This window comes from Microbulbifer maximicatervae (SeqCode) (genome assembly GCF_052467615.1).
This window is the reverse complement of record NZ_CP174319.1, coordinates 1,716,907-1,774,577: the sequence shown is the minus strand read 5'-3', so window position 1 is coordinate 1,774,577 and position 57,671 is coordinate 1,716,907. Positions and strand designations below refer to the sequence as shown.

Sequence of the window (57,671 nt, the reverse complement as noted above, 5' to 3'; positions counted from 1 at the left end):
CCCTTCTCCAAGCCCTTCTCTCGAACTTCAAGTGGAGCTGACCGCTTCAAAGGCGCAGGGATATCCAGATATTCAATATCCCGTCTTTGCATAGATTCTAAACAATCAACATCAGGACTAACGCTCTGCTCAATATCAGCAAAGGGATCACTCAGTGGCATTGCCGCAGGAACTGCCGGGCTAGCAAAGCTGATCTTCCTTTGCAGCATTTCAGCCTCTGACTGGATGGATGCTATCCGCTGCTCCATAATTGACTCAAATTGAGAAAACCTTTCTTTTTGATGGGTAATCTCTAACTGTAGGACTTTAATTTCCTTTTTGTGGATCAGATTGGAAATCATCCAGGATAACGCAACCCCGCCACTTAGTAACGCAAAATAAATACCTACAATATATTCCCAGTTATTAACAACACTCTTGCCTATAAATGTTATTAACTCTTCATCTGTCACGTATAGCACTCCATTTCTACACAACTCTTTATCAAGCAAATACAGCTAAGGGCCTTCAGCTCCACTCCCCCCTTGAGAGATTAAGTTTACAGCGGTAGTTGACTCAACCCTGCAGTTCGGCACCTAAATCCATTAGCCATTTACTCTTATCACCTTATCAATATGAGGCCTTGCCGATAAAATTTCTTTTACTAACTTGTATTGGCTCCGCCACTGATCTGATTCTTTAAAAAATACCACTCCCGGCATATGAGCCTCACTCTCGCAAAAATCGGAAGTGTCAACTGAGTCTTCACATTGATGAAGCTTACGAAGGTAGGCAAGAAGTCTCTCAGTTGAAAGCTGCTCAAGCTCCTCTAAGCTAAGCAGCTTAACATATCTAGGCATCATTCATCGCCCCCACACCACTCTATTGATCATTCCTTAATCGCTCATACAAATGATAGAAACAGCAAAGAGGCTCGTCTGACCACGACTTATCTGCTGCTTTTACCTATAGCGATGAAACGCCCTTCATAGGCATAATCTATAACTTCTAATGCTCCAAACTCGCCTGAAAGACTCTCACCCTTCAAGTTCCACCTCCAGCCCTCTTTCTGCCAATCATAAATATCTTTATCTTCACAAAAAATCATCTGCTCATCGACTTGAAGATTCTTACAGAAACCTGATGCATCCCAAAAATGATACTTCCAAGGCATTAAGTAGCTATTCTCTCGCGTAAGTAAGAGAAACACACTTAACTCGCCCTTATCTTTTAAGATCAAATACGAATGACCAAAAGCACCCTCAAAGTTACCCTTAATAATAGCATAGGGTTTTTCTTGCAGATTATCAGTGTCGAATCTAATCAATTTCTCACCAGCATTGGCTGGCATACTCCAAGAGTCCACCAATAGTTTAGAACTGAAACCAACGCCAATAAAAAGTAAGGATAAGACTGAAGTTGCTAAAATTCTTTTCCTAAGCACTAAAATGACCTTTCTAAAGAACTAACTATTTTACTTCCATAAAAAATGAGGATCATCCACCATCATCTAAAGCTGCCGTTTGAAAAGGTAGTTTCCTCAATAGCCTACTTAGAACCTAACCCTAACAAAACAAGCAAGAGTGCAAGAAACATAAAAGCTAAAACTCTCCTGATGTCCGTCGAAATCAATCGTACGCTTGATAGACCAACTGATCAACTGAGAACTCGTGGAGCCGGCTTGCAAAGCAATCAAAATGCTTCGATCATGCTACTACGAACACAATAAATAGAGGGGGCTTGGTGATATACTCATAATTCTGCCCCCAAAATCATTGAAATTTTCATGTGCAGACATAGTTTTGTAGGAAAGGTATTCAGCCGCAGGCTTACTTTATGAGTAAGGCATATCAATCGGATGCTTTAACATCCAAAGACTAACTTGTGCGACCAGCCTAGCGCGATAACAGCCTGCCTCTCAGAAGCATAAAATATAGTCTAGGCCCTATATGTAACGAATGAAATTTATCTCCTCATGATCTTTAAGCACCAACTCTAAACTTCCCAATCAATTACTAATGGCATAATCAATAGCAAGTATTGCCATTTAGCATATAAAACCATTTAACTTTATGCAATTTATCTGCTAGCCAATCTTTCAGTACATATTAGATAAGCCCGCCTATAGACCGCATAACCACCCCAAGCAGCACCTGTTGAAGTGATACAGAAAACCATATAAAAATCAGATAAGATTTGAAATCTTACAAGAAAGCCGACTGCAGCAAGCATACATAGAGCTACTAACGCAGCCCATTTCATTTTCCTAGTAATTACTGCATAACCTCTATAAACAGATGAATGATATAGCCCACTAATTACAGAAACGGCAATACAAAAAACCAACCCCTCAACATCGAAATTGGGGCTAGCCAAAATTATAAACGGAAAAAGGGATCCTAAAGCTGATGTAATTTTCTCTCCCTGAGAACCAGCCTCATCCCAAAAAATACTATAAATATGATTCGGATCTCCTTCTGACTCGGTTGACATCTTTACCCACAATGGAATCAAGAAAATGACTCCAAGCAGCCCCAAGATAAGAAGAACAAATAAAACCACCCCAAAAAAAATAGCAGTCATCACTTAATTCACTCACAACACCTCAACCACCCTTTACAGAGAAGTAGCACAATACGGCATAAACTATCAGACTACAAATGTAAAGTGTATTGATCTTCAAGAGGGTTCTATGTGAAGCCTCCACTCAGGTGAAAAATTGAGTAACTATAATCCTCTGAGTATTCACTAATATAGCTGTAACCTGGGCCACGCCCAGCTAGCTTGACCAGAAACCGCTGAAAGCTAGCAAGGATGCCAGCACTTCCGTACACCCTTAAAATATTCCGGCTATTCCAATCATCCATTGAAAAGTAATCGTTAGCTTTGTTCTGAAGAGCCGTGAAAAGCTCCTCTTTTGTCTCATCACAAATAATCTCGATTGATATTTCTGACTCAGATATCACTAGCACTGACTCATTTTCCCCAATGGCTTTTCAACAGCATCAGCGAACAGCAAGTAATCTTCTGACTTCGCACTTAAGACAAGATCATCAATCAATCCATTTGACCGAAACATTTGCCTTACTTCTATCTTCACTATTTTTTACCTAACTAGCCAACATACCCAATACTTTCACTTCAATGTCAGTTTTTTCTGTTAAAACTTAACGAATTACCACTTCAGCAGCCTAACTTTTATGCATCTTCAAAAACTCGTAGGGCCTTCTCACCCAGCCAAACTACGGTACCTACCATTAAGCAGCTCATGCCGCCACCCAGCACTGAGGTAACTAATGCACTAACACCCTGCACCTGCTCACCGTTTGCAGTGACAGTTCCAAAGCCAAAAAAACCAAGAACTCCGAGAACCAACCATAATAACCCAATACTGCAACAGCATGCTAAAAAGCAACGTTTAAACGTAAACTGATTTCGGCTTTCATCAATCGCTCCTTGCCGGGGAATTGATCCTGACAGCCCTGCAATCCTATTATTCAGCTCTTGGACTTCCATCTTTTTCTTAGAAAGTTCAGCTTTCAGATTATCATGCCTTTCTGGATATTTTCCCTGGTCTATTCCATCAATGGCTTCTTGTAACTCTTGAATAGTGTAAGTTTCAATTTTTCTCATACTAAATACGGTAGCAACCATAACACTCTATATAAGGGTGACTGGGGTTTTGAATATTTTACAATCGACCCGGAAGATACCCTCTAAATCATAAACATTGCACATCGACTCTCCAAATAGCTCTTTACAGTATTTCCAGCCCCCTACTTAACAACACATACATTCCTTGAAAAAAACTGGAAGCATAAATCTAGCTTCAGGAAAAACAGGATGCTCACACGAACTGCACATAAAACCGACCTCAGGCGCTGACAAAAAACCAACCGCCCCGACTATCTCAACGCAGCATCCCAAATTAATTTAAAGATCAGGCTCTCAAGATGTAACTTTTCTTAGCGAGTTCGCAACTGGTACATCGATAAATCATACTGCAACAATAAATATCCGTATAAATCTACGAAATAGCTACTCTTAAATAAAACAATTAGAGCAACACCCAAAACTGGCAACAAAGGCACCAAAATGGCACTTAGTCGACTGAACGGTGCCACCTCTAAATATGCAAGACCACTGACTTTTGGGTTAACCCGAACGTCAACAACATCTCCTGGCCGGTATTTTTTGGTAAGGTAAGATTCATATTCCAAACTCGGAAACAGATCATAACCTCGCAAAACTGGCGTTTCGGATTTATACTCTCTTCCTCTAAATTTATAATTGAAGGCAATTATTGCTTCAGTTACCTTTTTTCCATTGGAATCCAATTGATTCAGCAATCGGGAGTGAGTGATCTCTCCAACTACCACAGGCCAATTGCCGAATGTTTTTCGCATCCTCAGATACACAACCGTCTGGAAAAACCCAAATAAAATCATAACCGCAGGAATAAGTAATTGTATAGCTTTAAAGATCATTAATTTATGCTCCTAATATCGTGAGCAGCGGCGGTCTATTCTGGAAACTTTATGCGTGCCGATTGCAATGAATCTACAATGCAAAATACATATTTGGCATCCTACAACAAGGCTCACAACCGATACATTATCAATCACGGCCCTCCCAAATTGGGAAGCCGAATTACATTTGAGAAATTTTTGACTTTTGCGGAAGATAATCAACCACCAGCGATCAAACTCACGCTGCACCATTAGCCTGAGCACTCAAAATGCTCTACCCTGTTATAATCCGGACTTGTCTCTATCCTTCTTGCGGAGTTCTATTAACTCCTCCAATCTCATCAACTTCCTTTCATTCCTTTCCACGAAGTACTCTATTAACTTTAAATTATCTTTTTGCCACGCATCCATATGCAGCTGTGTTGCTTTCATCGTCACTTCATTTATACGATCTAGCTTTTTAAAAACTGGCCTTTGATTAATCTCCCTTAACTCCAGCAACTCTTCATAAGAGAGCATTGAAACAATATTATTAACTAGTAATTCCTCAAGCTCCTTGGGGTCGAACTTAAATACATTGGAAGACACCACATCCATGTACAACTGTTCTTCCATGGCAACAATTTCCGGCGACACTTCACTAACCCCATAGAGAGGCTCATATAACTTTATAAAGTCCTCTCTTTGTTCATCGAAGAGTTCTTTGAGGTCTGCAGATTCTTTTTTGGCGACATCATCGATAAATATTTCTCGAGCCAAATCTTCACTTGATTGAGAAAAACCTACCCCCGGTATACACAGGCAGAATAGAAATATATTCTTAATAACTTTATTCATTTGACATTTAACTTAAAACTTCGACCACATACTTTTCAATAACCGCACCCACCGATAAAATTATATGGGCACCCAAATCTCATCACGCCCTACATTTCATACCTGGTTAAGCCTCAGAAAATAGAGGCTTTAATAAATAGAAGATATTGACGATAGAGTCACAGGGCAGATAGATAACATCGGCTCGACACCTACCCACTTCCCCCACCTTAGAAAACCTGCAAACTTCATTGAAAATCAATGAGCTAGCCAATTTCAAAATAGTGCAAACCAATGAAGTTGGTTTTGGCTTTAGGTATCTTGAGCGGATTAGGCTAAAAACCTAGCTTGATGTCAACCTATAAAAATATGGAGATGTAGTCGATGCTGGCGTTTACAGCTGATGGCTGGTGAATTAATTGGAATATATTTTTATGAATTAGATATTTTATAAAAAAGCAATCTGGTTCCGGCAGCAGATTGATTAGGAGGGAATACTTCACCTGATTTCAACGAGCAGATTTCTGCTCGTTGAAACATACATAAATACTCAAGTCTAATGAGTCACTTTTCAGTTTCCAGAATCAAAAAGAACGCCCCAAAATCCGCTTGGCGGCATCCATCGCAAAATCCTTATAGTCCGCCTCTACTTGCGCCATCTCCAACTCATATTTGAACTGTTCTTTACGCGGCAGTTCTTTCCAGTCTTTGAGAATTGGGATATGACTGGTTTTCTCTGCGATGGTGTAGAAGGCCACAAACTCTTCACGGACTTTATCTTCCACCTGAAGCGCATCCAATAGAACGCGAATACGAATCGAAGCTTCGGTAAGCCCTACTCCATCATCCAACAGGGTGCGGGCAATAATCTGGATGCTGTCGTTTACTCTTTCGCGCTGATCTTCGGCAGCTTGCTCTAGCTCCGCCAGTTGTTCGGCCTGTTTCTTTTGCGCTACTGATAGTTTGCGCAGATAGTAGCCAGCCACAATAGCGAGAGCAAAAATGATTACTGCTGCAAGAATAAGCAACCAGGTTGGGAAAACGGTCATTAAAAGTACACCTTAAGCAATGCCAGCCCGATACTGGCAGTAACAACAGAAAGCAATGTGCTGAGCCCCACAATATTCGCCGTAAGCTGGCTATTCCCGCCCATCGCATGGGCCATTACAAAAGCCGAGATCGCACAGGGAGCACCCGTCATCAGGATCAAATATCCCAAGTACTCAGGGCTCATGCCCAATGCCAAACCAATCAACAGGCAGACAATCGGGGCAACAACCAGTTTAAGTAATGAGGCCGCCAGCGCCGTAGGGGAACTGCGCATCAGTGTTCGCATTTTCATGCTGGCACCAATACAAATAAGCCCCAATGGCAAGCCCACAGATGCAAGATACTGAATGGTATCGTGCAGCACCTCCGGCAACCTTACAGCCAACAAACGGCACACAATGGCTGCGATTACACCGAGGATAAGAGGGTTCTTGACCAGCTCCCACAGCATCACCCGCCAGCCAAATTTTCTGTCCTTATTGTAAAGCACGAAAAGAGCGACGGCGATAACATTAAACTGAATCGTAAGTGCCGCTACCAACCCTGCGGAATTAGAAACACCCTCACTTCCGTAGGCTTTTTCGATCCAGGCAAGGCCGACAATCGCCACATTTCCACGAAAGGCTCCCTGGATAAATGCACTGCGATCCATTGGCGCTACCGGCCGTGCCAGCAACCATGCCAACGGGAGCATTACAAAAGTGCCGAGAACCCCTGCTACCAGTAGGTCTATTTCTTGCGCGGGGCTGGTATCCGAGGAATAGATATTAATAAAAAGCAATGCAGGCAAGGCTACGTGGAAAACAAGCCTTGAAGCATCATCAATAAAGCTGTCCCGAACTATCCCTTTATACTTGAGCAGGTATCCGCCAATAATCATCAGGAAAATCGGCCCTGTGACTGATAGCGCGAATACAAGATTTTCCATAAAAAGTTATTCTTCCGCAGCAGTTTCCTCAGCCTGTGGCAATCCCTTTACCTCAGGCTGATCCGCTCGCTCCCTTAAGTCCGCAGAGATCTGTTTACGGGTTTTAGCACCCAACTTACGCAAGCTGTCGATACGCTTCACCGCATTACCACGCCCTGTCGCCAGTCGCTTGTAGGTCTGCTGGTAGGCGTCATCCGCTTGGCGCAGGCGGTCACCAAGAACATCCAGTGACTCCAGCACCATAGCAAACTGATCGTGCAGCTTGCCGGCTTCGTCAGCGATTTTTTCCGCGTTCTTGTTTTGTTTCTCGTAGCGCCAGATATTCTCGACGGTGCGCAGGGTCGCCATCAGGCTGGTGGGGCTCACCAGGACAATTTGCTTCTCATACGCGAAACGGAACAGGTCCGGGTCCGCTTGCATAGCCAACATATACGCAGCTTCAATGGGCACGAAAATAAAGACGAAATCCAGGGTGCGCACACCCTCCAGCTGCTCGTAGGCTTTCTTGTTAAGGCCGGTGATATGGGCGCGCAGGGAATTCACATGCTGTTTCAGGGCTTGGGTGCGCTCCTCATCGGTTTCCGCCGAGCTGTAGCGCTCGTAATCCACCAGGGAGACCTTCGAATCGATAATCAGGTCTTTGTTTTCCGGCAGGCGCACAATCACATCCGGCTGGCGCCTGCGGCCATCACTCGTCAGCGTTACTTGCGTTTCGTATTCGCGACCCTTCTGCAAGCCGGACTCCTCCAGCAAGCGCTCCAGCACTACTTCACCCCAGTTACCCTGAATCTTGCGGTCACCTTTTAGGGCTGAAGTCAGGTTCAGGGCCTCATCACTGATGCGCTGGGTTTGCTCGCGCAACGCTTTAATCTGCCCCAGCAGGCTGTTGCGCTCGGCATTTTCGCGATCGTAGACATGCTCTACTCGTTTGCGGAAATCCCCCAGCTGACGCTCCAACGGATCGAGACTTTTGCGCAAACTGTCCTCACTGCGGCGCACGAAGCTCTGCTGCTTCTCTTCAAAAATCCGGTTGGCCAAATTCTCGAACTGCTCACCCATGGCAATACGCATTTGCTCCATCAGCTTGCGCTGCTCCGCCAGGGCCGCCTCCCCTTTTTCTACCAACACTTGGCTTCTCGTGAGCTGTTGCAGCTTATCCGCCAGCTCGGTACGCAGGGATTCCACCTCAACCCCAAGTTGGGATTCCCGTTCGCGGCTGCTATCGATACGCGCCTGAGCCACCTGCAAAGCGGCTTGGCTCTGCAATAAAGCGCGGCGGCTACTGGCTCGCGCCAACCAAAACACCAAGCCCAACAGAAACAAGATGGCAACAGCCGCCATCACCGCGTGATCGGCATTCAATTGCAGCGGAAACGCTGGCATAGAGTGGTACTCCCAGACCTGGAAAGAGAAGGATAAATCAGGATTTTGCCAGGGGCCTCGCCCGCTGGCCTGCCCGGGAAATAGCCCAGGCGAAGGCGCCATTCTACCAGCTTGCCCCTGGAAAGTACCCCGCGCCAGCCCGGCCGATAACCTCAGTATCAAGGGATAGGTTTGCGCCCGAGAAGACCCAGCGGGAATTTTTACGGGGTTTTAGGTATTCTTGGAGGATTGGTTTCGATGTTGGTACTCCAGAACGCATGCACAAACACAGCGCCCACCCAGATAGCCCAGCCCCCAGCGCCCTGATCTTTGATTCCGGCGTGGGCGCCATCAGCATTGCGCGGGAAATCCGCCGCCTGATGCCGGGCCTGACCTTGCACCTGGGTGTGGACAACGGCTTTTACCCTTACGGCAACAAAAGCGAAGAGGAACTGCGCCCGCGGATCGTCCAGCAGGCTCAGGCCATGATGGAACACTGCGGGGCCGATATTTTAGTGGTGGGCTGCAACACCGCCAGCACCCTGGCCTTGCCCCAACTGCGCGAATCCCTGAAGAAACCCGTAGTGGGCGTTGTGCCCGCTGTGAAACCCGCCGCTGCCGCCAGCCGTTCCCGCACTATTGCCCTGATTGCCACCGAAGGCACCGTCAATCGCCGCTACACCCGCGAGCTGATCGAGCAATTTGCCAACGGCAACCGGGTAATTAATGTGCCCGCACCGGAGTTGGTGCATCTGGCGGAAAGCAAATTGCGCGGCGAAGCCATCACCGCAGAGGATTTGGAGCCGGTCTTGCACCGCGTATTCCACACCGCCGGCGGTGACCAAGTGGATATTGCCGTATTGGCCTGCACTCACTTTCCCCTGCTGCGAGAAGAACTGGACCAGTTCGCCCCCCGCTCAATCCAATGGCTGGATTCCGGCGAAGCCATCGCCCGACGCGTACGCTGGTGGCTGGAAGAACTTGAGCTGATGCTGCCGGATGCCCCAAACACTGGCCGCCTGATCACCAGCACGGTGGACCTAACCGGCAATATAGAACAGGCCTTCAGCGAGTTCGCCCCAGTTGCCGAACCCCTCGAACCCAACACCTAAGATCGCCAAAATAATGAGAACCGCGCAACAGAGTTGACAGCTCCGTCACAAACCGCGACCGTTTCCCGAATAACAAGCCCTAACCGGTACCCGAATTCATGCTGAAGCCGGCATTTCCCGCTCTCGAAATATTTGCGCAGCTGCCCCCCGGCGGACTGCTGCTCACCCCCAACAACCGTTTGCGCAACCGCTGCCAACAGGTGTTTGCCGCGCAGCAGTCGCCCGGTGCCTGCTGGATGCCGCCGCCGGTGGAATCCCTGCGCAGCTGGCTGGACAAGCTCTGGTTCCAACTGCAACAGCGCAACTGGCAGCCCGCCTTGCAACAGGTATTGAATCGCGAGCAACGGCAATTGCTCTGGCAGCGCGCCCTGGATGAATCCCTGGACCGGCAACTGCTCAACAGCCAGCAATTGTGCCGGGATGCCGATAGTGCCCTGGCGCAGCTACTCCAATGGCAGCTGATCTCCGATCTCTCGCAAATAGATGAAGCGCTAACTCCCCTACTGGAGCAGTTCGCTGTCTCTATGCGCAGCGACGAGCTGCCGCTGTGCGCCATGATCAAAGCCTTTGCCACTGAGCTTCAGGCCCACAGCGCCATCACCCCAGACCAGCGCGATCAATTGATCCTGCGTGCATTCCAGGAAGGCATTCTGGAACCCGTCGCGCAAATTGATACCGCCGGCTTCGCCCAGATTTCGCCCCTCGCCAATGCCCTAACTCACGCAGGTGCAACAGCCGTTAATGAAAGACCGGGACTTACCCAGCAAAGTGAATTATCCGTAGCCGCCTGCGCCGATTTGGATGAAGAACTCTACCAAGCAGCTCTTTGGGCCGGGCAAAAGCTCGCCGAAAACCCCGGCCACAGCGTAGGCATAGTGGTAAACAATCTGGGGCAGTGCCGCGCCCAGGTGGAAGCGGTATTTTCCCGCGTGCTCGAACCCCAATACCTGGACCCGCAGCAACCGCGCTACACACTACCGTTTAACTTCTCCGCCGGTACGCCCCTGGCGCAGACACCGGTCGGCAGCGCCGCCCTTCAATTGCTATCGCTACTGCAAGACGAATGGGACTATCCCCAATTGCAAAATATCCTGTTCAGCCCCTTCTGGGGTGACGACAGTAAAACCTGGCTGCGCAGCGCCCTGTTCCGCCGCCTACAAAAACTGGAACTTCGCCGTATCGACGGCGCCACCCTGCGCTACTGGGCCGAGCGCACCGCAGAAGCCCTCCACTTGGAATCACCGCAACTGCCCCGCCAATTGGAACAAATGGCCGAACGCGCCCGGCGCTGGCAGCGAGCCCCCGCAGAAATTTGGGCCGCGCGTTTTTCCGAAACACTTAGCGCATTAAATTGGCCCGGCAACCGCAACCCGGACAGCCAGGAATACCAGCAGCTGATGCAATGGGAATCCATCCTGGAAGAGTTCGCCGCACTCAGTGCCTGCGGTGGCAACCTTACTCTCACCCAGGCCCTGCAATTGCTGCGTCAGATTGCCAGCCGCACCCCCTTCCAGGCGGAAACCCGCGATGGCCCCCTGCAAATTCTCGGAGTACTGGAAGCCGGCGGCCTCGCCTTCGATCACCTGCGCCTGGTCGGCTTCGGCCAACAGCAATGGCCGCCGGCACCGGCACCCAATCCGCTGTTGCCGATTCAATGGCAAAAACACTGGAAGATGCCCCGCGCCAGCGCCGAGCGGGAATTGGAACTGGCCCGCGAACTCACCGCCGACCTGCAGAATGCCAGCGGCGATATCGTCGTGAGTTACACCTGCGAAGAAGATGGCGTGCAGCAAGGCCTGAGCAGCCTGTTTGAAAGCCCGCAACAAGCCCAGCACTTTGCCGAAGGCGCCCTGCACAATCACTACAGCCAACTGGCGCAAGCCTGTCAGCTGGAAAAAATCGAAGACAAAAAGCTACCGCCACTCACCCCCGCCGAATGCGAACGGGTGCGCGGCGGTGCCTCGGTGCTCAAGGCCCAAGCCCTGTCCCCATTAAATGCGCAGTTGCGCTTCCGCCTCGGCGCCAGCAATTTTACCCAACCGGATATCGGCCTCGGCCCCGCCGAGCGCGGTAATGTGGTGCACCAGGTGCTGGCGGAATTCTGGCAACAGTGCGGCACCCTCACACAACTGCAAGCCATGGACGACGAGCAACGCCAAGCGCAAATCGAGCGCGCGGTGGAACGGTCCCTCGGCAGTGTGCGCAAAAAATACAATCACCTGCCGATCGGATTTTGGGCCATGGAAAAGCAGCGCCTGGAGCGCCTGCTGCAACAATGGCTGTCCGTGGAACTGGACAGGCCCAATTTCTCCGTAGAAAAAGTGGAATGGGAACAGGCCGTGGAAATCGGCGGGCTGCACTTTAACCTGCGCCTGGACCGACTGGACCAACTCGCCAGTGGCGAACAACTAGTAATCGATTACAAAACCGGCGTCCCCAGTATTCGCGACTGGCTTACCCAGCGCATCCGCGAACCCCAGCTGCCGCTCTACGCCCTTTTCCAACCGGATGCCCACGCCATCGCCTTCGGCCAGGTGCGCAACGGCGACTGCAAATGGAATGGCTGCGGAGACCTGGAGCACCCCATCACCGGCATTAAAGCCGTGGGCGATACCGAAAAGGAATCCCCCTACGGTACCTGGAGCAATCTGGTGGAGCACTGGCGCTACAGCCTGGAATCCCTCGCCACCGAATATCGCAGTGGTGTAGCCACCCTCGCCTTTGATCGCCCCACCGACAACAACAGTGAACTCTGGCCCCTAAACCGCTGGCCGGAAAGGGAGCAAATAACCGAATGAACGAAGTCGTGACCACTCCCGCCCTGCGCCGCCCCATCGATGCCGACGCCCGCAGCCAAGCCCTGGATATCAGCCGCAGCTTTGCCGTATCTGCCCCGGCGGGCTCCGGTAAAACCGGCCTGCTCACCCAGCGCGTATTAAAGTTGCTCGCCGCCTGCCAGCAACCGGAAGAAGTGTTGGCCATTACCTTCACTCGCAAAGCCGCCGGTGAAATGCGCGAGCGCCTGATCGACGCCCTGCACAGCGCCCGCGACCAAGCCCGGCCAGACAACCCCCACGATGCCATCACCTGGGATTTGGCCCGCACCCTGCTGGAGCGGGATCGCGAACTGGAATGGGAGCTACTGCAAACACCCCAGCGCCTGCGTATTCAAACCATCGACGGCCTCTGCCGCAGCCTCGCCAGCCAACTGCCGATCGAAAGCGGCCTGGGCACACCGGGTGAACCCCTGGAGCGCACCCAAATCGCCTTCGAGCTAGCGGTGGTGAACCTGCTCAAACACCTCGATGGCGAAACCCCAGACACAGACCTACAGCAACTACTGCTCCACCTGGACAACGACCTGGGCCAACTCAATAAACTGCTGCGTATTTTGCTGGATAAGCGCGAGCAATGGCTCAGCCCACTCTTGAGTGTTAACTTCGACGGCGCCCAGGACTATTTCCATTTTGTCATCGACGAACTGGTAGCAGAAAAACTGCAAGGCCTCACCACAGCCCTCGGCAGTGTCGCCGGGGAACTGCTGGAGCTGGCCAGTTATGCCGGCAGCAATTTACAAAAGGAAAACCCCAGCCACAGCCTGTGCCTCTTCGCCGAACTGGACGATTTCCCCAGCACAGACAGCAGCGGCCTGCCCGCCTGGCTCGCTCTCGGCAGCCTCCTCCTCACCACCACCGGTGATTTGCGCAAAGGCGGCGGCATCAATAAAAAACTCGGCTTTGGCCTGCCGGATAAAAAAGATCCCGAGCGCCCCATCGCCGAAGAATACAAACAGCGCATGAAAGACCTGCTGGCAGAACTGGCCGGCAACGAACCACTGCTCTCCGCACTGCGGGAAGTGGGCAAGCTTCCCAGCGGACTGCAACAGAGCCAATGGCAACTGCTGCAAGGGCTCGCCCAGGTACTGCCCAAATTGGTCGCAGAATTAAAGCTGGTCTTCCAACAGCTGGGTGCCACCGACTATACCGAAGTGGCCCAAGCCGCACTGATCGCCCTGGGCGATAGCGATAACCCCACAGACCTGGCCCTGAAACTGGACCTGCAAACCCAGCATATTCTGGTGGACGAGTTCCAGGACACCTCCCACACCCAGCTACAACTGCTGGAAAAACTCACTGCCGGCTGGCAGCAGGGAGACGGCCGCACCTTATTTATTGTCGGCGACGGCATGCAATCCTGTTACGGCTTCCGCAATGCCAACGTGGGTATTTTCCTGGATGCGCGCGAACGCGGTATCGGTGAAGTGCCCCTGGAAGCCCTCGACCTCCAGGTAAATTTCCGTTCCGAAAGCGCAGTGGTGAACTGGGTCAACGAGACTTTCCAGAGAGCTTTTCCGCAAGCGGACAATATCGGTCGCGGCGCCGTGCGCTATCTGAAATCAGAAGCGTTTAAAGGCAGCAAATGGGCCGAGCCCTCGGTCAATTTCTATGGCTGCATTGATGACGAAGACCGCAACCGCGAAGCCACTCAAGCGGTTGAACTGGTGCAGCAATTACAAGCGCAAGATCCGGAGAGCCGCATCGCTATTCTGGTGCGCAAGAAAAAACATCTACAAAAGATTTTGCCGGCCCTAAGCGCCGCCAATATCGCCTTCCAGGCCCCAGAGCTGGCGCCACTCGCCAGTAAAATGGTGGTGTTAGATTTACTCAGCCTCACCCGCGCCCTGCTCGACCCCAGCGACCGAATCAGCTGGCTGGCCGTACTCCGCGCCCCCTGGTGCGGACTCCAACTGCCAGACCTTTACACCCTGGCCAACTGGGGCAATGGGGATATCACCGTAACCGATACCAGCGCACGCCCACTATTAATGGCCTTGCAGGAAGTAGACGATATCGCCCTGCTCAGCGATGAAGGGCGCACACGCTTGGCCCAAGTGGCTCCCAAACTGCTGCACGCCTGGCAACAGCGCGGCCGCAAACCCCTGCGCACCTGGATTGAAGGCCTCTGGCTGGAACTGGGCGGCCCCGCTACCGTTGCACAAAAATCTGACCTGAATAATGTGCAGGATTTTCTGCAATTATTAGAAGCCTTCGATACCGGCGGAGCCATTACCGAGTGGCAACAGTTCACCCTCGCCCTGGAACAGCTCTACGCCCGCCCCGCCCAGGATGCCAAAGTGCAGGTGATGACCATTCACAAATCCAAAGGGCTGGAGTTCGAACACGTACTGATCCCAGGCCTGGATCAAGGCGGCAAACCCGGCAGCGACCAACTGCTGCGCTGGAGCGAATGGCTTAGCCGCGAAGGCGAAAGCCGCTTCCTGCTCGCTCCCAAAAATGCACGCGGCGGCCAGGACCCGGTGTTTGAATACCTGAAGCACGACAACAGCGAACGTGAACGCCTGGAAGGCACGCGCCTGTTATATGTAGGCTGCACCCGCGCCATCCGCTCGCTGCATCTGTTGGCCTGTATCAACCGGGATGAAAAAAAGGGCCACCTAAAAGCCCCCGGCAGCGCCGCCCTACTCGCCGGCATCTGGCCCAGTGTTTTACATCACCAGGAAAGCGACTGGTGTCACTGGCTGGAAGCAGAAGAACCCCTGCTAAACCAGGACGAAGCCAGCAGAGATCACGACTACCTACTGCGCCTGCCCAACCAATGGCAACCCCAAGCCATGCCCCGGCAGGAATGGCTGGCCCAGTACCGCATGCCAGACTACCAACCCAAAACCGAGGAAGAAGACAATATTCCCGAGCTGGGCCAGGTAGCCCTGCGCTGGTTAAAACACGCCGGCACCGTAGCCCACGAAACCCTCGCCACCATTGCCGAGACCAATATCAACGACTGGACACCCAGCAAACTGGAAGCCCAACGCCCCCTATGGCAACTGCGCCTGAAACAATTGGGGCTATCCACCACCAGCCTGGACCGCGCCGCCGAGAAAGTGGAAATTGCCGTACGCAACAGCCTCAACTGCCCCACCGGCCGTTGGCTATTGGATGGCTCACTAAGGGAATCCGCCTGCGAACTGGAACTCCACAGCGGCGGCCGACAGCTAAGGCGCTCCATTGTGGACCGCACCTTTATCGATAACGAAGGAACCCGCTGGATTGTGGATTACAAAACCGCAGAGCCCAGTGGTGAGGAAAGCCAGGAAGAGTTTATTGCGGCTCAGCTGGAGCAGTATCGGAATCAGTTGGAGAATTACCGTAAGCTCTTCTATGCGCGGGGGGAGCGGAATATTCGGTGTGCTTTGTATTTTCCGTTGATGCAGAGGTTGGTGGAGTTGGATTAGGGGAAGATGGGTATAGCTCTGAGATTCATATCAATTATTTAAGAGAGCAGTACTAGGCATATAAAGGACAAGAGAAGTCCAATCTCCATATTTTAAAATAGCTCAATGTGACGCGATTAAGTAAACAAAATATAGTTACATCACATCGAGCCAGCTCTAGGGGCTAAGTAATACGGAAGAGGACCGATAATGCAGTCAAAAAGTGAAGGGAATCTCATCCAAGCATTATCCCAAAAGAGGTTTTGGGGTTCACTGGGTAAGCCCACAACAAATACAACTTGACCCAATATTGCTGACAGCACAAAGCATCTTAGACAGAGAGGCTAATTCCTACTTCGACCTGAGTCTACGGTCAACCACCTTATTGAGTTTAGTAAAATAAAAACACGGATCATTTAACAATTCATAATTACTGAACTTGTTTTTTGGCGCATCATCAAATCGCAATTCGGGCATTTTTTCACTGAAGTTCCGAAGACCAGATTTCGACAATGCTTTAATTTCTTCTGCAATCGAACCAGTTAATATAATCTCAACACTATTCAATATACAGTTTGTAATTTCTTTGAATAACCCGAAAGCGCCAGAATCATAATCATCAGTTGTAGCTCTAAAAGAAAAAACTAATTCATGCTCTGATGAAATTGCAGCACGAACGTAATACTTGATTAGGTCGCCTTCCTGGCAACTTAAATCTTGCACAGCATAGGCAACCCATTGAATATCATTCGTGTTAGGTAACTTAAAGGTTTGCCAGAACAGCGGAAAAAGATAAAGCCATTCCTGAAACACAGACCCAGTACCAGGGGAGTAATAGGCTCTAATATCACTATCAACCCAACACTCATAATCACTGGCTTTCAGCAAATTTAAGCCATTGCCTATCCTTTTAAGTGAGACGGAAAATTCCATCCCGCCTACATCAGGATTAATTAATGGTGGCCCATAATACTTATACCTCTCCTCTGCAAGCAGTATTCCCCATGCATTGTTACGAATTTCATTAAAATTATCTAAGGAGTAGATATTCTCACTGAAAGCCAATGGCAAACCAGCACTTGGCGCTTCACCACTAATTTTTGAGGCGTTGCTTAAGGGCTTTAAAAAAGTAAGCTTGATACCGGAAAGATTACATCTTACCGATACCGACTTTCTTAAATTAGGCCCTTTAGGGCTTTGTGTAATACCAAATAGCATCAATATTTACAAGCTGTTTTCAAATTAGCTATATAGGTTAGCACGAAATGCCTATATTGATCCAAAATGTCTGAACCAGCTTACCCTCCAGAGCGAAATATATGAGTGGAGAATCCACACGCCCCTCCATCCTTCTAGTCAGTTGCAGACTCTTTTCAGGCAGTACATGTTCAATTATTGAGTGAATACATCAAAACAAGAAACACAATAACTTGGCTTCTATTTCCCACAAATCTTAATCTGTCTTCTTTTACCAACTATTTCAATGTAGTCGTCATATTTTGGATACACAGAGTAGTCAGGCCCCTTATCTTCATACATCTGCTTAAGCTTTTTGCCCAAATTTTCAGCCTGAACTACAATTTCACCAGCATTGTTTCGAGTTTCTGCATCTTCAGACTCTAATTCTTTATATGTTTTTTGTAACTCGATTTCATTCAGGCGTATCAAGTTTAAGATATCGGCTATATCAAGCATAATAATACCTTCTGTGAACATTCTGCTAGGTTATCAAGCAACATACAAAATTTGGTAACAGGCATACCCTAATTTGATCAAATCGTGCAATTAAAACGCTAAAATCTCTTGCACCAGTTGCCCTTTGTGATAACCAACTCTTAGGGATTTTGATGTAATCAAGCAGTTTGACTAAAGAAGAAAGTCACAAAACACTGGCTACATAATAGAAATTTGATAGCTCTTAAACGAACACATAGAAAAATATCGGCGCCAAAATTATCTTATTGAAATTTATTAGGTTTTTCTAAGTATCAATTCTGCGTAGAATTAACTGATTACTGTCAGAATTTATGACTGTGGGTAGGCAAATTCTGTAAGACCTCCCCCTAAAAAAAGACCCAGGAATTTTCTAAAAAGAGCCACCTCTTCAACAGGAGAACGGCAGCGTGAAGTAAGAACAGAGAAAAGGCGCTGACCCAAGGTGCTGCAACACCAGGGGCCAGCTAACCAAATTGATAAGAGTCCTATCAAGATGGCTGTATGCATACTACGCTAGAAACCCGCTCGTCTTCAATAAAGTGGAGCACAATCAGCAGCTTGGAGCGACTCCCCAAGCTCTGGGAGCCTAGCGCCCGCCTTTTCCTATTCTGCGCCCATCGCCCCCGCGCCCCACCCCACTCTTCCACCAAGTATCACTTACCAAGCTTCCCCACCAAGGAATGCCCACCCACAGCTTGAGTATCGCCAGGAAACAAACATGTTGATCCTAAAGCGCCGAACAGGCGAGAATCTAAGAATTGGAACGAATGTCTCGATCACAGTGCTGGAAGTGAAGGGAAATCAAGTAAAGATAGGCATCCGCGCCCCCAAATCCCTTCCCGTTCATCGTGAAGAGATCTATGTGCGCACAAAAAAGTACAAAAAATAGGCAGCGGAAGGTCTTAAGGGCAAATTCTCCAAGGAAGGAGATTATATCTAAAGGAAACCTTCCTCAACCTTAGTATTAGTCGATCCTTATCAGACAGATTGTATCAATATCGCTCCATACAGCCGCCAAATAAAGACACATTTTAGCCACCGATTACATTGGGTTTATTAGCATTGATGTATAGACTTTCTTACTTTTAAACCCCGGGAGTTAATGTCTGGCTCACATAAAAATAACTGGATATACGGTGATCCCCAAGCTTGTAAAACACCTTTAGCACCTTTAAGGCCCTCAAGACTAAGCGCCTCTTTCTTTGCCACATTTCACTATTCTGTACTACTACAACAGTTCCAATCTGCAAAACATCACTTGCCACACTTCCTATCCAAAAAATATCCACACACGGCTTGTGTATCAGCAGAGAGCAAATAGGTTGGCCATAAAGCAACAAAACGATGAGACCCTAAAAATTGAAACGATCGCCTCAATCATAGTGCTGGAAATGAAAATCGATGAAAGGCATCCAGAATAGTTTTTCCGAAGAAAGATACACACCGGATCTCTATCCAGGTGGCTCATGCGGAGGTAAATCTTTTCCAAAATAGAAATGATCACGTTTTACGAAGCCCATCTAAATATGAGAAAAACCAAGAGTTGCAACGGGAATACCAGAAATAAAACTCATTAAAAAAACCGCATAGATACATAACTAAAGATATTCCACAGCTACCTACTACATTCAATTACTAGAAATCCGAAATAAAAGAACATTCTAAGATAACTACGGTATAGGCACAGATATTCAATTCCAGCATGCAGAGGTACTCTCACTACACCTCCCCCGCGCACAACACTTTCTCCTTCCGACCAAGTAGTGAAAAAATTTAAGCTACTATACAAATCGAATACTATAGGTGCAATACTTTATCGTTTATGCTTATGCTTGACCTTGGTGCTGAGAGGCTATGAGAGCCCAAATAGAAGTAAGTACAACCATTCCTCCCTAAAATACTTCAAACAATCACTTGAGCAAATTAAATAGAAGCAAACTAACATCAAAGCCACTTTCTTAGCGCCAACTATTATCCTAATCAAAAGTAGCTTAATCACAAAAAATTGCTTAAAAATGGATCAACTGCAACCGAGAGAAGCCAGCTTCAGTTCCGTATTGCGCGAGGCATACCGCTTAGAGGAGCACTCATATTATAGCCGCCAGCGTATATCTACCAGAAGTCGAATTTACCTAAGTTTATAACTTGATCATCCACCTCTTAGGATGATAAAACTATGGACTATAATTTCTATGCGAGCATGACGATGAGTCATAGTTACACCATCATTGCGATAAACAGCAAGCAATACAACAATCTTACTTCTGGTGAAGTCGAGATACTATTTTACTATGAGCAAGACTCAAGCATTCCTCTACCGCCTCCTAGAAATATTTTTGAGAGCCAATACTGCTGGATAATCAATGGATATGATGAGCATATTCATAACAAATTTTCATCAAATGAACCCTTTATCATCAAAGATGTTCAGCCTACAAGATACAACAAACAAACGCATACAATAAGAAACGATTATCATGATTGGGCTGGCAAAGGCAGCAATGTACAGCGACTAAATAACGAATTCATACCTATAATTGAAGCAAGCCTGCCAAATGTAGATACTGGTGAATTTAACCCATCATTTTCAGAGATACACCGTGGCAATTATTTTATTGAAGAACGAGGAAATATTTATGGGCCATTTGAAGTAACGCTGGATACAAATGAAAATGGAGAAGTTCGCTATAAAGCTTGCCCACTAAATGCAGTCGCTCTTGGCTCAAAAAATTATCATATTACATGCAGCAAACTTTCAGACCTTCGTGACAAGAATCTAATATGTGAGACGACTACAGCCACTGGCTCGGCACTTAAGTACGTTGTCAGCCTGAAGAAATTCGGCATGCTCGCCAAAGAACACTGGGATGAAATCGACTATATCCCAATGAATCACATCTTCAAAAAATGCATATCCCCATTAAAGGTTAAGAATAAGGCTCTCATTAAACGGAGCCAAATAAATGAACTCCAAAAAGGCATTGAATACTTCTTGGATCATCGGGGAAGCCATCTAGAAGACCCTGCACGTGTCGAGCGTGCAAAAAAATTACTGATCGAAATGCAGGAAAGTGATCCATGGGAGTCATTGCTAGAAGAATACTTGGAAACAGACTCAGGAAAAAAAGCAGTCCAAAAGTGGGGTAATGGAAAGCCTAATGTTATTTCCGCACAGGAAGTATCTGACAAGACAGATGAGCTAGATGCTATTGAGAAGAAAATAACCGAACATCTATCAAAGGAGACTACCATAAAGGCCAGCATCCAGGAGCAAGAAGCTATTCTGCAAAATGTAAACAAACGTGTCGAGGAGGAACTAGCCAAAGGCAAGGCCGAATACAATCAGGAAATTGAAAACCTGATCAAAGAAAAAGATAATGAAGAGATAAACATACAGAAACTCAAAGCTCAAGGGCGAGAATTAGTTGAAAAATATAAACATTTTGATTCGATCAGCAAACTGGAAGCAGAGGAAAAAAGGTTAAGGGAGCAATGCTTCGAGTTGGAAAGAGACGCAGACCTACATAAAAGAACGGTCACGAAACAGCGAGAAATATTAAGCAAACCTGAAAACCTTGCTGAATCGCTAATTGAGGTTCATACCATTATGGATAGCTTAGGCTATACTCAATTCAATGGGCGAAACTTAGGCACTCACAAAAAAGAAATCTACTCTCCTGCTCCATCTGCAAGCTTCACAACTCACCCAAAAGTTGGTGACTTCATAACAACTATCACCCATAAAATTAATCTCCTTAGCAGTAGAGAACTGTCAGAAGTCGAAGTTGCAAATATACTAATCTGCAGCCAACAAAACCTAATGGTGATCTTTCAAGGTAGACCCGGCGTCGGCAAGACATCCACCACGATTAATTTAGCACAAAGCCTTGGAATAAAGGAAGGTGCAACAAACTCTGGAAATGGCGATTTTCTGAATGTTCCAGTGGCACGAGGCTGGTCAGGGAGCCGGGACCTCATAGGCTATTACAACTCTCTCCGAGGTGAATTCCAAGAATCTAAAACTGGCGTTTATCAATTTCTGAAAAATGGTGATCTTGATGAGGCAAAAAATGTCCGGATGATTTTGCTCGATGAAGCCAACCTTTCACCGATTGAACATTACTGGTCTGACTTCATCGGCCTGTGCGATAAAGAAGGTGCTGATAGACCCATTAATACGGGTGCGTCCAGTGGTGAAAATCGATATATTTACCCAGTAAAAAAGGGCAACTTACGTTTTTTCGCAACTATTAATAATGATGCAACTGTGGAACCGATTTCCAGCCGTCTATTGGATCGGGCCCCAGTAATTACCATGGATATCAATGACGATCGAGAAGTAGAGGGAGAGTCAATAGAAATCAATGGCGCAGTCACAAATGAATTGTTAGAAAAATATTTTGGTCGCAAAGAAAATCTAGACAACAATTTGTTAAGTCAGTCAATCGCATTAATTGAAACATTTATGAGCAAGGGGACTGATAAAGCATCCCAGCTTCGTGAGTGTTTATACTTAGATGGCCGGCGCCGAAACAATATTGAACAATATCTGAGCGCTGCAATTGAGGCACTTGATAATGAAACTACCGCCCAAGATTTTGCAGTCAGTCAATTTTTATTGCCTCATTTAAACTGTGAAGGCAGTACGGTAGAGGAAGCATTAAAAGCAATGCTTATCTATGCTGAGCAAAACAACTGGAAACGCTCCCAGGAAATTCTTGAACGAATAATTCGTGATGGCGACTCTTACCTAAATCACTATAGCTTTCTATAACTATGGAATTGTTGCTTAAAAACTTAAAACCCCGCAAGAATAGCTGGGAAGAATATCTTCTTTTACCTGCAAATGAGGAAGCGGCATTCACTGAAAAAACTGTATTTGAAACAGATCAAATTGAATTCGAACTAAAGTGCCCCCCAAATATTATTAAAGCAAAGCTATTCATTGGAGATGCCGAAATCAGTGGGGCTCTGGATAACTATAGTGATGTGACAAGTATTTTCAAGTTTACTCCTCGCCGCAATAGGCGATATGGCTATGACGCCCTATTTTTACACTATTGCGGAATAGCCAACATGAATGTGCTAATAACTTCTAGTGAGGGCATAGAATCAAGAATCTTGTTTGAATCTATTAACGTATGCGGCAGAAAGATAACTGCTCAAAGAATAGAAAAAATACTTAACTATCTATCAAATAACATTACTCAAGAGCTACTTAATGTTTTCTCGCCTACTCAGTTCAGAGCAAATCTAGCTAATAACGGCGTTAGCATTGCGGATCGAATTCAACGGCTAGAAAATACCCTAGAAGAAGTAGACGAGATAATCCGCGTGATTATGCATCGCCCTATAAAAGCGCTCCGCCCTACTCAAAGAACTTTAAAGAATCCTATGCCAGAATCATTGCAAGGAAATGATATCGAATGGGTTTTAGAGAATGCAGGTCAATCTGTAGAGGCTGATTGCCCTGAAAATGCTATTTTTCACTCTCAATTTCGCTGGCTGACAATGGAGGAGGTTGAAAACTCAACTCCATTGGAGAGCACAAACATCCAAGAAAACCAATTAATCCGTTTTTTCCTCATAACGCTTCGATCCAATGCTTCAGAAATACTTTCGAAGTGCAAGCTAGATGTTGATTCGAAGTATTCCTTTGATTTAGTAGCCGAAGATGGCGCCACTTATAGAAATTTTTATAGTATAGCTAATAAATTTTTCAATCGTATCGGTTCTAGTTATTCTAAAAGAGCTGAGAAATGCTTCCTACACTGTGGGTACCTTATTAGACAATTTGATAAACGAGTACCTACACAACCGATCAAACCAAAAACCCTCAATCCTACACAAAAAATGCGATCCAATAAGCCTTACATGGCTATGGTTAGAGCTATGCATGACTGGCTAGTAAAGTGTGAAATTCTATGGCTTGATAAAATTATTTTCAGTTCGATAAATTCCACATGGAAGTTATTTGAATACTATACAGTACTCACAGTAAACAACTGGCTTACTTCGTTCGGAATAAATGAGAGCAAAGCTTTATTTTATGGCTACTATGGGGATAACTTTGTCAAACTACTTTACGAACCTTCATGGCCAACAATTGATAGAGCCAAACCAGATGACAGAATTGCTATTGCTGACCGATATACAAGACAAAGACGGACCCCCGACATTATTTTAGATATTCAGAACAAAATTGGGCAACGAAATATACTGATCTTAGATGCAAAATGTAGACAGGAAAGAGATGTATGGGAAGATCTGAAAAGTTGTCAGTTGAAATATATCCATGCTGTGCGTGAGCGTGATGGTCGGTGCCCAGTGAAAGGATTGGTGCTACTATACCCGAGGTCATCAGAACAGCATAGCCTTGATTTTCAAGACTATTATCTGGAACCTTTTGGGCTCAATGATTTGTACTCAGCAGAACCTTATATGGGAATACAGAGAATCGATATTTCTTCCGATGGGAGTGAAAATGGTTTACATCGATTATTGGAATCACTTCTAGATAAGATATCATTAGAGAATTTTAATTTAGCAAGGAATAACCTAGACATAAGCATAGTTAAGAGGCCCTCAACATTAGAAAAGGCTGTAGTATCCACTTAACTATCTAACCTTGTAAACTACTCTGTAACTTAAACTAGATGGACTATAACTATAGTGACGGGGGCATCTTATAACTCCATATTCTTAGAGTATGAAATATAGGGATTCCGATAACAATATTGGACGCCTACCAACTAAGGTGGCGAGCAGAGAAGCAAAATCCAAATGAGAGAATTTGCAATTGGTCTATTAAAATGATTTACATTCAACAGGCTCTAGCGACATACCACCTCAGAAAGCCTAGCCCCCCTTCCCTATTCTGCACCACTACAGCCACTCCCCATCCGAAAAGCATTGCTTGCCGAACGTACCAACAAGGGTCACCCACCCACATCTTGAATAGCACTAGAAAGTTAATAGGTTGACCATAAAGCACCAAACCAGCGAAAGCCTTCAAACTAGAACAAATGTCCCAGCTGATGTACTCGAAGCGAAAAGCAATCAAGAAAAGATGTGTGCTCGCGCCCCCAAATCCTGCTCGACCCGTCGTAAAGAGACCTATATTTATATCGAAAAATTAGGTGAAGAAAAGCGTTGAGAGCAGATTCTCTTAGAAAAGAGGCTCCATAGCGACACTATTGTTAGTTAGCCATCTTCGAGGTCGAGAACGGCATACTTATAAAACCCTCTCCACAACTACAACAAATCACCTCCCGACAGAAGATAAATGGCAACGTAAATTAGAGCGAACAAGCGGCATACCTAAAATCGACGCCACACCAATTGTGAAGTTCACGCAGAGCTCACTTTTACTTTCTACCAATGCTCGCGTGAATAACCAGGTTTGGCCCATAACGACTTTGCCCTCAAAAAGACTAATCATCCTTTCGTCGAGAAAATACTCCTTAAGATTATCAATCAACTTACTCTGGATAAAGCTCATCAATTTTGTACCAACGTTCATCGCCATTAGATTGCAGTTGTATTTTTGCAATCGGCTTCCTAATATCTACTACCATTCCTATACTTGTCATGTCTCCAGCTTCTAAACTACTCCTAAACCCAGCTGCCCTCTTGGCCCTATCCAAGGCAACCTTTTTCTGATGATTCTCTTCCATTTCTCTAATTCTAGCTTTTTCTTTCAATTCCTCTGCCATTTTTTGTTTTCTAGCAGAAGCCATTGCTTTCTGCCATCTTTCAAAGTCCTCCTTCCTATTAGCCATATATGATTCATTATCAATTACCTTAACCCAAAAAATATTATCAACTTTATAATATCCAAACTGGAATATTACATGCTGACCATTGACTTCACATGCTTCATAGAAAGGCTTTCTAATTGAAGATGCTTGATAGCGGCTCCTGAAAAACTTATAATACTTCTTATACGGCAACCTATATCTTTTATCTACATATTCAACTGCGGTCACATCGATACCACCATGCTTTTTGCATAGATGTTTGAACGCCTTCTTGCTATCTTTCTCCTAGTGAAAATAGGGTCTAGGATGTACATCCCAAAACCCTTGCTTGGTATAATATTGAATATTTACACTATAAGTAACGTAATTATCCCTCACATCTAACGAAACGCCATCAACATTAGACAACCATTTGTCAAGATCTGAAAAAAGAGAAACACCTGCATTAAATTTTCGATCAATTTCAAATAAATTTTCGGCAGCAAAATTTTGTGACGCACACAACATTAAAACCAGAATTACAAAACTTCCTTTGTATTTCATATTTACATTATCCCTTATATACATTCAGTCATTAAGTTACTACTAAAAAACCATCCTGGACACCCGCTAAATAGATTGACTAGGATGGCAGCAGAAGACAGACACGGAAATCAACATTTAAAATATAAAAAAACATATAAATTCAACAAGCTATACTGGAATTCCAACTCAGAAGACTAGCACCCTCCCTATTCAGCACCACTATGGGCGCTCCTCACCTGCGGAGCATCACTCTTAAAGCTCCTACAAGAAGGGAGACCCGTAAAATAGAACCCTCGTCCAATAAACATCATCTTTTTAACCATCATCAGCAAGGAATACTCTCCCACGTCATTGGCATCAGCAGAAAACAAACACGCTCGTCCTAAAGCACCAAATACATGAGAGCCCACTTATTTGGGCACATATTCTGGTAAAACCACTGGAAGTGAAAGGTGATCGAGTAAAGATAGGTATCCATTCCCGGACTCCCTTGCCACTACAATGAAAAAATCTACGTGGATCTCAAAATAGAAAAAATTAAAGAATAGAGGGCTTTGAAAATAGATTCTTAATAGGAGGAGAATCTCCCATCCTAGCATCCAGCTTTTGCTCATAGTAATCGCGCCCATAAGGACACAACAACTCTAAGATAGATACGTCGCTATTTCAAAGCTATCTTAACATGTATAAGAAAGGTTCCCTCGCTCTTCTATAAGTCAAAAATCGACTCTAACTGGGACGATCAGCTGAGTTCTATACATTGCTAGCGTTAATACAATCTGCTTAGACTAACGTATATCAGTTACCTCCTCCCTTTAATCCTCAAAACCCAATGAACAAAATAGACCATCAGAGGATTCATAATTTACTCAGGGGTGTACTCACTATTCTCACCCTTCTTCTCATCTTGCCTATTGGACTCTCCGGCAGCGCTCTGGAAAAAGGCCATTCAGACAATATAAAAACAGATTGGTGTCCCTTTCCTTCCATTAGATATTTAATGCCTTTCGTGTACGATCTTTCAGAGATTCCCCGAACTGAATGGCATTAACTGACTTGGCTTGTGGCCAGTAAGTAATTTCTATAGAGCTTTCCTTATCAGCGACCTTTTCGACCCTAAAATCAATTACTGTAATCACACCGTTATGCATACGAGTATCCCTCATGTGATAATACATAGATGGCATAATATCGTAGTGATATTCAAAATTTTGCATCTTTGTACTTGCCAAGCTACCGAATTCTTGCTGGATTTCACTGGTTGATTGGTATTCAAATTCTCTTTTAATTTTCATGAACACCACGTCCACATTCACAGGCACGGTAAATGCGATTTTATGATTAGTAGGCTTATTGGCAGATGTATTCACCGCAGTATTGTCGGTAGTGCTTGTCTGCTCCATCTGGAATTCCTGTGCAGCTTGTTGCTGGCGAGTATTTCCATCGTGATTGATGGGGTCGCCAGTAACCGGATTATTCCAGCAGGTAAGACATTTACCGTCTGATGAGTAGATATGCTGATTAGACGCACATCCGCTCACGATAGAAACCAGGGCCAAAGAGAAAATAAGTGTTGGTAGCTTCATGAATGTTCCCCTAATGAGAGTGTTTATTTAAAAGTTACTATGAGATTCCAAGCTAGCAACCGAGCATACCGACTCCCTGTATTAACATCGAGCAAGGAGATACTTGTACACGGAAGTCTTGGAAGGATCTGTTTAGTATTGGATTATCCCGCTCTCTGTATAGAAACCAAGAAAAAATAGCTGTGGGGTTGGTCCCTTTCTAACGCTAGTACCTAAATTAAACTTTCCTTTAAAAGAGACACTGTTGCGTTTAACATTGATCAGTCGTTTTCGACGAACCCTGTTCCAGTCTAACGTTCTTAGTGACCAAATCCTTTCTGATATCATGTTCAATTTCTACGGTCCTCCCTGAATATAGATATTGATGGTTCTTTAGGTCGTTATTATGGAGCATAATACCCGGTGCGTCCGCCAGTAAATCATTATTTAAAAACCAATTTTAGAAACTCTTAAAATAAAGCACCGTGCAATATTGTTGTGGCCTAGTAAGCAAAATAACACAAAACTGTAAAAGCTTTGTGAATTCAACCACTTGTAGTGATTCCTCAAACTATAGGAACTTAGTGCCTGTGCCATTCACACTCTACTCCGTTCTACCTGTAACTTCTGAAGCAGGGAATGCCCAGCCACAACCTTAAGTATTGGCACTAAAAAATTATGATCTTAGAGCTTCCTAAAGGTGAGAGCATTAAAATCGGTACAAATGTCTCTGTTGCATTACTGGACGTAACCGGCAACCATGTAAAGCGTGGTATCTACAATACCCAAATCTCACCTCATTCACAGGGAGAAGATCTTCGTGTATTTTGATAGGAAAAGATGACTGGGGCCCTGCCACCATAGGGCCTATTAATCTTGAGAATCGCGGGGTCCCTTAATTAATAGAATGAGCCCCTCAAGAGTTAGGCTAAGCGATTTTCAAACCGCACGCCAGTAAGATCATTTTATTGAACAGACTTTTTAAGGGTATCTGCACAAAAAGCACAGGTAAAATTATTAAAAGCTGTTTTGAAAATAGCCTTTGTACCAACTTCCTCATGAGAAAAACAATGGACTTTGATTCCATTTCTATTCCGTTTCTTACTTCCCGCTTACTTTCTTCCTCTTTGGCATGAACCACTAGGTGAGGGATATACGCAAAGTAACGACCTTTTGGAGTAGCAAAAGGTAAGAACTCACCAATTTTTTCCAAAAGGTTATTTAATACCTCTCTGGATTTTTCATTCATTACTAAAACACAATCTGTCCACACAAAAATATCAGGATATGGGTCAATATCTGACTCATCATCCATATCTTCAAACCAAGCTGTAAAATTGCCCCATTTGTCAGTAATTGGAGTGATGGAATCTCCCAGGTCAGTAAGTAGTTCGCTTCCCAGCTTACCCCACGCACCCATCATGCTTCCCTGCCAAGGAATGCCCACCTACGGCTTGAGTATCAGCATGAAATAAATATATTGATCCTAGGGCATCGAACCGGCGAAAACTACGGATAGGCACCTAGGTCTCACTTACAGTGCTGAAAGTGAAAGGCAATCAAATAAAGATAGGCACCCACTCCCTCAATTCCCTCCCCGCCCACTGAGAAGAGATCTATATTTGCTCCAAAGTGAACAAAAATTAGACAGCTGAGTGCTCAGAACAAGTTCCCCAAGCACATTTTTTGGACACACAGCGAAAGCTAATCACACCACTATATTTCTACTTCCTGAAGTGATTTTCTGCATTAAGAAATCTCCTGAACGTATACGCCATTACAGCAATGTATAGGGCAATTACTATTGCCATGGCGGAAACATCATAGACATTTATCACCCAGCTTTCTGGGTGTTGATCTCCTTGCACCAATAGCGTAGTAGTTATAAATGACACTAACAGCAGCAGTATAAATACAGCAGTTATCAATAGAAGCTTGCATGCCAGGAGTATAAATCTCTTCATAAAATAAAAACCTGGTTAGGCAATTGAGGGCAGATGCAACCTGTACCTATATTTGTTTAAATAATTATCTCAATACGTCCTCCCTACATAAGGGAGGCCTTAACTACTTTAACCTTTTTACTTTATGTCCTGACCTTTAGACTGAGGTTAAACTGGGGCCCTTATTCTCCCACTCGTCAATCATTCTTTCGGTCAGCGCCCTCAAACGTCCCATGTACAGAATATCTTCTTGAAGCTCTTCAGCTTCTTCATCATCACATTCGTTAATATCAACATCACACAATTTTTCTTCGTAGTAAGCAAGGGCCTCTCGTATGTAGTTCAAATCTTTGTAGCTGTAATACATCACTTAACTCTCATATATTTTTATAAGGCGGCAAGCTTTTCAAAATACTCAGAAACAGGCATATCGATTTTCGCTTCAATCGAGTAGTGGGTATTGCCTTCTGCATCGGGAAACATATCTATTACAATAAACAATCCTGGTTCCAATCTCGCATCTTTGTTAATTATCCACCAAGCATCCTTTCCCTCTCTAAATGGAACTTTGTTACTGATGCCATCAAAAAGTGATACCCCACCCGATTTAGCCAAAATATACGGCTCTGAAGAGCCTGGCATCCGATAGGTTACGATATCGTTTCGTTTGGGCCTCTCTTCGCCCGCTCTCTTGTTTTTCACCATCATTGGCCGATGGTCCTCACGAGACCTAACCTTATCGATCTGCGGATTATCAAGCTTTCCTTTCCTAAGCACCACATCCACATCAAATCTCTTCATATAGACTTGATTGGCAAGTTTGTGGATTTTGCGTGCCCTAGGCATCATCCCGTGTAAAGCCCAAAACGTTTAGATTTGTTTACTCACTCCATAAGTTTCAATCCGATGTTGGTAAGCGATATTACTTCAATACTTAACGACGAGCCATAGCCAGCCGCAAACCCGATCCCCTTTGCCATTTGAGCCATAGCGAATCCAATTAGTTAACTCAGTAGCTTGAAGCGACTCCCCAACTTCCCAGTACCTAATTCCCGTCTTTTACTGATCCACGTCCACAACCCCAAACCGACAAAAATCTACAAGCTGGGACATACGTCTTAGCAATAGTGCTAGAAGTGATAGGAAATTAAGTAAAGATAGGCATCCACGCCCCCAGGTGAGAGATCTATGTCTATATCTAAAGCGAACGAAAATTAGGCTATAGGGGTTGTCCAGGTCAGGCTTCCCAAGGAAGAAGGCCCTACCCCTCTCTGTATAAGTTAAACTTTATTTGGCAACGAGATACATATCTCCACGCCCTGCTCCAGCCTTTTCTTGAGTAAACTGTACAAAATGTACATAAAGTAAGTTGTTCCAAAAAGGCCCGAAGAGCCGTAGCATATTACTTGTGTTTGTTAGGCACCGGGCTCACCAGAAAGAAGGAAGTATGCTGTGTAGGCTAATCCAGCTACTAACAACCAAAATGAAATACTGACAATCACCACCAGAAACCCAATTGGCTCTCTCCCCTTCTTTGTGAAAGGTTTACAAATTAGATTGCCAGGGAAATGGAACATGACCTCGACAATGATTGTAAATATAGTCTCAACAATAAATCGACCGAGAAATCTAAATACACCGCCTATTACTTCTTCCACTAATTCTCTCTCCGAACTCAGGATTTTTGACGCCTAAAGCACTTACAGCAAAATCAAATCGAAGCAACGGTTTTTACACCGTATGCCTTTTCGTTTTAAATGTGAGCTCAATCCGAACCTCCTGAGTCAGAAAATTCGTTGCTACAATTGGATTCTACTAGGGATGAATCACTTCTATTCATAGAAATCACAACAGAATCAATTTCTTTCCTGGCCTCGATTGAGCTAAGACTTACGCCAGATTCTGTACAATATTTATCAAACTGCTTTTTATCTGACCACATGTATATTGCGTACATTTGATACTTAGTCAGTTTGGGATAGTGGTTTTGAACACTATTAGCCACCTCAAAGGCTAAATACTTTCTCTTATTCCCCCAATCATTTGATAATTTACGCCTTAAATCCCTTTTGAAGATCCGTATGGCCTTGCGTTTACTTGACAATTTTAAAAACCACACGATCGGGTACCTTTACCGATTAATTCAAAAGCTACATCTGTATATCATGCTTCTCTCTAATTCTAAAGCTCATATATCCTACAACACAAAAAAATACAGAGAGTCAAGAAACCACCTTTAACTGATAAGTATGTCAAATAAAGATATAGAGCAACCTTCTATATTTTTGTACTTTCTTTGCTCTGTATATTTTTAGAAATGCTTTATGAGTCAATGAGGTTACCCACAAGTAACGAGCCGGCAAAAACCTAAAAATTGTTACGAATTCCTCACTCCCAGTGTTTAAGTAACTGGAAAATAAGTTAAGTTATGCCTCCCGCCCATAATCCCTTGTCATCTATCGAGGAGACATCTACGTGCGCATCAAACATGAACAAAAAGTAGGACTAGAGAACCTTGCTGTAGTATCTGTTTGATAGATGGTACATAACTGTAAGAGTTTCTATCTCTTGGGCAAAGTATGGGCTACCTCATTCATTGCTTTAAAGGTTGAACCATGCAGAAAACTATTACGATTATTGGCGCCACAGGCCATTTAGGTCGTCAGGTAGCACGAAAACTGGATCATAAAGGTGTAAAGGTAACTGCGATCGTGAGGGACGTAATTAGTGCTCGCACTATCCTCCCAGAGAGTATCCAGCTTGTCGAAGCAGATGTCTCGGATAAAGAGAGCCTGGTGTCTGCACTAGTTGGTACCAAAACACTTTATATCACCCTGAATACCACGTCACTCGACCCGACTTTACCCTTTCATAGTGAGCGTGAAGGTGTGATTAATATCGTGGAGGCTGCAAAGGTCAATGGTGTGCAACACATCATGCAGATTGCTGGTATTGATTATCTCCACCCAGAGTTTGCGGACAAGGGACTTGAGTACAAGACCAATGTAATCCGTAAGCCAGGGATAGAGGCCATTAAAAGTTCGGGCATTGATTTCACTTTCTTCTTCTGTTCATTCTTCCTGGATTCTTTCCCCACATTCATCGAGAACGGCCAATTTTCTATCATCGGCGATCATGTCCACCCTATCTACTACACCAATACAACAGATCTGGCAGAGATGATCGGTAATGCTATCGGGAATGAGATGGCCTACAACCAGAGTTTTTCAGTTCAGGGTACTAAGGGGATGTCTTTACCAGAGGCGGCCAGAACGTTTGTAGAGGCATATTCTCCGGGAACAGAAATTGCCGTTCACCCTATCGCGGCCATTGCAGAAATGGGACTGCCCGAGGAGCAGGCAGTATTTATGGAACATATGCTGACTTACGTAGAACAGCTAAAGGAGCAACCAGTGAGTCAAAAAACTTGGCAGGTGTTAGGTAAGCCAGATACAACCATCACAGATTTTGCCCGAGATCTGTCAAACGCTTCATAGCGACTGATCCTTGTTCAGTATTGCGTCCTCTGTGCTCAGCCGCTCCATCAAGTCAGTGGCTGCAGGACCCAGTGGACGCTTACTGGACCAGATAATATCTACACCGTGTGACAGCTCTTTCTCCTGCTCAAATACCAGAGGGAGCTGTATCAGTTTTTTCGCCGCTATCCCCTTCGCAACCACGTGTAGTGGCAATACTGCCCAGCCCAAATTAGCGTCGACAAGGTCAAGTGCATCATCGAGACGTGACACACTCCACACGTCGGGAGACACCAGCCAGCGAGTTTGGCTGGATATCTCAAACTCCTGCAATAAGATTTGTCGGTATTGTTTCAGGTCTTCCCAGGTTACTTCAGTAAGTTGTGCTATCGGGTGCTCAGCACAGGCGACGCCAGTGAGCTTCAGATGGCCCAGGGCTCTGAAATCGCACCCAGTGGGCACATCTTCTTGCTGCGTGATAATCCCGAGTTGGGCAACATCCCGTTCGACCCAGGTCTGTACATCCTGAACATTTCCCGCTCTGAGCGTAATTTGAACATTTGGATATTTGGTCTCAAACTCTTGAAAGAGTCCACCCAGGTTTTTAATCCGCACATGCTGGGCAATAGCTAACGTCAACCGGGCCTCGACATCCAGAGACAACCCCTGTGCGATCGCCATCAAACGCTCGCGTTGCTCGATAAGATTCCGTGCGCGTTCCAGCAGTGACTCACCAGCGTCCGTCAATCGCGGGTATCGTTGACTTCGATCAAATAGATTGACTCCCAAGTCAACCTCCAGATTCGATACCAGTGAGCTGATTACCGACTGTGCCTTTCCACATTTACGTGCAGCCGCTGAGAACGAGCCAGCCTGCTCGGTTGCTACAAATGCTTCCAGTTGCTCAATAGAAACTGCCACGCGCCCAACCTATCTGTTTAAGGTATAGTATCTAACTTATCCCACCTAAAATAACTATATATCATTCAGGCATATTTTCTCAACCAGAGTGAGTATGGCTGATGACTAAATCATTGAAGAATCGTTTATTCCATGCGGTTTCCTACGAGTTTTTTCTGCTGCTGACAGGTGGCTTACTGGTGGTGCCAGTGTTTGATCTGGAGGTGCACCAATCGCTAGTACTTGCGGCTGGACTATCATTGTTTGCGCTGGTCTGGAATATGGTTTTCAATCACGCCTTTGACTGGTACTTATTGAATATACGTAAAAACCCGGAGAAGACATTTATCGTTAGAGCCACGCATGCGTTATTGTTTGAAGGGGGTATGTTGGTACTGACGTTGCCAGTAATCGCCTGGAGCTTTAATCTGACTATCCTAGAAGCATTTATGCTTGAGATAGTCCTGGTGATTTATATCGTGATATATACCTATGTATTCAACTATTGCTTCGATAAGCTGCATAGCTCGTTTCAAGTTACTGAACACAAACGTTAAAGGTCTTCTCTACTTTCTATTTTAGATGAAATGCAGGACCAGTTAAGATACACATCGCCGGAATCACCCGATGGGGGCAGAGATACATGCTTTTACTATGTGCTTAGCTCAATACCGATACATCTTAAATTTGTTAGCAGTTCTTTATATTGATCGGACTTGGAAGATAAGTATTGTAACTTACGATGCCTTTTAACTTCCCAATTACCAATGACAGAGTCAATTTTTGTACCGGATGCCGATGGTTCAGCATCGAAACCAAACTCAAATCCACAGCTAAATATTTGAAAATAACCAATACCACCCTCTAACTAAGCAGGAGCCCCCCAACTCAAGGCTACCACATATTGGATAATGCCAAGATCCATTAACTCTTTAACAAACTTTCTGGCTATATGCTTATTAATGGTTTTGAAGATGCCAGGGAAAGCACATCAAGTAAGATGCGTGCCTACTAAAACTAGGCATATCGATTGGATATAACCTCTTTTTAAGTGGAGTGGTTCAGGGTTGATCTGACAGTTAACAGAAACTCTGGATACTCACCTAATGTAGCAGGCACAGGACTGATACTTATTCAAACAGATTAATTTAGGACTTATGATAATTTTAAGTTGAATGGTAAGGCTTCCGAGTTGATAGCAACTGGATTCTATCACTAACAGTTTTTGGGTTTTATCGACTGGAGTTCCGCCCATACAGGGTGAGAGGAATTTTGTGGAGAAACAATAAAGTACCAACGAAGCTCATCAGTTTTTTCACAGTTAACTTGATTGCCTTTAAAGTAAAGGGTCTGCTCTTTATTGGTTACAAATGGCTCAATCCACTTTATCTGACCAGTATACTTGCCATCATCCCATTCAATTGTAATAGCCGGCTCATATTCTTTGCCTTGAGTGACGGCCTTGTACAACCCCCTATAGTAGGAGGCTATAAAATCCTGGATTTCGACCTTCCCAAGAACTTGGTTCTTCTCTGGCTTGTGAGTCCATGAAAAAGCATAACTAAAGAAATCCTCTTTTTCTTGTTTATACATACCAGGCAGAAACACAAGCTCTTCAACGCCATTCAAGGTGATATCTGAAGCAAATTCGATCGGGAAAGGAATCACTTCAGTCTTTGAACTCTTTGGGAATTCGGAATAAGTACTAAGTCCTTCAGCAAAAAGCAAAGGTGAAAAGAGGAGAGTAACACAAGCAACCAATAGAATTAGAACGCCATCAAGCCTTAGATAATTATTCATTTAATCTTACTTCCCTTTAATTCCATACCGAAGCAAAAACACGCAACCAGTTTTTACCAATTATTTTTTCTACCACTCGATCAGGAATTCCTTTTTGGCTTAACCTATAGGCAATAAGCTCCATCCGCATCTCGGAGTTCAGTTCAGGAATAAACGGTGGACGATTTGGTGTTTCTCCGGGCGCGGAAATTCCAGCCGCAATACGACGCTCAACTTCCTTACGGATACTTTCTCGATACTCAGGGCCATCATTGACCGGTACTACGCCTTGGTCACTACCTATTGCAATATGATCTTCACCACATACTTTATAGGCATGCAGTATATGTTCTATCACCACATCGGCCTTTATTTCATGCTCCCCACCCTCCAAAAATGGCATTAAATAGATTCCAACCAAGCCACCGGTGTCTGCTGCAGCTTTTAATTCAGTATCGTCATTATTCCTAGGGTGATCATAAATTGCGTTGCAGCCAGTATGAGAGATCACAATCGGTCTTTTTGATTGACTGATTGCACTGGACACTGTCTTCTTTCCAGAATGCGAGAGGTCGATCAAAACCTTCTCCGCCTCCATGATCTCTATGGCTTTCTTGCCAAAGGAAGTTATCCCTGAATCTTCCTTTACAAGACCGCCGCTGCCAAGGATAGAGGGCCCATTGTAGGATACCTGCATTATCTTGACGCCCATTTTGGCGAATTCTGAAATGCCTGAAAGTGACTCATCAAACATTTCAGTTGATTGGAAACCCATTATGATACCGAGCTTACTCTCCTGCTTCGCTTTCAGGATATCTGATGCAGAGTGAATTAAGCTCAAGTAGTTTGAGTTCTGCTCGATGATAGATTTGGTTTTTTCAACCTTCTTTAAAGTCTCTGTGTAGTCATCACCTGGATAGGGGACTGTCATATTCAAGGCACTAATCCCCGAGTTCTTGAATATTCCCAGGACTTCTTCAGAGATTGGCTCCCTGAGCGAGAATGCTCCGCTGAGGCCATCAATTACAATCGATGAACCGTATTGGTTCCACGTTGATTTTCCTGCATCAACTCCAGAAAAGGCATTTAATATACCCGAGTTAATAGCCAAGTATGAACCAACACTACCTGATACTAGAGATTTAATCAGTGCTCTTCTATTTATATCGTTCATAAGTCCCCCACTCCAGAATTAATCAGCGCTTCGTGAAGCTATACACTCCACCTCAGCTTTGGCATCAAGTGCCAGGCCGCTCGCTGCAAAAGCACTCCTCGCAGGTTTCTTTCCGTTGAAGTACTGGAGGTAGACTTCGTTCGCCGCTGGCCAGTCATCAATATCAGCAAGCATCAAAGTACACTTAACCACATCGTCAAAATCCAGGTTTTTGCTTTCAAGAACTTGGCCAATATTCTTCATTGTTTGATGCATCTGAGCTTCCAGACTTTCACCTGCCAAGGTTAATGTTGAAGGGTAATTACCGATCTGCCCAGAAAACCAAATGGTTCCATTCACTTCACGTGAAGAAGAGAAAGGCAACTGTGGATCGTCGCCAATAAAAATAAAACGACCATTCTTAACCACATGAGCTATCGACTGGCTATTTTCGATTTTCTTTTCGGGACTTTCTGAAAGTACAACAATATTTGCTTTCTTTCCCTCTTCAATACTACCGACAGAACCTTCTATCCCTATCACTTTCGCAGCATTTATAGTTGCAGCTTGAATTGCCTCGAGAGGTGTCATACCAATTTCATCTACGAGCAGCTTAAGCTCATGATGAATCATCGGTGTAGTGTCATTTTCAAGGTCACTAAATGCATCAGTGCCAGCAGCAATAGTAATGCCGTTTTGATAGGCAAATTGTGTCATTTGTGTACTGAGCTGATCAAGTTGCCTGTACTTTTCGTTTAAGGTATTCCTTCTTTCAAATACTGTAAGCGTCGCATCTAAAATAGTACCTTTCTCTTTCATTGCATCAAAAAGGTCTAAATAGCTATCCTTTTGCAGCATTTTTTCCCAGGTTGGATCATCGAACTCAGCAGTTTTTCTGCGCCACGCTTTGAAGTTATCAACTAGCTGAGCAGACATATCTGAGGCATGTGAAATAGTCTCAACACCAGCATTGACAACATCCAAAGGTTTGGAGGGCCCTATATATGCATGCGACCAGACTTTTAAACCATGTTTCTTGGCTGCACTTGCGAGTAATGGCACCGTCTCGGCCTCAACATCAGCATATATCTTGATGCCTGTTGCACCAGCGCCTATGGCCTGGAGCATTATTGAATCCATATCAGAATTTTGATCTACCGCTCTCATCCATGTTGTGTGGCCTGGAGTACGCCCTTTAGCTGAGGCAATGGTTCTCGGGTCCGAGAAGAAGGATTCTCCACCTATAATGACTGAAAAGTAGATGTCTGGCGAAGCGATGGAGTCGACCTCTGCTTGACGTTTTAAGTAGGCCAATGCTCGTGCATCACCGCCCATATCTCTCACAGATGTGACACCACCACGAAGCAGGTATCGAAGTCGCTCAGTAGTGATAGACAAATTATCCCAGCTATCCGGATCTGTCGCATGGTGGACATGCGCATCTATCAGGCCAGGGATTACAAACTTCCCTTTTAAATCGACAACACTGGCCCCCCTCACCTTGGAGAGCTTTTTCGTTGAAGAAATTCTCTTGATCTTATCGCCTTCGATAAGAATCGACTGGTTTTCATCAACTTTAAGCGCATTAACGTCCACTATATTGGCGTTAATGAGCAAAACTTGCTCTAGCTTTCCATCCTCTGCTGATACAACGCCGCTGGTAGCAATGTGTAGAACCGCCAGAATAAAAATTTGTTTTATTTTCATGTACTTATCTAATGTGAGACCGTGGGACTTTTAATCTACTAGCAAAATTTTGCGTCATTTAGGATGCACTTTAAATGTAATTTAGGTTTATAGTGTATAAACTATTTGTTTATTATGTTTGTCTGTATACTCCAGCTAATTCCCACCGTAAGAAGAGAAGCGGATTAGCCATCAGGGGAGTCAATGAACAAGTTACACGCCCTTGAGGCATACTGTTTAGTGTGCGAAAAGCAAAACTTTGCAGCTACTGCTCGCGAGCTCGGCATTTCAGCAGCAATGGTCGGTAAGTACATTAAGCAGTTAGAAGAGGAGCTGGGCTGCCTATTGGTGATGCGCAATACACGCAAAGTATCCATAACCGAAGCGGGCGAAAATTATTATAAACAGGTTTCACCAATACTAAAAAAACTCCACTCCGTCGACCAGGCGATGTCAGAATACAATCAAGAGCCTAGAGGCAGGCTATCGATATCGACTAGCATAGAGCTAGGCAGTCAATATTTTTCAGGATTGATTGCCAATTACCGTAATCTATACCCTCAGGTATTCTTGGATTTTCATCTAAGCAATGATCCACTCGATTTACTCGACAATAAAATTGATCTCGTTTTTAGAATCGCACCAGAATTGCCAGACTCTAGCTATATCGTCCAATCTATCGCAAAAACTAAGCTAGCACTCTGGGCAAGTGACTCTTACATAGAGAAGAATGGGCTCCCTGAAAGCATAGAGTCATTAAAGAAGCATCAATTACTCTTCTTTAACCACAGTATTCGAGGGGATCATTGGCTATTTCAAGACAAAAAAGAAACAAAAAAAATCAAACTTCCCTGGGCCTGGCAATCTAACAATGGGAGGCTATTAAATGAGGCGGCTGCTGAAGGACAAGGAATAATCCAAGCCCCTTTTTACTCTGTCAAATCTTATGTCGACTCTGGCCAGCTCACTGAGATTCTACCTAGATTCACAATAAAGCCACTAACTATTTTTGCGCTCTACCCTCATCGCTGCGAGCTTTCCCTGAAGGTTAAAACCTTTATCGATGTGGCTAAGAGCTATTTTGAGCAAAATCATTCCGAGCAGTTCTGATTCAATGGATGTATTCAAACGTACTTTCTCAAATCTAGGCCCTGGTATCATTTGGGCTGCAAGCAGTATTGGCGTATCTCATATCGTGCAGTCAACTCGCGCAGGTGCAGATTACGCTTTCGCTTTGATTGGTTTTATTTTCCTGGCTCATTTAGTCAAATACCCTTTTTTCAAAATCGGTCCAGAGTACGCTGCTGTCACCGGCGAGAGTTTATTGGAAGGCTATAAAAAACACAGTCGACTTGGTTTTTATAGTTATATGGCTCTGACATTTCTAACAATGTTCTTTGTTCAAGCTGCGGTTACGATTGTCACAGCTGCTTTAGCTCTCAACTTATTTGGCGATATCTTAAATGTTTCAGAGTGGTCTGCCATCATTTTGGTCATTACATGTGCAATATTGATTGCTGGCCAATTTAAATGGCTGAATGAAAGCTTAAAGTGGATGGTCCTCATTCTGGCTATTGCCAGCTTGATCACTCTCATTGCCGCAATAAGTCAATATGGGCTTCTTCCCTCTAAATCCTATTTAACAGCTGATATAGCACCAGCTGTGAGCATCGCATTTGTTGTCGCCTTAGTCGGCTGGATGCCAACTTCAATTGAAGTTTCTGTTTGGCACTCTATTTGGTCGGAGCGAAGGATAAAGGAGAGACCGGATAGAGGCTTTGCCAAGAAATCTCTCGTATTTGACTTTAAGGTTGGTTATTTCACCAGCTTGATATTAGCTATTGTATTTGTATGGCTAGGCGCATTAGTAATGTTTGGGAAAGATATTGAACTATCTCAATCTGCAGGCATATTTGCTGGTCAGCTAATCAATATTTATACCGAATCTCTAGGTGACTGGAGCCATTTAACAATCAGTATTATCTGCTTTATTGCGCTTTTCTCAACTACCTTTGCAGTCTCCGATGGGTTTCCTCAAGTTTGGCGAAGTGCCTTGAGGTCATCGAGTAGTATTAAGATTCCCGAAAATAGAGTCTACGTATCCACTCTTATTATACTAAGCCTCATAAGCTGGTTTATTATTTCCCTATTTGCCAACCAGCTAAAGAACTTAATCGACTTTGTAACTACTCTATCTTTCGTTTGTGCTCCAATCTTTGCTTTACTCAACATTCTTGTTATGAACGGGAAATGGGTACCAAGAGAACATCACTTAAAGGGATGGTACCTAGTTTACACTTATGCCTGCCTATGCCTAATGATAGGTTTTAGCTTTTACTTTATTTATTGGCGCTTCTTGAGTAACTAACTATTCCTTTGCAACATCGGCCGGCTTGAAAAGTCTATAGATAATAAGCTCAGGGATGAGCGCAACATATAAGGTCATCTAAGCGTTAAACATCAATCCCTCTTCATCTTAAGCTTTTCTAACACTTCACTGATACAAGCTGCAGTCAGGGGAATCAGCTTGCCTCATGAATACCGCCCCTCATGTTCAGGGGTACTTATGAATTCTTCTGTAAAGCTTATAAAAATAGTTTCAGTTAGAAACTAAATTTTCACCTTGAGTTAAGCGATCTAAGCAGTCGGCATTAGATCCATCAAGGCTGTTGCTTGGGTTGCTATTTCTATCTCTGTAAAACTGAGCTCCTCAGAGGATAAATGGCTCATCATAAGCCAGCCCCTTTCAACATAAACGACTCTGAAAGGGATCTCCGCTGATCATTCTTTAGTCATTACGTGCTCTTAGGTTGGCTTGAACTCCACTGATATAGCTTTCAATCATCACTTATTCCACGCCAAAACTATCCTAACCGAGTTCCTCTAAACGCTCCTGAAGCACCAAACCGTCATAGGAAAAGTACAAATGCATATCCCAAAATCCAGTTAATTGCTTTATTGAAAATGAACTCCCTGCTCTATTCTTTGCGGCACAGTAGGATAAATCATCTGCCTGCAGGTGCAAGGCAGCATCAAGGACAGAGTAATCAGAAAACTCCATGGCTATAAGTAGTTCGACGAACTGAATACCGTCTTCCAGGAAGTTCTGATCAGCCCTGGAATACTGAGAGTAGAGTTCCCTATTATCGATGCAGCCGAAGCATCCGTCGCCATAGGGTGCCGTGCGTGCCATCCTCGATCGAGAAGACCACCGCTTGAAGGTAGCTATCAACCCCTGCTCCGATCACGAAGTGGTATAGAATGTAAGTGGTCGGTAGAAAATATTTGGCATAGCACTCTAGTAATCTGTTGGAATAGTTATAAATACTGGTTCTTTTTCTCGTATATATGAGAAGGTAAGGCCATTCTTTGCTCCATATCTCCTTGGCACGAATACAGCACTATCAATACAAATATGGTTCCCAAAGATTGATGGCCCCTCAATAGCTTGATGTCCAATGAAAACCCAATCTATATCTGAAATATAATAAGTTGATGACTTTAAAATTAAACGACTCCACGTAGCATATTCAATAGAGTTCCTGTCCTCCTTCTCAAGCTCCGCTCTAAATTGATTCCAAGAAGTACTAGTAGGTACACCTGAATGAACCACTCCGACTCCCTTACTTCCATTATCAATTTCGATAGCCCAATACATTTTTTCAATTAGAGAAGCACATAGATCTAGATCTTTTTCGCTGAGCTTTCTAGCCCACAAATTCTCAGTTGACTTCTCTATACTCCCAAACTTTGCATAGTGATATAAGCTTCTCTCATGGTTTCCTACAGCGCCATAAAACCATTCATTTTCGATCAATTTTAGGCATGATAAACTATCTGGGCCTTTATCTACTAGGTCTCCAACTGAGATTACTCTATCCTTTGTTGGATCAAAGGATAGTTGTTCTAATCCTTTTTCAAACAATTGAAAATATCCATGAATATCACCTACAAAAATATCTCTACCACTTACATTGTTAGATAGAGTTAGCGTTTTCTTACTTAATGAGAGACTATTTTCATACATAGCTTGATATAGTTTGTAAATTTTAACGCTTGGCTTTGGGATTATATGAAGCATGTAGTAATGGTGTGACTAACAGTCACCTACTACATTCTTGTATATTTCCGCTTCTATTTCTTCGTTAATTTGAGAAAGTGGCAGTATCAGGGCTTTTAGCCTATCAGTGAATAGATAAAGATTATACTTATCTTTCTCAGCAGACTGTATACACTGCCAAGTAAAGGTAGATGAACATAAGCTATTGGATTCAGTAATTCCTGAATCGGATATTTCAAACTCCCACTCACCAAGAACGCTGCCTTTTTCATCTATCGCAACCGAAATATAAAGATACATATATATCTGCTGCCAAATGTTAACAAGAATAAACCAGATCCCAAATGCTACAAGCGCTCGGTTAAGGTGCTCATAATTATTCCAAGCATCATGTTCATATACTGAATATATCTCCATACCAAAGAATACAAGGAGGAACCAATATAAGAAATTAAATAGGGTTAACTTCCATTTCATTTTTGGTGCTACATGGATTTTAGCTATAGCAAATTTATTGAAACGACGAAAATCATTCTTGTCTAAGGTAATCGCGAACTTCATGCTTTCCATAAAATTAAAAGATAATCCAATACAACATCTATATATCACGTTTCTCTATAGTTCCAAAGCCCGTTACCCCAAACAGTCAGAGAGAAGGCCTGGATACCTACCCAAACAGGGAAAGTTGAAATAGTCAACTCAATTGATACTTAAAATCGGCTAGTGAGCTATAATCAACTCCAAGGCGTGATTCCTAAGTTTTTAGGGGACTAGTAGCAACATCTTGCCCCACTCCCTTAACTAGCTTCCTCACCAGGGAACGCCGTTCACAACTTGATCCAAAAGCTAGGAACTGGCGAAAGCCTAAGAGTCAGGACGAGCGTATCAATTACAGCACAAGAAGTGAAGATAGGCATTCACGCCCAATAGTCCTTTCTCGTCTATCGTGAGAAAATCTATATACGCTTCATAAGCCAGTTATGGAGGGATTTGAGATACATGCCCTCCATGAAAAGAGCCTCCAGCCTCCGCCACCCTCAAGGTGAATACTATCGCAAACCCAAAGCACTTTTTCTTTTAGATGGAAGCAATTTAGTCCCAACGGGATAAAAGAGCACTCCCCTTGAATTGAAAAATTCACAAAATGACACCGTGGAGGGGCCTAGTCACTTGTTAAATTCCATTTTGTCCATGCTCGCTATACCTCTCAAGCCAGCCATCCTCAGAATAGAGTTCACCACTCAAACCATCTGACTGATTGGCTGCAATTTGGCCATTTACTGCAATGCTAATACCTTCTTTCTCTTCTTCGATAGCAAATAGGAAACCATGAATTCCAGAATTTACACATTCTGTAAGTAGCTTTCTTATTACTATTTTTTGTTCTTCAGTGAACTCACTAAGCTTTGATATTAGCTCCTTTAACTCTGGAGATTTGAGATTTCCTGCCTCTAAGTCAAGATATCGATTTAATGATCTATCCCATAACTCTTGAGAGATAATCTTTCCAAATTTTTCTAAATTATTCATAAATCTCTTAAAGACATTCCACTCTCTTCTAAACAGCACTCAGAACCTGTACTGGCAATCTCAGTCGAGAACGTAGCTTTTTGGGCCGACAAAGATTTAAGCAAGTCGGCAACACAAGCTATCGATAACTCGCTATTAATAAAATCAAGCAGGCAATAAAAATAGGGAAGAATAGCAAACCAAAAATTGCCGAACACCTGAAATTTTCTATCCTTTGCTCATCCATTGCTTCAATTTCTTCGCTGCTGAAATCAGTACTGCAAATATAGCAATCAAATCTACGTTCCTCGTGTGCAGCTCGACAGTGAGGGCAACTCGCAGTCCGTTTTTCATACAGCCATTGGACTTGATCCAGTAAATGAAACATAAGCTGAATCCCAGTATTTAAACACTATAAGTGATAGCAGTTTGTTCAATAGCACAATCTAAATATCACACTTTCCCATAACTTAAAAGTTAGTCAGCCCGATGGCTCCCAGAAGTTAGCAAATAGAGGGATTCCCAAGCCTCTTGCAGCTTGGCATTTGCTTTTTCCTATTCTGCGACCCCGTACCCCATTCCTCCATCAAACTTAACTTATCAGTCTTTCCCAATCGGGAATACTCACCTACGCTCAAATCTCAATAGGAAACAAATAGCTTGATCCCAAAGAGCACTACCGGCGCACGTCTAACAGTTTGCGAGCATGCCTCAGTCAAGACAATAGAGATGAAAAGAAGTCACGTTGGGCATTGGCATCCCCAAACCCCTCCGCGTCCAAAGAAAAGAGATCTATGTCCATATCAGAATCGACCAAATATTAGACAATTGGACGTTAAAGGCAAGTTCCCCAAGAGAGGAGGCCCTAGCCAAACCCTCTCTGGTGAAATTAAACTTTGCTTGGTAACAAGATACGATTATCTGTACAAAAACTGCACAGCCTTGTCAGTCATGCATTAATGCTTACTCAGGCATTACTTTTGTATAAACCTGGAGCATCGATTGAACTAGGTTTGATGTTAATTCCTTTGATTAATAACCATAGCCCAAATGTGATTTCAAAAAACGCGCCTGGAAGCATGAAGTGTTTCAATATCTGGGGCGGCTCGAGTAACAAAATATTTGAAAACCCATAAACCACCATCGACATATACGTGAAAGCCCCCCAAAGTACTAACCACCTAGGCACGTAATTTGAAACGTAAAATAAGTACATGAAAATAGTCGCACCTATGCCCATTATGATTAAAAGAACATCCCACATCGAACCACTCATATTCACAAATATTCTCGCTAACGCATGTAGCTGCTCTTCTTGAAATACATTCGAATATTCCTGGTTTCTTAAAACTACTATAACCGTCAATGTAATAATTGTTGCTACAAAGCCAAGAAGCCCTTCTCCAAACCTGAAAAGCAATGCCAAAAAAGCAACATTTTTGTTAATTGTTTTTGTAACCAAATACTGCGCCCAAGATGCCCAAATAACGGCTATAAACATAACTATATCTATAATCTGAGCGAACCTGAACCTCACTTCAGTCTCAGCAAAAGCCGCAAAATCATATATTCCTTTCTTGACAAGTAATGAATTGAGCATCCCTAAAACGATATAAATTAAGTATGCGGCACCTAAGTGCTTCGCATATAAGCTAAGTGATGATTGTGTATTATCCATCAGTAATTATCCTTTGGCTCTCGCATACGACGAAAGTCCTAATCTTTATTTCAGGTGCGAAGCAGGCGCCGCCTGAATATAGTTGTTAGAGTTCTTGCTGCAGTGTGCCAATACTGCTTAAAAATGACGTTAGCTGAGTTGCGGAATCCTTTAATGACTCGGCTACGGCAGCGATCTCTGCCTTCTTTATGGTTTCATTGAAATTAGTATCACCGAGTTCTTTGCGGGCAGAGAACTCATTACTTGACACAACCGTAAATGGCACTATACCTGACCGAACATCAAGTAAGACTACTTCCACTGAACAGTATGCCTTTGTTTCATTCGGATCAACAAACTTATACTTCTCAAAAGTACGGCAACTTGAACGGTAGGCTAATAGTAAATCAGCTTGGTAGCGTGCAGCAGCTTCTCGAAGATAAGGCACTGTACGTTGCTCTGGAACGAGCATGCTTGGTAAGAATGAAGCGTCGTAAACCCTTTCAGACTCTCTCAACTGCCCTACAAAGTCCCTAGCAATAGTTTCATTTAGTTGCGTAAAATCATTAGAGTAATGGCGCCAGTAGCTATCATTGGACAACTTGAGTATTGCAATTCTATTTTGTGCAGGAAGCTTTAACTCATAGTTGAGGATGCGGTCTATGTCTATATCCCCTAACGATTCACCAGTGGAGCCAAATAGAGGCTCATTATTCGCTTCATTACCCCCAGCCTTATAGTAATCGCTTGGTCGATGAGATGTAGCTACAGTAGCGCAACCTGTAACAAGTATCGCAATTATAACTATCAAGTACTTTGTCATTTGTAATCCTTAGGTGGCAATTATTAACTCTTAATAGTTAATTCAAGTACAGCATCTATATATCACGCTTCTCTAGAATTCCAAAGCTAGTCCAGTGAGATAAAATCAAGAGGAGCAAAGAATAGCCTTTAACTGGTACAAATGTTCAATACAAAATACAGATTGAGACATCCATAATCCTGAGACCGCCCTACTTTATATCTTATGATGACGCTCCACGAGTTATGGAAAGACTCGTCCTATCCAAGAAACAACGGTAGCTGCGCTTATATTCTGATGATAAAACCACCTAAAAGACGTCTTTTAGCACTTCAAATATGAATTCCTTTCCTATTCCGTAACCAAGAATCACCTACTAAACCACCCCATTAAGATTATCTCATATATCAGATTTGGAGGCTGCTATTCAGTAAACCCGATATCAGAAAAAAATAATAGAACTACAATCTATCGTTTTATAATTTTATTAAACACTTACAGAAAAGCTGCTCTTTTTCTCATCTCGTGACTGCCGTTAGATTTGGTTAAGTCAATTATGGCGAGCATATCTTCTCCATCATCATCCATTCCGACCTCAACAAAGCCGAAACTAGAATAAAAAACTTTTGCAACGGGATTATTAGGGTTATAACAAATTTCAATCTCTTGAAGTCCCGGGACGTCCCGAATTTCTCCTAAAGCAAGATCCAGAGCTATGCGACCAATACCTTTTTGTTGGTAATTTTGATCAATCATAAACCGCCAGATTGAGATTTTTTCTAAGCTTTCTTGTACCCACATTAGAAATCCAACGGCTTCATTGTCCAAGTAAATAGCACGAGTTTCATAGCCTTCGTTAAACATCGATTCAACTAGTGACCACATATTGCAGGCAATGTAATCTTCTTGATCCGATGCAACATCAAGATCACATACTGCTTCATAATTCTGTTTGGTAATCTGACGAAGTGATACTTCCATGGTCTAACCTTAAAGATCTAATAATCAATCGACAAGTAACACCTATATATCACACTTCTCTATATTTCCTAAGCTTATCAGCCTGATCGGAAAAAAGAGACAAATGATAAAGAAGCTACCGCTAGGTGGCACTAATAATCAAAGTAAGATGTAAAGCAGCGTCTATTGAATTTTGATATTCATATCGTAGCGTAATCAACGAAACAGCTTTTACCCATATTTTTGAGGTATTTTAGCCCCCCTCTAATCCACACCGGTAAACCCAGCTACTCCGTTTCCAAAAGCCGCCTTCCAAGCTTGTCTTTCAAAGATTCTGTACCCATAGATTGCATATCAGTAAAAAAATATGCTGACCTAAGAGATCCGAACTCACGAAATCTAAGATTTGGAATCAATCTGTCAATCAAAGTACTATTGGTGGATGGATGCCAATTAAAGATAGGCATCCACGCTTCACCACCGTCATCAAACGGATAGAATCTTACTGCACATATAAATGAAGTATTAAGGGAACAGCCTCACCAAAGGAGGCCTAGTGCAGCTTTTTCTTAAGAGGTTTAACTTTATGCGATAACAAGTAACAACGAGCTTCGATTATTTCGCTCTCGCACAGATCAGATCCGCCAAAGCCTCATCTGAATTTGCTTGCTGGAGAGTCACTCCCGCATGTATAAAGCTTCAATAGTACTTTCCCCCAAAGAGTTAGCCTTAACTATATAGCCAGTTAGTGCCCCTGATGCATCGCTTGGTAAATCTAGTTTCTTTGATAGCGCAAAAACGGTAAACTGATACCGATGCGCACCATGCCCTTTCGGTGGGCAAGCACCACCATAACCTCTTACTCCATAATCATTTACTATTTGTACACTACCTTGTGGAGTGCGATTTTTTTCTGAGTTTCCTGCGCCAGCTTCCAGTGAACTTATATTTTTGGGAATATTTACAATTTGCCAATGCCACCAACCACTGCCTGTTGGTGCATCAGGATCATATGCAAAAACAGCAAAAGCTTCTGTCCCCTTTGGGGCATTTGCCCAAGATAATTGGGGTGAAATATTATTACCAGTGCAACCGAACCCCTGGAACTCATGCTCTTTACTCATATACTTTCCAGTATCTATATCATTACTCGAGAGCAAAAATGATTCTGCAGAGGCTACGCCGGATATAAGCACTGTAAAGACGGCACATTTAATTTTACTAATTAGGCTAAACATATTTACTCCAAACATATTAAAAATGATTACTTATCATAGGAGCATTATGTTCAGAGTAATATATCAAAAACAGGCAAACTTTCGCCTCAAACGTTCACTCGTGTTTTTCTCAGCTCTATAGGAGTTATACCAAAAGATCTTTTAAACTTATCTGAAAATCTAGACTGGGATTTATAGCCACATCTTTCTGATATACGGCCTACTGGCTCAAAAGTCGTTTGAAGTAAGTGCAACCCCAATCCAAGCCTGATGTCATCTATAATGACTTTAATGCTCGTACCTTCGCTATTTAACTTTCTTCTTAATGTTGACTCACTCATTGACAATTTTGAAGCCAACATATCCACTCTTAAGTCCGCAGCTGGGTTTTCACTGATAATTTTATATAATTTTTGGCTTACACTTGTCGATTCAAAAACAGAAGCTACTTCCTGGTATCCCAAATGGAGTAGTGTTTGTAATATTTCCTGTCTTCGAATATGCCATAGATCAAAAGGAACGGAAGAACTCCACTCCATAAACTGATGAAGGGCTAACTCTAAAGTAGAATCTATATCTCCCGTAAAATATTTTTCTTCTTTGTTTCTTGCAAGCGTTAATCTATCGAAATCATTGTATTCAAACTCAATAAGCAATGCGAAGTATTCTGAATCACCTGGGATATTTCGCATATCAATTTTAGGGCTATTAGATAAAAATATAAACTCCCCTGTTGAGCAACTCTTTTGCCTGTCACCACCCAGCTCTTTGCATCCATCAAGCACACATATCAAGGTCGGATTAACAATAGGAACACTGAAAATATTTTGTTCTCTATATGAGGAATATACTGAAAAAGGTAAGTTCTTACTCTCCTTTAGTATCTGCTTTGCTAATTGCTTAAGTTCATGCATAAGTTGATTGAGCGCCTAATAGTAAATTCAAAAGCAGAGTTTATATAGCACGATTATCAACAATTACAAAATATGCCTGCCCAATCGCACACAATAAAATCGCCCGGATCACGACCATCAAAAACGCCTTAGTAGCGATTTCGAAATGGGACCTCCCTATTCTCCGCTTACTATCTTCCAGGTACACCTATTGCATACGTACCAAGCTTGCCTGTCAAAGCAAGATCAATTGTATGCTGGAGCAGCATCCGGTATCGAATACTTTGGTACAAAGCAGCGAACTAGTAAAAGCTGAAGAGTCGGCACAAATGTATCTGTCATAGAGCAGAAAGTGAATAGAAATCAAGTAATAGTATACAACCACGCCGCACAATTCCCTGCTGGTCCAAAGTGAAGATATCTGCGAATGTACCAAATGAGACCAAATAATAGCTAACACGAGGCATCTGTGAACAGATGTCATATATAAGGATGTAGTCGAGACCAGGCTAGAGACTAAGTATTGCTAGACACAACTGTCCAGGTACAGGATCCCCTTTCTATCAGTAGAAAAGATTAAATAGCTCACTCCAGCCTCAAAATCATATTTACAAGAGCAAATATTACCAGAAGTAACTAGCTTCTTACCTGCGATTTTTCCCTTTATTGACTCTTCAACATCGAACAAAGTGACTACTTCTAAAACATGTCCGCCCTTACCACTACCCTCAACGATTACTTCTTTTCCAATACTCTCAGCGCTACCTATAAAAATTATTCTGCTTCTATCAACAACAAACTCTATTTCAGAAGTACCTCTTTCACGTGAAACTGCCTTGTCATGGAATGATGTCCAACAACTCGTAGAATAGGCATCAAGTGAAATTGCCAAAGCGAATAAAGCTAGTATATATTTTATGTATTATTACTTTAACCTTAAGTAAGCTGTATGACTGACGTTAGCAACAATAAACTAAAAGGATTACTCATAAAATTTACCACGTTTGAGAAATATATTTAAAGCATGCTTTGACTCAAATAGCAGATCACACCACTCTTGAGAGGACGGTTTCGAATCTGGCTGAACTCTCTCCCAGAATTTATTTACAGCTAATAAAGATTCAATTTCTTCTCTCACAAATACCGCTTTATCAAATTGAATTATTGAATTAGCATCAAACCAATCACTCCAGAACTCAAGGTTAGCGATTGCAACATCAAATCTAAATTCATCTGAGAAAAGTTCTAGAACCTCTATGATCCTATTCCTAACTCTTTTCTCTATACAATTCTTCTCTTCAGGCTTCATATTTGAGATATCTTATTCTCGCCTTATGCATAACGTCGCGCTAAACGACAGAAGTTAAGCCGACTTGAACTCCTTTTTATATTTTAGTACTCATTAAGTATTCTGGGTGACCAGTATGCTCATCTCTTTGTTCTTTTACTACTTTAAATTCTTGAGACAAGTAAAACTGATAGCTAGAAGCGTTCTCTTTGTAAACAGAAAGTATCAGCCTATCTCTTTTTGACTTTGCATGGTTAAGGAGCTGTTTGCCTATTCCTCTTCCCTGTAGAGAGGGAGAAACAAATATAGCTGCAAGCGTATCCCCACTAAGTGAGTAAAAGCCTACTGCTTTACTTTCCACCTCATAGACATATGTCTCTGATGAAGGAATGTAAACATCTCTCATATCACTTAACTGTGACTCCCAGAAATCTGAAGGCATGAAATCATGAGCTTGAATAGAAGCTTGCAACCAAATGTCCAATATAGTAGGCAGATCGTTACGGTTATATAACCTAATCATTTTGATAAATTCGCAGTAAATTCGAAAATATTGCTTTTATTTCAACAACAATCTCAGCAAGGATAGTCGCATGAGTGAGCTTTCTATTTAACAACGCTCTTTAAATAGCCCTGCCATCCAGTGATTTGTAAAAATGCATAAAAGCCCCTGAGGGGCACTTCGCAAAATTGATGAGTTTGTATTTTGATGAAATTTCACCGCTTTCGAACAGTCGCTTCCCTTCTCCAACAACTACTGGAAACGTCCAAAGCCTAAGCTCATCTACCAAGTTATGCTTTAGAAGTGACTGCACCAACTGCCAACTTCCATGAACTTGTAGTAAAGGCCCATTCATTTTCTTAATTTTGGTTATCTCGACGACCGCATCTGCCCCCTTTAGCTTGAATGAATTATTCCATGTGAGATCATCACTACCTGATGTTACAACATACTTTTTTGCTTGATTAAGTTTGTCTGCAGCTGGATTTCCAGGTTTGGCATTTGAAAAACTTGTGGCAAATAAATTGTACGTATTACGTCCTAATAGCAGATCATAAGGTTCCGCCATGGCCTCCCTTCCGACTTGCTCCATAACTTCATCCCAATAATCCTTGGCCCAGCCTCCATGACTAAAGCCACCTGAAAAATCTTCCTCAGGCAAACTCGGTGCTTGCATTACTCCGTCAAGTGTTTGAAATACTAATATGGCTAAGTTTCTCATTGGTTGATTCTCGCGAAAGAGATGAATAATTTGTGCCGAATAACGCCAATCTCAGCTATATAGGCACGAATATGCCGGAAGCGAGTATAGCGCTGGATTATAAAACCACTTCCAACTTGAAAAAGAAACACGGCAAGCATTTACCATACATGAGTTCAATAGCGACATGAATCACAAACACAAGTAGTAACGCAGCGATAGCTTACCTTATACAGCTAATGCCTTAAGCCAGAGTACATTTATGCAGCGCCTTGCTTTTGCTTATTAGGCCAGTTCTTTGAAAGGAAGCGAAATACAAATACTGCACCTATAAAATTGATTATACTAGCAATAAAAATACCAATCTCATCGTCTACGCTCTCAGAACAGTTCTCGAAGCAACCTCCATATGAAAATGCGAGCAAAGCAGAACAAGCGGCAATTGTGATACTTAAATAAACACCAACCGAAAAACGGGCGAATTTAGAGAATTTTGACAATCCCTTCAGTCCTATCGGAGCAAAAAGCGTAGCTAACAGCAACGCTCCTAAAGACGGGAAATATATATACGAAATTATGTGGTCTAGAAATTCCTTATTCATGCGGTCCTCTTACAACTATTAACTAAAAAGCAGTATCTATATACCATGCCTACCTATAATTCTAAAGCTTCTCGTCCCTACAGTAAAAAGAGCGATAGATAAAGGAATCGTATTAAGTTGGCACCTATGTTTACCAACAAAAAACTATTCCTCTCCAATTTTTACACATGCCCACTCTTTACTTTGAGAGTAAACAAGTAAGATACATATCTTTCTTAAGGAGCTAAAGCAGACCTCCCCTATGGATGTTAAAATTAAGTAAGAACAAGTTATGTGTACCACTCAGCCGTACTAACTTGGAAAGAGGCTGGAATTAAAAACCACAAAATGGAGGAATCCATATCAACCGACTGTTAACCAAGCTTCAGAAACACAAACCCTTATGATTTCCTACCTGAGGTTCGCACGATCTCATCGCTTCCATCAATCCAGTTCAGCATACCATTAATCGAGAGGAACAATGAAAACTCCACTTCTATTTCTTCACTATAAATGACAGCCCCCTAACCCAATGTATGGTATATAAAATAGAAAGTAAATATTATAAATGCAAGAGAAGCATCAACTACTTTTAGTTCTAACCGACTCTCTTCCCAGGTAACTTTTTAACCAAAAAATTTAAAAGGAATTGAGTTTTATATTGTATTTTAAATACGACAACTGATGAGAAAATTGCTACCAAAATGGCACCTAGTATATCTAAAGGATAGTGAACACCAACAAAAACTCTGGATAAGCCACTAACAACACTCAACAGGCACAAAACAGCACCGATTACCCTAGTTGATTTGTTAAATAGAAGCACTATAGCTATCGAAAAAATAAACGTAGTATGGTCTGAAGGAAATGAAGAGTCCGGCGCATGTTCTACTAATTGCGTACCGAGATTATTCACAAATGGACGAGAATGATAATAAAAAATAGAAATAATATAGCTCATTAACATACCGAGTAACACAGACAACCCGCAATTCAGGCTGGACCTTTTTCTTTCTATACTTGGATCAAACCATAGATAGAGCATCACGAGCATAAAAATATAAGGCATGACCTCTGCTGCAGCTATTAAAACAGTATCTAAAATTGCACTTTTTCCTGCAAATTGATTAATAAGAACAAAAGTTGTTTCGTTGAATTTTTCCATTTAACAACCTCTGAACTCCTTCAAAATCTTAATATCAAGCCTTTATCCAGGCGAAACAATGTGTACCCAGCATGGTACAAACGGTAGTTTTTGGGCTGGAATTCATTAGTGTATGTAGCCAGCTGCTTTTATACTTGGAAGACATGGTACTGTAATAGACTTTAGTCTTTGTAGTGCTCTAGTTGCTCAATAGCTTCAATCCATCCCTTATCATAGTTCAGGAGTCGACATACACCATAATCCCCCCAAACAGGAAGAATATAATTAACACTAATATTTTAAATTGGAAGCTCATTACTCATATCTATTTACCCTCAAGGTAGCAGTGTAGAGAATTTTCTACTTTTACTTATCAAGCGCTATTCTTTAACAATTTAGCACTGGAACATATGTACTTTCGCTGACTTTAAATTCGATTGGCGGGATTGTAACTTCTGCACCATTTACAAATAGAGGCGGCAGTTTTACCGTAAAATACTCCAGATTTTCAGGAGATATTACTACCTCAGGTCCCCAGAACCCATAAGACTCATCAGATGGTATTTGGTATGGCTGTTGAAAAAATGGCAGCTCAACTTGGGATTCACTACCATCAAGAAAAATGATAGTAGCTACAGCACTTGAGAATGAGATCTCGACATGTTGGGATTTGCGTTCGGCGATTAAGCTCTCTTTAGTCTTCTTTTCTTGCTCTGAGGGAAATAATGACCAAGTGCCATTTGGCTCAGGATGTCTATACAAGACAGGCCTTACATAGGCAATTAACTTTGTACCTTCTGGGTGACGCTTTGTAGGTTGTTTGGCCAAGACTCTAAATATCAGCCAATCGTAATCAGGAAGACTGAACTCTAGTACTTTTTCAGCCCCATAACATGCCGGGTTTTCGGTGCTGTGCCATCCTATTGGAGCACTCGGTTTTAAGTATGGCCCGGTACTACAACCAGCTAAAATAAAAGCAGCACAAGAAAGTAGATTTATTCGCTTGATGCTCAAATACACTCCGATGTATAACAGTTAATCCATCAGAAACTTATATATCACGCTTTTATCTAGTTTCATAGCTCATTAGTCGAATTACACAAAAAGTTCTGAGAATTAAAAGCCCGCTGTAACTGATACGGATGTTCAAGTCAGACATTGGACAAGACCCGCTATAATTCTACCCTTTCCATTTTCTATATTTTTTAGAGATTCTAGTTTAGGTTAACGAGCTATTGAAATAGCTGCTATACGTAATAAAGTATAGCCACCAAAACCGCTTCCACTCTCCTCCCTCGGGTAATTAAGCACTTAATCCGCTGGCCCTTTCATATCATCTAATCCCGCGCCCACCTACTCCGCCCCAAAGAGCTAGTTTACCTACAAATTAGAACAAATTTCTCAGTCGCAGAACTGGAACTGAAAAGAAACCATACGTTGCTTCTGGAGAATTTTCTCGGAAAGCTATCAAATGAGCTGCGACGAAACAGCCATGAAGTTATCGGAAGGGTTCGCTTCAAGTCTACTTGAAATAGGTCTTAAAAAGTGATGCTCCACCAAAAGCACTTTAACCGATGGAGTTGTTTTTGATTAAAACACCTTGAGGTTTATGGTGTTGAATGTCAGCGAAACTCGCCGAGCGCTTGTGCTGCTAAATGTCCCTCTCAACCGACGGTTCTGCTGACATAGGCCATACCAGTCCAGTTCTTGTTACTAGGAGCAATAATACAAAAGACATCTCCAATGCGAGAAATATACCAATAGGGTGATTGGGAACCCCGCGTATCATTAGGTAAAACAAATAGCTCGTAGTAAGTAAATTACCCGCGAGAGTAACGTTGAGGGCATAGCGACGCTCTTGCCAAAGTGGTTTACAAAGCAGGAGGTTCAACACCGCCGTGCCGGCGAGCATCACACCGGGTAACATCAACATCAAACGACGGGCTAAACCAGTCCCATCGCTGGTTACCAAAGGCCAGATGGCAACAAAGTGGCCCTGGGCTCCAAGGAAGAGAAACAGCCCCAGAACCACAGTGCCACAGGCGGCAAGGCGATAAAGTGCATTGCGTTGCAAAGCGGGCTTTGATCTAGAAGCCAACATCACGCTCCCCCACGGTGGCCAGGCCACATTCGTAGGCGAATACGACTGCCTGCGCACGATCGCGCACCTCCAATTTTGACAGCAAACTGGAAACGTGGGTTTTCACGGTAGCAGGGCCAATAAATAGGGTCTCGGCAATCTCTGCATTACTCTTGCCTGCGGCGATGGCTTCCAGTACTTCACGCTCCCGGGTGGTCAGGCGCTCCAGACGTTTTGCCAGATTGCGACCAGTTCCCAATTTCTGTGCGAACTGGCTAATCAGGCGTTGGGTGATGCCCGGTGCAAGCATTGCACCGCCCTCTGCTACGGTGCGCACTGCCTGTACCAGCGCCTCTGGGGGAATATCCTTTAGCACAAAGCCACTGGCGCCAGCCCGCAGCGCACGAAACACGTATTCATCAGGATCGAACGTAGTCAAAATAATGACACGGCAAATTGCATCACTAGCTTCCAGGATGCGCGCTGTGGATTCCAGCCCATCCATCTCCGGCATACGAATATCCATTAAGATGATATCCGGCTGGTACACTCGCGCGGCTTCAATTGCCTCGAGGCCGGTACCGGCCTCGGCGACCACCTCGATATCGGGCTGGTTATCCAGAATCAGGGCAAAACCGCGTCGCACCAAAGCCTGGTCGTCCACTACCATCACTCGCAACATTATGTTTTCACCATTCCTGTAGGTAGTTGTGCATATACCTCAAAACCGCCACCATCGACTACCCTCGCATACAGATAGCCACCGAGCAGTTCCGCACGCTCGCGCATTCCCGCGATGCCGTGCCCACCGCCTGGCTGACCATCAATAGCTATTTCCCTCATGGGCCGCTCGCCGAGAGTATTTCCATCATCGCGCACTCGAATTGTGAGAGTGCCGTGGTCTGCGCGCACACTCACTTGCACCCGCACTGCGGCACCGACGTGCTTGATGGCGTTTGTGAGGGATTCTTGAACAATACGATAGGCGGCGAGCGCGACACTGGTTGGCACTTTCTCCAGTGCGCCGTTGGCCTCGTAGTCAACCTGGGTTAACACCTGTCGGACCTTTTCAATCAGATCTGGCAAATCGCCGAGTTCTGGTTGCGGAGTGAGCGCAGTCTCGTTATTAGTCGGTCGCAGTACACCGAGTAAATGACGCATTTCTGCCATGGCCTGACGGCCAGCCGCCTCTACAGAAGCCATAGCCTCATTGGCAGCTTGCGGGTTATTGCGGCTGATAGCTCTGGCGGCACCGGCCTGCACAGTCATAAGACTCACTTGGTGCGCCACCACATCATGCATCTCACGGGCGATTCGAGTGCGCTCGGCTACAACTGCGCGCTCAGATTCGGCATTGCGCTCGCGCTCCAAATACTTGGCCCTCTCTTCCAACAAGCGCAGATATTCGCCGCGAAAGCGCAGCCGGCGGCCGATATACCACAGCGCCCATACCAGCATCACTGTTACTGTGCCTGCTGCAGTTGGCTGAACCGGAATACCCTGGTCAAGCGCCACAAAAACCAGCGTCACGAAAACGCCAAAAAAGCTGGCCCGGGTATTGGCCTCGTAACGACCTAGGCTATACAGCGAAATCGCCATAGCCACGATGCCATCTGCCGGCAAACCCAGCTCCAGCAATATTGTTGCGCCGAGAATAACGGCCTGTACCTGCCAAGGGTGGATGCGACGCCACAACAGAGCGAAGGAGCCAACGAATGCACACTGGAAAGCAACAACATCCCACAGGCTCTGCATGGATAGTACTTCGGGGGAGCCGTTGCGCGACCACATCAAAAGCGTCAGCAAGAACATAAGCAACGCAATAAA

At 43.8% G+C, this 57,671-nt stretch carries 52 protein-coding genes (2 of these 52 only partly in view); 10 read left to right on the top strand and 42 right to left on the bottom strand.

What is annotated here, in order from left to right:
• From ACJJIM_RS08045 to rmuC, 10 genes are all read right to left on the bottom strand, one after another.
• Positions 1–452, bottom strand: the 5' portion of a protein-coding gene (locus tag ACJJIM_RS08045; RefSeq protein WP_413665608.1) for a hypothetical protein. 88 nt of this gene lie to the left of the window's left edge; the window shows 452 of its 540 coding nt (coding positions 1–452); its start codon is at positions 450–452; its stop codon lies beyond the left edge, outside the window.
• A 132-nt stretch (positions 453–584) separates the two neighbouring features.
• Complete coding sequence (locus tag ACJJIM_RS08040; RefSeq protein ID WP_444912925.1) at positions 585–842, bottom strand: hypothetical protein; 258 nt, start codon at positions 840–842, stop codon at positions 585–587.
• Positions 843–928: 86 nt separating this feature from the next.
• Positions 929–1,423, bottom strand: a complete 495-nt coding sequence (locus ACJJIM_RS08035; RefSeq protein ID WP_413665606.1) for a hypothetical protein — start codon at positions 1,421–1,423, stop codon at positions 929–931.
• A gap of 635 nt (positions 1,424–2,058) precedes the next feature.
• Positions 2,059–2,565 (bottom strand): hypothetical protein, encoded by a 507-nt coding sequence (locus tag ACJJIM_RS08030; protein WP_444912924.1) that lies wholly within the window; start codon positions 2,563–2,565, stop codon positions 2,059–2,061.
• 612 nt (positions 2,566–3,177) lie between these two features.
• Positions 3,178–3,633: a hypothetical protein gene (locus ACJJIM_RS08025; RefSeq protein ID WP_444912923.1), complete on the bottom strand. Its 456-nt coding sequence runs from the start codon at positions 3,631–3,633 to the stop codon at positions 3,178–3,180.
• Positions 3,634–3,944: 311 nt separating this feature from the next.
• Positions 3,945–4,466, bottom strand: a complete 522-nt coding sequence (locus ACJJIM_RS08020; protein ID WP_444912922.1) for a DUF3592 domain-containing protein — start codon at positions 4,464–4,466, stop codon at positions 3,945–3,947.
• A 264-nt stretch (positions 4,467–4,730) separates the two neighbouring features.
• Positions 4,731–5,285 (bottom strand): hypothetical protein, encoded by a 555-nt coding sequence (locus ACJJIM_RS08015; protein WP_444912921.1) that lies wholly within the window; start codon positions 5,283–5,285, stop codon positions 4,731–4,733.
• A 563-nt stretch (positions 5,286–5,848) separates the two neighbouring features.
• A complete protein-coding gene (locus ACJJIM_RS08010) occupies positions 5,849–6,313 on the bottom strand; it encodes a DUF2489 domain-containing protein (RefSeq protein WP_282932600.1) in 465 nt (154 codons plus the stop codon).
• A complete protein-coding gene (locus tag ACJJIM_RS08005; protein WP_282932599.1) occupies positions 6,313–7,242 on the bottom strand; it encodes an AEC family transporter in 930 nt (309 codons plus the stop codon). Before ACJJIM_RS08005 ends, ACJJIM_RS08010 begins: the two co-directional genes overlap by 1 nt.
• A gap of 6 nt (positions 7,243–7,248) precedes the next feature.
• The gene (gene rmuC / locus ACJJIM_RS08000) at positions 7,249–8,625 is read right to left on the bottom strand and encodes a DNA recombination protein RmuC (RefSeq protein WP_444912920.1); all 1,377 of its coding nucleotides are present in this window, start codon (positions 8,623–8,625) and stop codon (positions 7,249–7,251) included.
• A gap of 257 nt (positions 8,626–8,882) precedes the next feature.
• Here rmuC and murI point away from each other — a divergent pair, with 257 nt between their 5' ends.
• The 3 genes from murI (at position 8,883) to ACJJIM_RS07985 (ending at position 15,969) form a co-directional block, all read left to right on the top strand.
• The gene (gene murI / locus ACJJIM_RS07995) at positions 8,883–9,716 is read left to right on the top strand and encodes a glutamate racemase (RefSeq protein ID WP_444912919.1); all 834 of its coding nucleotides are present in this window, start codon (positions 8,883–8,885) and stop codon (positions 9,714–9,716) included.
• Positions 9,717–9,814: 98 nt separating this feature from the next.
• On the top strand, positions 9,815–12,514 hold the full coding sequence (locus ACJJIM_RS07990) for a PD-(D/E)XK nuclease family protein (protein WP_444912918.1): 2,700 nt from the start codon (positions 9,815–9,817) through the stop codon (positions 12,512–12,514).
• A complete protein-coding gene (locus ACJJIM_RS07985; RefSeq protein WP_444912917.1) occupies positions 12,511–15,969 on the top strand; it encodes a UvrD-helicase domain-containing protein in 3,459 nt (1,152 codons plus the stop codon). The genes ACJJIM_RS07990 and ACJJIM_RS07985 overlap by 4 nt, the downstream gene beginning before the upstream one ends.
• A 330-nt stretch (positions 15,970–16,299) precedes the next feature.
• Here ACJJIM_RS07985 and ACJJIM_RS07980 read toward each other — a convergent pair whose 3' ends face one another.
• Both ACJJIM_RS07980 and ACJJIM_RS07975 read right to left on the bottom strand, forming a co-directional pair.
• On the bottom strand, positions 16,300–17,166 hold the full coding sequence (locus ACJJIM_RS07980) for a hypothetical protein (RefSeq protein ID WP_444912916.1): 867 nt from the start codon (positions 17,164–17,166) through the stop codon (positions 16,300–16,302).
• A gap of 219 nt (positions 17,167–17,385) precedes the next feature.
• On the bottom strand, positions 17,386–17,643 hold the full coding sequence (locus ACJJIM_RS07975; RefSeq protein WP_444912915.1) for a hypothetical protein: 258 nt from the start codon (positions 17,641–17,643) through the stop codon (positions 17,386–17,388).
• Positions 17,644–18,382: 739 nt separating this feature from the next.
• Between ACJJIM_RS07975 and csrA the strand changes: the two genes are divergently transcribed.
• The 3 genes from csrA to ACJJIM_RS07960 all read left to right on the top strand — a co-directional run bounded on the left by csrA (position 18,383) and on the right by ACJJIM_RS07960 (position 24,282).
• A complete protein-coding gene (gene csrA / locus ACJJIM_RS07970) occupies positions 18,383–18,553 on the top strand; it encodes a carbon storage regulator CsrA (protein ID WP_444912914.1) in 171 nt (56 codons plus the stop codon).
• Positions 18,554–19,840: 1,287 nt separating this feature from the next.
• Positions 19,841–22,438: a hypothetical protein gene (locus ACJJIM_RS07965; protein WP_444912913.1), complete on the top strand. Its 2,598-nt coding sequence runs from the start codon at positions 19,841–19,843 to the stop codon at positions 22,436–22,438.
• A 2-nt stretch (positions 22,439–22,440) separates the two neighbouring features.
• Positions 22,441–24,282: a DUF2357 domain-containing protein gene (locus ACJJIM_RS07960; RefSeq protein WP_444912912.1), complete on the top strand. Its 1,842-nt coding sequence runs from the start codon at positions 22,441–22,443 to the stop codon at positions 24,280–24,282.
• An 863-nt stretch (positions 24,283–25,145) separates the two neighbouring features.
• Here ACJJIM_RS07960 and ACJJIM_RS07955 read toward each other — a convergent pair.
• The 7 genes from ACJJIM_RS07955 to ACJJIM_RS07925 all read right to left on the bottom strand — a co-directional run bounded on the left by ACJJIM_RS07955 (position 25,146) and on the right by ACJJIM_RS07925 (position 31,115).
• On the bottom strand, positions 25,146–25,652 hold the full coding sequence (locus tag ACJJIM_RS07955) for a hypothetical protein (protein ID WP_444912911.1): 507 nt from the start codon (positions 25,650–25,652) through the stop codon (positions 25,146–25,148).
• Positions 25,653–25,709: 57 nt separating this feature from the next.
• Positions 25,710–25,967 (bottom strand): hypothetical protein, encoded by a 258-nt coding sequence (locus ACJJIM_RS07950; protein ID WP_444912910.1) that lies wholly within the window; start codon positions 25,965–25,967, stop codon positions 25,710–25,712.
• Between the two features lie 971 nt (positions 25,968–26,938).
• A complete protein-coding gene (locus ACJJIM_RS07945; protein ID WP_444912909.1) occupies positions 26,939–27,535 on the bottom strand; it encodes a hypothetical protein in 597 nt (198 codons plus the stop codon).
• Positions 27,536–28,442: 907 nt separating this feature from the next.
• Positions 28,443–28,937: a hypothetical protein gene (locus tag ACJJIM_RS07940; RefSeq protein WP_444912908.1), complete on the bottom strand. Its 495-nt coding sequence runs from the start codon at positions 28,935–28,937 to the stop codon at positions 28,443–28,445.
• A gap of 677 nt (positions 28,938–29,614) precedes the next feature.
• A complete protein-coding gene (locus ACJJIM_RS07935) occupies positions 29,615–29,824 on the bottom strand; it encodes a hypothetical protein (RefSeq protein WP_444912907.1) in 210 nt (69 codons plus the stop codon).
• Positions 29,825–29,844: 20 nt separating this feature from the next.
• Positions 29,845–30,258 (bottom strand): hypothetical protein, encoded by a 414-nt coding sequence (locus ACJJIM_RS07930; protein WP_444912906.1) that lies wholly within the window; start codon positions 30,256–30,258, stop codon positions 29,845–29,847.
• A gap of 614 nt (positions 30,259–30,872) precedes the next feature.
• Positions 30,873–31,115, bottom strand: a complete 243-nt coding sequence (locus ACJJIM_RS07925; RefSeq protein ID WP_282953295.1) for a hypothetical protein — start codon at positions 31,113–31,115, stop codon at positions 30,873–30,875.
• 957 nt (positions 31,116–32,072) lie between these two features.
• Here ACJJIM_RS07925 and ACJJIM_RS07920 point away from each other — a divergent pair.
• Complete coding sequence (locus ACJJIM_RS07920) at positions 32,073–32,954, top strand: SDR family oxidoreductase (protein ID WP_444912905.1); 882 nt, start codon at positions 32,073–32,075, stop codon at positions 32,952–32,954.
• On the opposite strand, the gene ACJJIM_RS07915 is transcribed toward ACJJIM_RS07920, so the two are convergent.
• A complete protein-coding gene (locus ACJJIM_RS07915; RefSeq protein ID WP_444912904.1) occupies positions 32,949–33,854 on the bottom strand; it encodes a LysR family transcriptional regulator in 906 nt (301 codons plus the stop codon). The genes ACJJIM_RS07920 and ACJJIM_RS07915 overlap by 6 nt on opposite strands.
• A gap of 101 nt (positions 33,855–33,955) precedes the next feature.
• On the opposite strand from ACJJIM_RS07915, the gene ACJJIM_RS07910 reads away from it, so the two are divergent.
• Positions 33,956–34,390: a PACE efflux transporter gene (locus ACJJIM_RS07910; protein ID WP_444912903.1), complete on the top strand. Its 435-nt coding sequence runs from the start codon at positions 33,956–33,958 to the stop codon at positions 34,388–34,390.
• A gap of 658 nt (positions 34,391–35,048) precedes the next feature.
• Here the strand turns inward: ACJJIM_RS07910 and ACJJIM_RS07905 are convergent.
• From ACJJIM_RS07905 to ACJJIM_RS07895, 3 genes are read right to left on the bottom strand one after another with little or no spacing between them, the layout of a single operon-like run.
• Positions 35,049–35,633 (bottom strand): hypothetical protein, encoded by a 585-nt coding sequence (locus tag ACJJIM_RS07905; protein ID WP_413665578.1) that lies wholly within the window; start codon positions 35,631–35,633, stop codon positions 35,049–35,051.
• A 16-nt stretch (positions 35,634–35,649) separates the two neighbouring features.
• A complete protein-coding gene (locus tag ACJJIM_RS07900) occupies positions 35,650–36,786 on the bottom strand; it encodes a dipeptidase (protein WP_413665577.1) in 1,137 nt (378 codons plus the stop codon).
• Between the two features lie 18 nt (positions 36,787–36,804).
• The gene (locus tag ACJJIM_RS07895; protein ID WP_444912902.1) at positions 36,805–38,472 is read right to left on the bottom strand and encodes an amidohydrolase family protein; all 1,668 of its coding nucleotides are present in this window, start codon (positions 38,470–38,472) and stop codon (positions 36,805–36,807) included.
• A 183-nt stretch (positions 38,473–38,655) separates the two neighbouring features.
• On the opposite strand from ACJJIM_RS07895, the gene ACJJIM_RS07890 reads away from it, so the two are divergent.
• Together ACJJIM_RS07890 and ACJJIM_RS07885 are read left to right on the top strand one after the other, a co-directional pair.
• Positions 38,656–39,561 (top strand): LysR substrate-binding domain-containing protein, encoded by a 906-nt coding sequence (locus ACJJIM_RS07890; protein ID WP_444912901.1) that lies wholly within the window; start codon positions 38,656–38,658, stop codon positions 39,559–39,561.
• Positions 39,533–40,819, top strand: coding sequence for an NRAMP family divalent metal transporter (locus ACJJIM_RS07885; RefSeq protein ID WP_444905455.1), 1,287 nt, complete (start codon positions 39,533–39,535; stop codon positions 40,817–40,819). Before ACJJIM_RS07890 ends, ACJJIM_RS07885 begins: the two co-directional genes overlap by 29 nt.
• 501 nt (positions 40,820–41,320) lie before the next feature.
• On the opposite strand, the gene ACJJIM_RS07880 is transcribed toward ACJJIM_RS07885, so the two are convergent.
• From ACJJIM_RS07880 to ACJJIM_RS07790, 19 genes are all read right to left on the bottom strand, one after another.
• Complete coding sequence (locus tag ACJJIM_RS07880) at positions 41,321–41,644, bottom strand: hypothetical protein (protein WP_413665573.1); 324 nt, start codon at positions 41,642–41,644, stop codon at positions 41,321–41,323.
• A 105-nt stretch (positions 41,645–41,749) separates the two neighbouring features.
• Positions 41,750–42,478 carry a metallophosphoesterase gene (locus tag ACJJIM_RS07875; protein ID WP_444913386.1) on the bottom strand — a complete coding sequence of 243 codons (729 nt, stop codon included), beginning with the start codon at positions 42,476–42,478 and terminating at the stop codon, positions 41,750–41,752.
• 69 nt (positions 42,479–42,547) lie between these two features.
• A complete protein-coding gene (locus tag ACJJIM_RS07870) occupies positions 42,548–43,072 on the bottom strand; it encodes a YcxB family protein (RefSeq protein ID WP_413665571.1) in 525 nt (174 codons plus the stop codon).
• Between the two features lie 612 nt (positions 43,073–43,684).
• Positions 43,685–44,041: a hypothetical protein gene (locus ACJJIM_RS07865; RefSeq protein WP_444912900.1), complete on the bottom strand. Its 357-nt coding sequence runs from the start codon at positions 44,039–44,041 to the stop codon at positions 43,685–43,687.
• Positions 44,042–44,987: 946 nt separating this feature from the next.
• A complete protein-coding gene (locus ACJJIM_RS07860; RefSeq protein ID WP_413665570.1) occupies positions 44,988–45,698 on the bottom strand; it encodes a DUF4386 domain-containing protein in 711 nt (236 codons plus the stop codon).
• A gap of 85 nt (positions 45,699–45,783) precedes the next feature.
• Positions 45,784–46,500, bottom strand: a complete 717-nt coding sequence (locus tag ACJJIM_RS07855) for a hypothetical protein (RefSeq protein ID WP_413665569.1) — start codon at positions 46,498–46,500, stop codon at positions 45,784–45,786.
• 474 nt (positions 46,501–46,974) lie between these two features.
• Positions 46,975–47,460 carry a GNAT family N-acetyltransferase gene (locus ACJJIM_RS07850; protein ID WP_444912899.1) on the bottom strand — a complete coding sequence of 162 codons (486 nt, stop codon included), beginning with the start codon at positions 47,458–47,460 and terminating at the stop codon, positions 46,975–46,977.
• Between the two features lie 656 nt (positions 47,461–48,116).
• Positions 48,117–48,677: a YbhB/YbcL family Raf kinase inhibitor-like protein gene (locus ACJJIM_RS07845; protein WP_413665567.1), complete on the bottom strand. Its 561-nt coding sequence runs from the start codon at positions 48,675–48,677 to the stop codon at positions 48,117–48,119.
• Positions 48,678–48,763: 86 nt separating this feature from the next.
• Complete coding sequence (locus ACJJIM_RS07840; protein WP_444912898.1) at positions 48,764–49,570, bottom strand: helix-turn-helix transcriptional regulator; 807 nt, start codon at positions 49,568–49,570, stop codon at positions 48,764–48,766.
• A 505-nt stretch (positions 49,571–50,075) separates the two neighbouring features.
• The gene (locus tag ACJJIM_RS07835; protein WP_413665565.1) at positions 50,076–50,441 is read right to left on the bottom strand and encodes a hypothetical protein; all 366 of its coding nucleotides are present in this window, start codon (positions 50,439–50,441) and stop codon (positions 50,076–50,078) included.
• 90 nt (positions 50,442–50,531) lie between these two features.
• Positions 50,532–50,858: a hypothetical protein gene (locus ACJJIM_RS07830; RefSeq protein WP_444912897.1), complete on the bottom strand. Its 327-nt coding sequence runs from the start codon at positions 50,856–50,858 to the stop codon at positions 50,532–50,534.
• 76 nt (positions 50,859–50,934) lie between these two features.
• Positions 50,935–51,360, bottom strand: a complete 426-nt coding sequence (locus tag ACJJIM_RS07825; RefSeq protein ID WP_444912896.1) for an N-acetyltransferase — start codon at positions 51,358–51,360, stop codon at positions 50,935–50,937.
• A 100-nt stretch (positions 51,361–51,460) separates the two neighbouring features.
• Complete coding sequence (locus ACJJIM_RS07820) at positions 51,461–52,060, bottom strand: dihydrofolate reductase family protein (RefSeq protein WP_444912895.1); 600 nt, start codon at positions 52,058–52,060, stop codon at positions 51,461–51,463.
• Between the two features lie 239 nt (positions 52,061–52,299).
• The gene (locus ACJJIM_RS07815; protein ID WP_413665561.1) at positions 52,300–52,641 is read right to left on the bottom strand and encodes a hypothetical protein; all 342 of its coding nucleotides are present in this window, start codon (positions 52,639–52,641) and stop codon (positions 52,300–52,302) included.
• 577 nt (positions 52,642–53,218) lie between these two features.
• Positions 53,219–53,785, bottom strand: coding sequence for an undecaprenyl-diphosphatase (locus ACJJIM_RS07810; RefSeq protein ID WP_444912894.1), 567 nt, complete (start codon positions 53,783–53,785; stop codon positions 53,219–53,221).
• A 366-nt stretch (positions 53,786–54,151) separates the two neighbouring features.
• Positions 54,152–54,778: a hypothetical protein gene (locus ACJJIM_RS07805; protein WP_444912893.1), complete on the bottom strand. Its 627-nt coding sequence runs from the start codon at positions 54,776–54,778 to the stop codon at positions 54,152–54,154.
• Between the two features lie 637 nt (positions 54,779–55,415).
• Positions 55,416–55,865, bottom strand: coding sequence for a hypothetical protein (locus ACJJIM_RS07800; protein ID WP_413665558.1), 450 nt, complete (start codon positions 55,863–55,865; stop codon positions 55,416–55,418).
• Positions 55,852–56,526, bottom strand: coding sequence for a response regulator (locus ACJJIM_RS07795; protein ID WP_413665557.1), 675 nt, complete (start codon positions 56,524–56,526; stop codon positions 55,852–55,854). The genes ACJJIM_RS07800 and ACJJIM_RS07795 overlap by 14 nt, the downstream gene beginning before the upstream one ends.
• Positions 56,526–57,671 carry the 3' portion of a sensor histidine kinase gene (locus ACJJIM_RS07790; RefSeq protein WP_444912892.1) on the bottom strand. 126 nt of this gene lie beyond the right edge of the window, so the window shows 1,146 of its 1,272 coding nt (coding positions 127–1,272); its start codon lies beyond the right edge, outside the window; its stop codon occupies positions 56,526–56,528. Before ACJJIM_RS07790 ends, ACJJIM_RS07795 begins: the two co-directional genes overlap by 1 nt.

Bases quoted from the DNA above. Each gene is read 5' to 3' on its own strand.
- ACJJIM_RS07965 (WP_444912913.1), top strand. From the start codon at position 19,841: ATGGACTATAATTTCTATGCGAGCATGACGATGAGTCATAGTTACACC.
- ACJJIM_RS08010 (WP_282932600.1), bottom strand. From the start codon at position 6,313: ATGACCGTTTTCCCAACCTGGTTGCTTATTCTTGCAGCAGTAATCATT.
- ACJJIM_RS07830 (WP_444912897.1), bottom strand. From the start codon at position 50,858: ATGAAGCCTGAAGAGAAGAATTGTATAGAGAAAAGAGTTAGGAATAGG.
- ACJJIM_RS07880 (WP_413665573.1), bottom strand. From the start codon at position 41,644: ATGGCACGCACGGCACCCTATGGCGACGGATGCTTCGGCTGCATCGAT.
- ACJJIM_RS07865 (WP_444912900.1), bottom strand. From the start codon at position 44,041: ATGAATAATTTAGAAAAATTTGGAAAGATTATCTCTCAAGAGTTATGG.
- ACJJIM_RS07840 (WP_444912898.1), bottom strand. From the start codon at position 49,570: ATGCATGAACTTAAGCAATTAGCAAAGCAGATACTAAAGGAGAGTAAG.
- ACJJIM_RS07820 (WP_444912895.1), bottom strand. From the start codon at position 52,060: ATGAGAAACTTAGCCATATTAGTATTTCAAACACTTGACGGAGTAATG.
- ACJJIM_RS07795 (WP_413665557.1), bottom strand. From the start codon at position 56,526: ATGTTGCGAGTGATGGTAGTGGACGACCAGGCTTTGGTGCGACGCGGT.
- ACJJIM_RS07935 (WP_444912907.1), bottom strand. From the start codon at position 29,824: ATGTATTACAGCTACAAAGATTTGAACTACATACGAGAGGCCCTTGCT.
- ACJJIM_RS07990 (WP_444912918.1), top strand. From the start codon at position 9,815: ATGCTGAAGCCGGCATTTCCCGCTCTCGAAATATTTGCGCAGCTGCCC.
- ACJJIM_RS07890 (WP_444912901.1), top strand. From the start codon at position 38,656: ATGAACAAGTTACACGCCCTTGAGGCATACTGTTTAGTGTGCGAAAAG.
- ACJJIM_RS08015 (WP_444912921.1), bottom strand. From the start codon at position 5,285: ATGAATAAAGTTATTAAGAATATATTTCTATTCTGCCTGTGTATACCG.
- ACJJIM_RS07850 (WP_444912899.1), bottom strand. From the start codon at position 47,460: ATGGAAGTATCACTTCGTCAGATTACCAAACAGAATTATGAAGCAGTA.
- ACJJIM_RS07875 (WP_444913386.1), bottom strand. From the start codon at position 42,478: ATGTATGAAAATAGTCTCTCATTAAGTAAGAAAACGCTAACTCTATCT.
- ACJJIM_RS07810 (WP_444912894.1), bottom strand. From the start codon at position 53,785: ATGGAAAAATTCAACGAAACAACTTTTGTTCTTATTAATCAATTTGCA.
- ACJJIM_RS07980 (WP_444912916.1), bottom strand. From the start codon at position 17,166: ATGCTATTTGGTATTACACAAAGCCCTAAAGGGCCTAATTTAAGAAAG.
- murI (WP_444912919.1), top strand. From the start codon at position 8,883: ATGCACAAACACAGCGCCCACCCAGATAGCCCAGCCCCCAGCGCCCTG.
- ACJJIM_RS07905 (WP_413665578.1), bottom strand. From the start codon at position 35,633: ATGAATAATTATCTAAGGCTTGATGGCGTTCTAATTCTATTGGTTGCT.
- ACJJIM_RS08040 (WP_444912925.1), bottom strand. From the start codon at position 842: ATGATGCCTAGATATGTTAAGCTGCTTAGCTTAGAGGAGCTTGAGCAG.
- ACJJIM_RS07815 (WP_413665561.1), bottom strand. From the start codon at position 52,641: ATGAATAAGGAATTTCTAGACCACATAATTTCGTATATATATTTCCCG.
- ACJJIM_RS08005 (WP_282932599.1), bottom strand. From the start codon at position 7,242: ATGGAAAATCTTGTATTCGCGCTATCAGTCACAGGGCCGATTTTCCTG.
- ACJJIM_RS07870 (WP_413665571.1), bottom strand. From the start codon at position 43,072: ATGAAGTTCGCGATTACCTTAGACAAGAATGATTTTCGTCGTTTCAAT.
- ACJJIM_RS07975 (WP_444912915.1), bottom strand. From the start codon at position 17,643: ATGCTTGATATAGCCGATATCTTAAACTTGATACGCCTGAATGAAATC.
- ACJJIM_RS08020 (WP_444912922.1), bottom strand. From the start codon at position 4,466: ATGATCTTTAAAGCTATACAATTACTTATTCCTGCGGTTATGATTTTA.
- ACJJIM_RS07825 (WP_444912896.1), bottom strand. From the start codon at position 51,360: ATGATTAGGTTATATAACCGTAACGATCTGCCTACTATATTGGACATT.
- ACJJIM_RS07800 (WP_413665558.1), bottom strand. From the start codon at position 55,865: ATGTTGGCTTCTAGATCAAAGCCCGCTTTGCAACGCAATGCACTTTAT.
- csrA (WP_444912914.1), top strand. From the start codon at position 18,383: ATGTTGATCCTAAAGCGCCGAACAGGCGAGAATCTAAGAATTGGAACG.
- ACJJIM_RS07895 (WP_444912902.1), bottom strand. From the start codon at position 38,472: ATGAAAATAAAACAAATTTTTATTCTGGCGGTTCTACACATTGCTACC.
- ACJJIM_RS08025 (WP_444912923.1), bottom strand. From the start codon at position 3,633: ATGGTTGCTACCGTATTTAGTATGAGAAAAATTGAAACTTACACTATT.
- ACJJIM_RS07910 (WP_444912903.1), top strand. From the start codon at position 33,956: ATGACTAAATCATTGAAGAATCGTTTATTCCATGCGGTTTCCTACGAG.
- rmuC (WP_444912920.1), bottom strand. From the start codon at position 8,625: ATGCCAGCGTTTCCGCTGCAATTGAATGCCGATCACGCGGTGATGGCG.
- ACJJIM_RS07960 (WP_444912912.1), top strand. From the start codon at position 22,441: ATGGAATTGTTGCTTAAAAACTTAAAACCCCGCAAGAATAGCTGGGAA.
- ACJJIM_RS07985 (WP_444912917.1), top strand. From the start codon at position 12,511: ATGAACGAAGTCGTGACCACTCCCGCCCTGCGCCGCCCCATCGATGCC.
- ACJJIM_RS07940 (WP_444912908.1), bottom strand. From the start codon at position 28,937: ATGATGGGTGCGTGGGGTAAGCTGGGAAGCGAACTACTTACTGACCTG.
- ACJJIM_RS07855 (WP_413665569.1), bottom strand. From the start codon at position 46,500: ATGACAAAGTACTTGATAGTTATAATTGCGATACTTGTTACAGGTTGC.
- ACJJIM_RS07845 (WP_413665567.1), bottom strand. From the start codon at position 48,677: ATGTTTAGCCTAATTAGTAAAATTAAATGTGCCGTCTTTACAGTGCTT.
- ACJJIM_RS07900 (WP_413665577.1), bottom strand. From the start codon at position 36,786: ATGAACGATATAAATAGAAGAGCACTGATTAAATCTCTAGTATCAGGT.
- ACJJIM_RS07930 (WP_444912906.1), bottom strand. From the start codon at position 30,258: ATGAAGAGATTTGATGTGGATGTGGTGCTTAGGAAAGGAAAGCTTGAT.
- ACJJIM_RS07920 (WP_444912905.1), top strand. From the start codon at position 32,073: ATGCAGAAAACTATTACGATTATTGGCGCCACAGGCCATTTAGGTCGT.
- ACJJIM_RS07860 (WP_413665570.1), bottom strand. From the start codon at position 45,698: ATGGATAATACACAATCATCACTTAGCTTATATGCGAAGCACTTAGGT.
- ACJJIM_RS07950 (WP_444912910.1), bottom strand. From the start codon at position 25,967: ATGAAATACAAAGGAAGTTTTGTAATTCTGGTTTTAATGTTGTGTGCG.
- ACJJIM_RS07945 (WP_444912909.1), bottom strand. From the start codon at position 27,535: ATGAAGCTACCAACACTTATTTTCTCTTTGGCCCTGGTTTCTATCGTG.